This is a genomic window from Tannerella forsythia 92A2, assembly GCF_000238215.1.
GTDB lineage: Bacteria > Bacteroidota > Bacteroidia > Bacteroidales > Tannerellaceae > Tannerella > Tannerella forsythia.
The window spans coordinates 2,594,192-2,651,862 of sequence record NC_016610.1; the positions used below are offsets into that span (position 1 = coordinate 2,594,192).

53 protein-coding genes, 3 pseudogenes and 1 riboswitch (2 of these 57 running past the window's edge) are annotated in these 57,671 nt (G+C 47.4%); of the genes and pseudogenes, 41 read left to right on the forward strand and 15 right to left on the reverse strand.

Annotated features, from left to right (window positions below):
* Both BFO_RS10535 and BFO_RS10540 read left to right on the forward strand, forming a co-directional pair.
* Positions 1-964 carry the 3' portion of a SusC/RagA family TonB-linked outer membrane protein gene (locus BFO_RS10535; RefSeq protein WP_014225705.1) on the forward strand. 2,225 nt of this gene lie to the left of the window's left edge, so 964 of the gene's 3,189 nt are visible here — the last part of the coding sequence; the start codon falls outside the window, past its left edge; its stop codon occupies positions 962-964.
* A gap of 13 nt (positions 965-977) precedes the next feature.
* Positions 978-2,987 (forward strand): RagB/SusD family nutrient uptake outer membrane protein, encoded by a 2,010-nt coding sequence (locus tag BFO_RS10540; RefSeq protein WP_014225706.1) that lies wholly within the window; start codon positions 978-980, stop codon positions 2,985-2,987.
* Positions 2,988-2,997: 10 nt separating this feature from the next.
* Here the strand turns inward: BFO_RS10540 and BFO_RS10545 are convergent, their stop codons facing one another.
* The 8 genes from BFO_RS10545 to BFO_RS10580 all read right to left on the reverse strand — a co-directional run bounded on the left by BFO_RS10545 (position 2,998) and on the right by BFO_RS10580 (position 11,557).
* Positions 2,998-4,197 (reverse strand): mannosyltransferase, encoded by a 1,200-nt coding sequence (locus BFO_RS10545; RefSeq protein ID WP_014225707.1) that lies wholly within the window; start codon positions 4,195-4,197, stop codon positions 2,998-3,000.
* Complete coding sequence (locus tag BFO_RS10550; protein WP_014225708.1) at positions 4,190-5,428, reverse strand: glycosyltransferase; 1,239 nt, start codon at positions 5,426-5,428, stop codon at positions 4,190-4,192. Before BFO_RS10550 ends, BFO_RS10545 begins: the two co-directional genes overlap by 8 nt.
* A complete protein-coding gene (wecB, locus tag BFO_RS10555; protein ID WP_014225709.1) occupies positions 5,425-6,522 on the reverse strand; it encodes a non-hydrolyzing UDP-N-acetylglucosamine 2-epimerase in 1,098 nt (365 codons plus the stop codon). Before wecB ends, BFO_RS10550 begins: the two co-directional genes overlap by 4 nt.
* A gap of 20 nt (positions 6,523-6,542) precedes the next feature.
* On the reverse strand, positions 6,543-7,850 hold the full coding sequence (locus tag BFO_RS10560) for a polysaccharide deacetylase family protein (RefSeq protein ID WP_244262907.1): 1,308 nt from the start codon (positions 7,848-7,850) through the stop codon (positions 6,543-6,545).
* Positions 7,832-8,785, reverse strand: coding sequence for a GNAT family N-acetyltransferase (locus tag BFO_RS10565; RefSeq protein ID WP_014225711.1), 954 nt, complete (start codon positions 8,783-8,785; stop codon positions 7,832-7,834). The genes BFO_RS10560 and BFO_RS10565 overlap by 19 nt, the downstream gene beginning before the upstream one ends.
* 1 nt (position 8,786) lies before the next feature.
* Entirely contained in the window at positions 8,787-9,803 is a 1,017-nt protein-coding gene (recA, locus tag BFO_RS10570; protein ID WP_014225712.1) for a recombinase RecA, read from the reverse strand.
* 33 nt (positions 9,804-9,836) lie between these two features.
* Positions 9,837-10,292: a thioredoxin-dependent thiol peroxidase gene (gene bcp / locus BFO_RS10575; RefSeq protein WP_014225713.1), complete on the reverse strand. Its 456-nt coding sequence runs from the start codon at positions 10,290-10,292 to the stop codon at positions 9,837-9,839.
* A 71-nt stretch (positions 10,293-10,363) separates the two neighbouring features.
* On the reverse strand, positions 10,364-11,557 hold the full coding sequence (locus BFO_RS10580; protein ID WP_014225714.1) for a saccharopine dehydrogenase family protein: 1,194 nt from the start codon (positions 11,555-11,557) through the stop codon (positions 10,364-10,366).
* 173 nt (positions 11,558-11,730) lie between these two features.
* On the opposite strand from BFO_RS10580, the gene BFO_RS10585 reads away from it, so the two are divergent.
* The 5 genes from BFO_RS10585 to BFO_RS10605 are packed head-to-tail and all read left to right on the forward strand — an operon-like array spanning position 11,731 to position 17,559.
* Positions 11,731-12,378 (forward strand): LolA family protein, encoded by a 648-nt coding sequence (locus tag BFO_RS10585; RefSeq protein ID WP_014225715.1) that lies wholly within the window; start codon positions 11,731-11,733, stop codon positions 12,376-12,378.
* A complete protein-coding gene (locus tag BFO_RS14520; protein ID WP_014225716.1) occupies positions 12,356-12,925 on the forward strand; it encodes a hypothetical protein in 570 nt (189 codons plus the stop codon). Before BFO_RS10585 ends, BFO_RS14520 begins: the two co-directional genes overlap by 23 nt.
* Entirely contained in the window at positions 12,915-13,286 is a 372-nt protein-coding gene (locus tag BFO_RS10595) for a hotdog family protein (RefSeq protein WP_014225717.1), read from the forward strand. Before BFO_RS14520 ends, BFO_RS10595 begins: the two co-directional genes overlap by 11 nt.
* Entirely contained in the window at positions 13,283-14,065 is a 783-nt protein-coding gene (locus BFO_RS10600; protein WP_014225718.1) for a glycosyltransferase family 2 protein, read from the forward strand. The genes BFO_RS10595 and BFO_RS10600 overlap by 4 nt, the downstream gene beginning before the upstream one ends.
* On the forward strand, positions 14,062-17,559 hold the full coding sequence (locus BFO_RS10605) for a 1-acyl-sn-glycerol-3-phosphate acyltransferase (protein WP_014225719.1): 3,498 nt from the start codon (positions 14,062-14,064) through the stop codon (positions 17,557-17,559). Before BFO_RS10600 ends, BFO_RS10605 begins: the two co-directional genes overlap by 4 nt.
* A 74-nt stretch (positions 17,560-17,633) precedes the next feature.
* Here the strand turns inward: BFO_RS10605 and BFO_RS15665 are convergent, their stop codons facing one another.
* Entirely contained in the window at positions 17,634-17,987 is a 354-nt protein-coding gene (locus tag BFO_RS15665) for a hypothetical protein (RefSeq protein WP_014225720.1), read from the reverse strand.
* On the opposite strand from BFO_RS15665, the gene BFO_RS14525 reads away from it, so the two are divergent.
* From BFO_RS14525 to BFO_RS14160, 12 genes and pseudogenes are all read left to right on the forward strand, one after another.
* Complete coding sequence (locus BFO_RS14525; RefSeq protein WP_394330006.1) at positions 17,988-19,370, forward strand: TNT domain-containing protein; 1,383 nt, start codon at positions 17,988-17,990, stop codon at positions 19,368-19,370.
* The gene (locus tag BFO_RS10620) at positions 19,367-19,714 is read left to right on the forward strand and encodes a hypothetical protein (protein WP_014225722.1); all 348 of its coding nucleotides are present in this window, start codon (positions 19,367-19,369) and stop codon (positions 19,712-19,714) included. Before BFO_RS14525 ends, BFO_RS10620 begins: the two co-directional genes overlap by 4 nt.
* A 199-nt stretch (positions 19,715-19,913) precedes the next feature.
* On the forward strand, positions 19,914-21,149 hold the full coding sequence (locus BFO_RS15670; RefSeq protein WP_014225724.1) for a PAAR-like protein: 1,236 nt from the start codon (positions 19,914-19,916) through the stop codon (positions 21,147-21,149).
* A 1-nt stretch (position 21,150) separates the two neighbouring features.
* Entirely contained in the window at positions 21,151-21,618 is a 468-nt protein-coding gene (locus BFO_RS10630; RefSeq protein WP_014225725.1) for an Imm30 family immunity protein, read from the forward strand.
* Between the two features lie 140 nt (positions 21,619-21,758).
* A complete protein-coding gene (locus tag BFO_RS10635; RefSeq protein WP_157755315.1) occupies positions 21,759-22,655 on the forward strand; it encodes a hypothetical protein in 897 nt (298 codons plus the stop codon).
* Positions 22,656-22,667: 12 nt separating this feature from the next.
* A complete protein-coding gene (locus tag BFO_RS10640; RefSeq protein WP_014225727.1) occupies positions 22,668-23,564 on the forward strand; it encodes a hypothetical protein in 897 nt (298 codons plus the stop codon).
* A 292-nt stretch (positions 23,565-23,856) separates the two neighbouring features.
* Positions 23,857-25,011, forward strand: coding sequence for a PAAR-like protein (locus tag BFO_RS14535; RefSeq protein WP_394329990.1), 1,155 nt, complete (start codon positions 23,857-23,859; stop codon positions 25,009-25,011).
* Between the two features lie 52 nt (positions 25,012-25,063).
* Complete coding sequence (locus tag BFO_RS16670) at positions 25,064-25,162, forward strand: HNH endonuclease (protein ID WP_218106841.1); 99 nt, start codon at positions 25,064-25,066, stop codon at positions 25,160-25,162.
* Between the two features lie 5 nt (positions 25,163-25,167).
* Positions 25,168-25,359 (forward strand): SMI1/KNR4 family protein, encoded by a 192-nt coding sequence (locus tag BFO_RS16675; protein WP_014225728.1) that lies wholly within the window; start codon positions 25,168-25,170, stop codon positions 25,357-25,359.
* Positions 25,337-25,624 carry a hypothetical protein gene (locus tag BFO_RS14155; protein WP_074453432.1) on the forward strand — a complete coding sequence of 96 codons (288 nt, stop codon included), beginning with the start codon at positions 25,337-25,339 and terminating at the stop codon, positions 25,622-25,624. Before BFO_RS16675 ends, BFO_RS14155 begins: the two co-directional genes overlap by 23 nt.
* Before the next feature lie 266 nt (positions 25,625-25,890).
* Entirely contained in the window at positions 25,891-26,148 is a 258-nt protein-coding gene (locus BFO_RS15115; RefSeq protein WP_014225729.1) for a hypothetical protein, read from the forward strand.
* A gap of 137 nt (positions 26,149-26,285) precedes the next feature.
* Positions 26,286-27,189: pseudogene (locus BFO_RS14160) on the forward strand (IS982-like element IS195 family transposase).
* On the opposite strand, the gene BFO_RS16210 reads toward BFO_RS14160, so the two are convergent.
* Positions 27,176-27,436 (reverse strand): hypothetical protein, encoded by a 261-nt coding sequence (locus BFO_RS16210; RefSeq protein WP_244262910.1) that lies wholly within the window; start codon positions 27,434-27,436, stop codon positions 27,176-27,178. The pseudogene BFO_RS14160 and the gene BFO_RS16210 sit on opposite strands and share 14 nt — an antisense overlap.
* Here BFO_RS16210 and BFO_RS10665 point away from each other — a divergent pair.
* From BFO_RS10665 to BFO_RS10680, 5 genes and pseudogenes are all read left to right on the forward strand, one after another.
* Positions 27,404-29,200, forward strand: coding sequence for an AHH domain-containing protein (locus tag BFO_RS10665; RefSeq protein ID WP_244262911.1), 1,797 nt, complete (start codon positions 27,404-27,406; stop codon positions 29,198-29,200). The two genes, BFO_RS16210 and BFO_RS10665, sit on opposite strands and share 33 nt — an antisense overlap.
* 3 nt (positions 29,201-29,203) lie before the next feature.
* Entirely contained in the window at positions 29,204-29,764 is a 561-nt protein-coding gene (locus BFO_RS10670; protein WP_014225731.1) for an imm11 family protein, read from the forward strand.
* A 199-nt stretch (positions 29,765-29,963) separates the two neighbouring features.
* Positions 29,964-30,041: pseudogene (locus tag BFO_RS16215) on the forward strand (RHS repeat-associated core domain-containing protein); the annotation flags it as partial.
* Between the two features lie 90 nt (positions 30,042-30,131).
* Positions 30,132-30,503 (forward strand): AHH domain-containing protein, encoded by a 372-nt coding sequence (locus tag BFO_RS16220; protein ID WP_041591311.1) that lies wholly within the window; start codon positions 30,132-30,134, stop codon positions 30,501-30,503.
* Positions 30,504-30,507: 4 nt separating this feature from the next.
* Positions 30,508-31,062 carry an imm11 family protein gene (locus BFO_RS10680; protein WP_014225733.1) on the forward strand — a complete coding sequence of 185 codons (555 nt, stop codon included), beginning with the start codon at positions 30,508-30,510 and terminating at the stop codon, positions 31,060-31,062.
* Between the two features lie 101 nt (positions 31,063-31,163).
* On the opposite strand, the pseudogene BFO_RS14165 reads toward BFO_RS10680, so the two are convergent.
* A pseudogene (locus BFO_RS14165) lies at positions 31,164-32,101 on the reverse strand (IS1595 family transposase).
* Positions 32,102-32,368: 267 nt separating this feature from the next.
* On the opposite strand from BFO_RS14165, the gene BFO_RS14540 reads away from it, so the two are divergent.
* From BFO_RS14540 to pnuC, 9 genes are all read left to right on the forward strand, one after another.
* The gene (locus BFO_RS14540; RefSeq protein ID WP_074450120.1) at positions 32,369-32,560 is read left to right on the forward strand and encodes a Rossmann-fold NAD(P)-binding domain-containing protein; all 192 of its coding nucleotides are present in this window, start codon (positions 32,369-32,371) and stop codon (positions 32,558-32,560) included.
* Between the two features lie 93 nt (positions 32,561-32,653).
* Positions 32,654-33,757 carry an MBL fold metallo-hydrolase gene (locus tag BFO_RS10695; RefSeq protein WP_014225734.1) on the forward strand — a complete coding sequence of 368 codons (1,104 nt, stop codon included), beginning with the start codon at positions 32,654-32,656 and terminating at the stop codon, positions 33,755-33,757.
* Positions 33,758-33,875: 118 nt separating this feature from the next.
* Positions 33,876-34,367 carry a 3'-5' exonuclease gene (locus BFO_RS15125; protein WP_014225735.1) on the forward strand — a complete coding sequence of 164 codons (492 nt, stop codon included), beginning with the start codon at positions 33,876-33,878 and terminating at the stop codon, positions 34,365-34,367.
* Between the two features lie 623 nt (positions 34,368-34,990).
* Positions 34,991-38,020: a SusC/RagA family TonB-linked outer membrane protein gene (locus BFO_RS10710; RefSeq protein ID WP_014225738.1), complete on the forward strand. Its 3,030-nt coding sequence runs from the start codon at positions 34,991-34,993 to the stop codon at positions 38,018-38,020.
* Positions 38,021-38,042: 22 nt separating this feature from the next.
* Complete coding sequence (locus BFO_RS10715) at positions 38,043-39,677, forward strand: RagB/SusD family nutrient uptake outer membrane protein (RefSeq protein WP_014225739.1); 1,635 nt, start codon at positions 38,043-38,045, stop codon at positions 39,675-39,677.
* Positions 39,678-39,754: 77 nt separating this feature from the next.
* Positions 39,755-41,224 carry a DUF6057 family protein gene (locus BFO_RS10720; RefSeq protein WP_041591313.1) on the forward strand — a complete coding sequence of 490 codons (1,470 nt, stop codon included), beginning with the start codon at positions 39,755-39,757 and terminating at the stop codon, positions 41,222-41,224.
* 24 nt (positions 41,225-41,248) lie between these two features.
* Positions 41,249-42,709, forward strand: a complete 1,461-nt coding sequence (locus BFO_RS10725) for a TolB family protein (protein ID WP_014225741.1) — start codon at positions 41,249-41,251, stop codon at positions 42,707-42,709.
* A 348-nt stretch (positions 42,710-43,057) separates the two neighbouring features.
* Positions 43,058-43,153, forward strand: a riboswitch (TPP riboswitch).
* Between the two features lie 54 nt (positions 43,154-43,207).
* The gene (locus tag BFO_RS10730) at positions 43,208-45,406 is read left to right on the forward strand and encodes a TonB-dependent receptor (protein ID WP_014225742.1); all 2,199 of its coding nucleotides are present in this window, start codon (positions 43,208-43,210) and stop codon (positions 45,404-45,406) included.
* A gap of 71 nt (positions 45,407-45,477) precedes the next feature.
* Entirely contained in the window at positions 45,478-46,104 is a 627-nt protein-coding gene (gene pnuC, locus BFO_RS10735) for a nicotinamide riboside transporter PnuC (protein ID WP_014225743.1), read from the forward strand.
* Here pnuC and BFO_RS10740 read toward each other — a convergent pair.
* Together BFO_RS10740 and BFO_RS10745 are read right to left on the reverse strand one after the other, a co-directional pair.
* Positions 46,092-48,566 (reverse strand): bifunctional UDP-N-acetylmuramoyl-tripeptide:D-alanyl-D-alanine ligase/alanine racemase, encoded by a 2,475-nt coding sequence (locus BFO_RS10740; protein ID WP_014225744.1) that lies wholly within the window; start codon positions 48,564-48,566, stop codon positions 46,092-46,094. The genes pnuC and BFO_RS10740 overlap by 13 nt on opposite strands.
* Positions 48,567-48,568: 2 nt before the next feature.
* Positions 48,569-49,561, reverse strand: a complete 993-nt coding sequence (locus tag BFO_RS10745; protein ID WP_014225745.1) for a GSCFA domain-containing protein — start codon at positions 49,559-49,561, stop codon at positions 48,569-48,571.
* Positions 49,562-49,916: 355 nt separating this feature from the next.
* Between BFO_RS10745 and BFO_RS16680 the strand changes: the two genes are divergently transcribed.
* The 7 genes from BFO_RS16680 to BFO_RS10780 all read left to right on the forward strand — a co-directional run bounded on the left by BFO_RS16680 (position 49,917) and on the right by BFO_RS10780 (position 55,932).
* On the forward strand, positions 49,917-51,497 hold the full coding sequence (locus tag BFO_RS16680; protein ID WP_080561814.1) for a LysM peptidoglycan-binding domain-containing protein: 1,581 nt from the start codon (positions 49,917-49,919) through the stop codon (positions 51,495-51,497).
* Positions 51,498-51,580: 83 nt separating this feature from the next.
* The gene (locus BFO_RS10755) at positions 51,581-52,129 is read left to right on the forward strand and encodes a DUF1599 domain-containing protein (RefSeq protein WP_014225748.1); all 549 of its coding nucleotides are present in this window, start codon (positions 51,581-51,583) and stop codon (positions 52,127-52,129) included.
* Entirely contained in the window at positions 52,122-53,393 is a 1,272-nt protein-coding gene (locus tag BFO_RS10760) for a BT_3928 family protein (RefSeq protein ID WP_041590880.1), read from the forward strand. The genes BFO_RS10755 and BFO_RS10760 overlap by 8 nt, the downstream gene beginning before the upstream one ends.
* A gap of 12 nt (positions 53,394-53,405) precedes the next feature.
* Complete coding sequence (gene tpiA / locus BFO_RS10765; RefSeq protein WP_014225750.1) at positions 53,406-54,161, forward strand: triose-phosphate isomerase; 756 nt, start codon at positions 53,406-53,408, stop codon at positions 54,159-54,161.
* A 32-nt stretch (positions 54,162-54,193) separates the two neighbouring features.
* Entirely contained in the window at positions 54,194-54,670 is a 477-nt protein-coding gene (locus tag BFO_RS10770; protein ID WP_014225751.1) for an SPOR domain-containing protein, read from the forward strand.
* Positions 54,671-54,672: 2 nt separating this feature from the next.
* Positions 54,673-55,254, forward strand: coding sequence for a GTP cyclohydrolase I FolE (folE, locus tag BFO_RS10775; RefSeq protein WP_014225752.1), 582 nt, complete (start codon positions 54,673-54,675; stop codon positions 55,252-55,254).
* 63 nt (positions 55,255-55,317) lie between these two features.
* Positions 55,318-55,932, forward strand: a complete 615-nt coding sequence (locus BFO_RS10780) for an L-threonylcarbamoyladenylate synthase (protein ID WP_014225753.1) — start codon at positions 55,318-55,320, stop codon at positions 55,930-55,932.
* Between the two features lie 112 nt (positions 55,933-56,044).
* On the opposite strand, the gene BFO_RS10785 is transcribed toward BFO_RS10780, so the two are convergent.
* Together BFO_RS10785 and BFO_RS10790 are read right to left on the reverse strand one after the other, a co-directional pair.
* Positions 56,045-56,275 carry a hypothetical protein gene (locus tag BFO_RS10785; RefSeq protein WP_140230670.1) on the reverse strand — a complete coding sequence of 77 codons (231 nt, stop codon included), beginning with the start codon at positions 56,273-56,275 and terminating at the stop codon, positions 56,045-56,047.
* A 62-nt stretch (positions 56,276-56,337) separates the two neighbouring features.
* The gene (locus BFO_RS10790) at positions 56,338-56,943 is read right to left on the reverse strand and encodes an RNA polymerase sigma-70 factor (protein WP_014225755.1); all 606 of its coding nucleotides are present in this window, start codon (positions 56,941-56,943) and stop codon (positions 56,338-56,340) included.
* Positions 56,944-57,257: 314 nt separating this feature from the next.
* Here BFO_RS10790 and BFO_RS10795 point away from each other — a divergent pair, with 314 nt between their 5' ends.
* Positions 57,258-57,671: the 5' portion of a dipeptidase gene (locus tag BFO_RS10795; RefSeq protein ID WP_014225756.1), read on the forward strand. It continues 1,227 nt past the right edge of the window; 414 of the gene's 1,641 nt are visible here — the first part of the coding sequence; the start codon lies at positions 57,258-57,260; its stop codon lies beyond the right edge, outside the window.

The window sequence follows — 57,671 nt, forward strand, 5'->3', positions numbered from 1 at the left end:
CAAAGACATCTTGATACAGCGAAATACGGTAAGCGATGTATCGGGGCTTATAGAGAATCCTTTTCAAAACTATGGGAGAGTGGCTAATCACGGATTCGATGCAAGCCTTAATGTCTCTGAAAAAATTGGGAAATTTGAGATTGGCGCTATAGGAACATATACATTCGCCCGGAATAAAATCCTTGAAATGGACGAAGTGCCGAGAGCACACGAATATCAGCAGATGACCGGAGCGAGAATCGGTCAGGTAGATGCATGGATAGCTGAGAGGCTCTATACGGACAATGACTTTGATATCGTCACCGATCCGGCAACGGGGGTAAATACTTATACACTGAAAAAAGGAATTCCGGTATCCAAGTACGGTGCTGTTTATCCCGGTAATATCAAATATAAAGATATGAATGATGATGGTGTGATTGACGAATATGATTGGGTAAGAACTCCGGAAGGTACTTATCCGAGGCGCCCCGAAATTACCTACGGCTTCGGGCTTTCATTCGGATATGGGGGCCTCTATGTCAGCTCGTTTTTTCAGGGAGTGGCTAACGTAAGCGTATACTTAGCTCCTGGTGAAATGCTTCCTTTTCTTGGTTCTCAGCCTCTTACAACATCGGTAAAAGATTTTGCCCTTGACCGTTGGACCAGTGAGAACCCGAGGCAAGATGTGGTTCTACCTCGTCTGATGTTGGATAATGTCAATGCGAATGACAACCGTTGGAGTACATGGTGGTTGCGAGACGGAAGTTTTTTGCGCTTTAAAAACCTGGAAATCGGGTATCGTTTCTCACCGAAGGTCTTACAGGCACTTCGCATGAAAGCGCTTCGCGTATATTTTCTCGCTCAGAACCTTCACGTATGGGATAAGATCAAATATTGGGACCCGGAGATGGGCAATTCGTCGGATGGAATGGGTTATCCTTTGCAACGTTCGTTTAATTTCGGTATAGATGTCACATTTTAACAATTGAAAAAAAATGAAAAATAAAATATTATGCAGCCTCACGGCTCTCGTTATCTTCATTATCGTACTGTCGGTCGCTTCTTGCTCCGATTATTTAAATGTTCAGGATGATTTCTCCGCCTCTGATTCCAAAGCATTCGTATTGACACAGAATCCTGCACAGGTCAGGCGTTTTCAACGGTATATATACAAGGCAATGCCGAACTACAGTGTTTACAGCCGGAGCGCTCCCGGTGGATTAGATAATCCATGGGAGGCGCTTTCTGACAATATGACGACCAACCTCAACGGTCCACTGAAAGATATGCCCCTTACAGGATATACCTCTTCAAATGGAAATTTCCATCGTTGGAAGGAGCTATATAAAGTGATCAGGCAGGCAACCATCTTTATTGATTCCGTCCGCCCTATCGGTCGGTTGGGTGAAGCTGATTTTCTGAATGAGGATGAAATAGAATTACTTAAAGGGGAGGCCTATTTTTTCAGGGCTTATTCTCATTATCTCCTGTTCGAATTATACGGGCCTGTTCCAGTGGTACTCACCGAAGCGGATCCTGCAGATCCGGACGCTGATTACGAAAGGAATTCGGTGGATGAAGTGGTCGATGCCATAGAAAAGGACCTTGACCTTGCCTTGGAAAGGCTGGAGGAAAACAGGCAATCGACGAATTATCCCAGCGGTTTTCAGGAAGATCGTTTAGCTATTCCTTCCAAAGGCGTAGCACTGGCACTCAGAGCTAAGTTGCGTACACTTGTCGCATCTCCTCTTTATAACGGAGGTTATGAAGAAGCGTTGGGACTTGAAAATAAAGACGGAAAAAAACTTTTTCCTCTTTACGACCCGAAGAAATGGATAAAAGCTAGAGAATCTCTCGAAGCTTTATTCGAATATGCAGGTAAAGGGAATTACGAACTGTATAGAAGTACCTCCGATGATCCTCATTTGAATGTCTATGAACTTTTTCAACGTTACAATAAGGAAATAATTTGGGCCAGTCCGTATGAAGATTGGAACCATGTGGAATCGGCGCAAACTCCGAGGGATATCATGGTCACCGGTGGGAACAGCAATTGGGGATATATGGGCGTAACGCAGGAAATGATAGATGCTTTCTTTATGAGCAATGGGCTGAAAATAAATGATTCTGGGTCTGGTTATGTTGAAACGGGCATTTCGGATGTACTGAATCCGGCAACACGTTTTATAAAAGGAGGTAAAATAATTATGCTTACGGATAAAAATATCTCGAACATGTATGCAAACCGCGAACCACGATTTTACGCAGCCGTTACTTATCAGGGAAAAAGCTGGCATGATGTGGTTTCGAACAAAACGCTGCAAGGGAATGATGCCGCAACATCGAAAGCTACATTGGTATATTTTTCGAAAGATAAGAAATCTTCTACCAAGCCGTTACCTGGATACGGAGGCATTGCAAGCAGCAATGCGGAGACCGGGAACTATCCCAATACAGGGGCTTTGGTGTATAAATTCAATAACCGTACGGTACATCCTACACTGCCTGGAGCACTCCGTAAAGTATATCGCCCTTCGATTATTTTCAGATTGGGTGACTTCTATCTGCTTTATGCGGAGGTGCTTAACGAAATCGACCCGAACGATCCGAAAATTGTTGAATATTTGGATCAGATCAGAACGCGGGCCGGTATTCCGGGGTATGCAGAACTTCAGAAATCGGGAGCGAAAACTGGCGTTATCGGAAATCAGGAAATGATGCGTCAGGCTATCCGTGATGAGAGACGTGTCGAACTTTTCGGAGAAGGACAACGATATTTCGATGTCCGCAGATGGATGATTGCCGATAAACCTGAGGGGCGGCAAGGAGGTGCTTTTCATGGGATGAACATGGAAGGTTTCGAATCCGACGGATCATTTTATAAAAAAACGGAATATGTCAATCTTCCGCGTATTTTCGAAAGAAAGATGTATTTGTATCCGATACCGTACGGTCAAATACGGATTAGTAATAAGTTAGTTCAAAATCCGGGATGGGAGAAGTAATTGTAAAACCTTATCTTGACGAATCTTCGGGACGGGATTGCAGAAAAGTGTAAGTCGAAGGAGGGGGCGAAACGGTATCGCAATCTTCATAGATCATTCGGACGAGTTGTTCGGCTTGGTAACGGTTTGAATAGGTGGGGAACAACAATTGTTTGCGTCGTTCGATTTCGGAGGTGGTGAAAGGCTGCTTCATCAGTCGTCGGCAAGTGGCAATCATTTGCTCCGGTGTCTCGGCGATGTGACATAACTCATCCAACCCGCTGCCGGCGAGCATCGGCGGATTAACGACGACGTGGCGTCCGGCAAAGAGGCTGTTCAGCAGTTTCAGCTTCAGCCCGGTGTCCTGAAAAGTCACGAGCAGATGGATGTGTGCTTCGCCGATGAGCCGGTCGATCCGTTCTGCTGCGGGGTTGGCTTCGACGGAGATGTTCGGATAGCGTGCCGCTTCTTTCAGCAGCCTTTTCGAAGGATTCATTCCGGCAATGATGCAGCGGAACGGCGAGAGCTTGCCAAACACGTTACGGATCAGGTAGAGCGCTGCCGTTTCATTCTCCTTGACCGACAATTTCGCATGGTAGAGGAGTATGCCGGACTGTCCTTCTTTCGAGGTGATGGCGTTGTAGGCGTGGAAGCACGGCATAAATTCGACATGATTCTTCGGGAAGGTCTCCCGCAGATACGTACAGTCTTTCATCGATACGGCCAGCATGATTTGGGCGTCCTCGATCTTCTGCTCGAATCGCCGGAATCGCTCGGCTTCGACATGGTAAAACAATTTCTTCAACGGATGATGCTCGGCCTGCCCGATGGCATGGTAATAATCGTGCTCGATGTTGCATCCGCGAAAGATCTTGATACGGCCTGCCAGTTCGGGATCGGTCAGGTAGTAACAGGTGTGCAGTCCTTCGAACAGAATGGGGTAGTCGTCTTTCCGCAGATTCCGGAGCAAACGTTCATCTTTACGGCTGTACACGTTGTACGGCAGCAACGAGATATTCGTCTGCCATCCCGTCCGCCGACGGTAATAATGCACCTCCTTGCAGATTGCTTCCAACTCGGCTGCGTGCGGCCGCTCATATTCGAAGCAGTGCAGGATGATTTTGACTCCGCACTCGTGCAGGGCTTTGACCTTGTAATAAATATCGATGACTCCTCCATAGTTGGCCGGCCACGGAATATTGAGTGCGACGACATGTAACGTTTTATTCATGATGCGGTGCGATTTGTTCAAAAATACGGATGAATTGGAGTGCCTGCGTCTCGCGTGAGAACGATTGCACTTCTTTGCGGTCGACGTCGATCGACGTTGTTTTCTCCGCTTGCCATTGGAGGTAATACCGCCGGATAAACGCGTACACCTCATCTTCGTTATGTGCCGAAAGGCCGGCCCTCGTTCGTCTGATCACCTCTTCGAGGCATCCCTCGTCGCCCCGCACGCAAAGTATCGGTTTCTCGACGGCCAGCGCTTCGAAAAATTTCGTGGTCATGATGCCTTTCGGACCGTTTTCGTCCGCCTTGTTCGTCAGCAGCAGCAGCATCGAACTTTCGTTGAGGATGGCGGGGATACGTGCGGCCGGCACATAACCGGGATAATCCATATAGTCGGCGATTGGATATATTTTGACTTCTTGTTGAAGTTGTTGCTTCGACTGCGGATCGATGAACCAGCGGATACGGAACGTTTCAGGGGTGATGATTCCTTCGCGCGAAAGCCGTGCGATAGCCTTGAAAAGCAGTTCCGGATTACGCATGGAAGAACTGAGCAGGCGTCCGGTATAGGTGATGCGAAATTCCGGGGTGCGGATGGTGACAGGTGCAAACAACTCCGGATCGAATCCGTTACAGATAAGTTGCGTGTTCGGGTTCAGACGTTGCAGTACGGAGACGTGCCAAGGGGAGACGGTAGTGACACAGTCGGCCCGGCGCAGCACCTTATTTCGTTGCCGGAGGCTGTGGCTGCGGAACAGCCGGGCGATAAGCTTCTCTGCTCCGAACAGCTTGGGGAGCGGATGAGCGATATATTCGTAGTTGCTGTATTGCTCGATGATGTCGCGCAGATCGACGACGAACGGCAGGCGATACTTCCGGGCGATTTTTCGTGCGGCCGGCAGCGGGAAGCTCCGGTAGGTGCTGCAGAGTAACACATCGTAACGCCGTTGTTTCAGTTTTTTCTCCGCCTCCTGCACCATGCGCCGGTTCTTGTACCCGAAAAGCACTTCTAATAATGTGATTTTCATTCGTTCCCAATGGCTTTCTGAACGGTGGTAGCGAATGAAAGAGACGTCGGTATCGCCTTTCAGAAAAGCGAAGGTCTCGTCGGGAAGATGCTCCGATAGCACGGTTGGATGCCACCCGTTTTGTTTCAGATACTTGCACAGGTAGCCCATACGTGGCCCGAAGGCCGGCGGAAACAGATCGCAGAGTATCAGCACATGTTTCATGAACAAAGCGCCGTGATGATTTTTTCGGCAGCGTGCCCGTCGCCGTATTCTTCAATCTCCCTGTGTTCGGACTCGATATGCAAGCTTTGGATGATTTTTCCGGTTTTGTAACCGGCCAGCCGATTCCACCCTGCCTCGATCGTCTCCGTCCATTCCGTTTCTTCTCTCAGCGTGATGCACGGCGTGCGATGGAAGTAAGCCTCTTTCTGTACGCCGCCCGAATCGGTCAGAATCGTTGCCGCTTCTTTTTCGAGCATGACCATATCGATGTAATCGACCGGATCGATGATTCTTACCGCCGGGTGAGAAGCGAGCTTTTCGCGCAGACGATACGTGTCGAGATACAGTTCGGTTCGGGGATGCAACGGCCAGATAACAGGCTTGTCGGGCGTCGCTATTTCGGTCAGGGCATGAACGATCTGCGTTAGTCGATCCTTGTCGTCCGTATTCTCGGCGCGATGTACCGTGCAGAGGTAGAACGAACGACGGTTCAGTCGCAGTGTCGACATGATCGCAGACTGTTCTTCAGCTACCTTGCCGAAGGTCAGGGCGGCATCGTACATCACGTCGCCGGAATGAAAGACATTGCGCGTGATGCCTTCGTCGCGAAGGTTACGGATGGCGGCGTATGTCGGGCAGAACAAGTGATCGGCTATATGATCGGTCAGCACGCGGTTGATTTCTTCGGGCATTTTCCGGTTGAAGCTGCGCAGGCCAGCCTCCACATGTGCGACCGGGATATGCAGTTGTGTAGCTGCCAGCGCGCCGGAGAGGGTGGAGTTGGTATCGCCGTAGACAAGCACCCGGTCAGGCATGCTTTCAAGTAAGGCTTTTTCGATTTCAACAAGCATCTGCGCCGTCATCTTCGCATGACTGCCGATGCCTCCGCAGTGCAGTTTCCATGTGGGCTGCGGTATTCCCAGCCGGTTAAAGAAGATTTCGCTCATGTTCCGGTCATAGTGCTGCCCCGTATGCAGAATCTTCTCTTCGATACGTTCGCCTTCCGAATGGCGATTATGTTCGATAATCGCCCTGCTGATCATGGCCGCTTTGATAAATTGCGGACGTGCTCCGATAATGGTTACTATTTTCATATACGTTCGATATTACGTTGTTACATGGTGAGCCAATATAAGATTTTGCTGTATAGATTTTTCAAGTATCCGCAACGCAGCGTCGCGGAGGTATTGTGCCAGAGAAGCGTCAGTTCTCCGTTCATTTTCCGGGTTGTACCGGCCAGGTGCATGCAGTAGCGAAGCGCCTGTCCCTCGTCCAGATTCATATATTTCGGTTCGCTCAGCGTGCTGTCCATGACCGTAAGCGGATGGAGGGTGAGCGAGGGAGAGAGTCGTCGGGTGGCGGGGTTGATGTATCGCACGGCGCGACTTGTACCCAACCGGAAGCCGGCCATGTCGGCATATCCCATGGTATAATCGTCCGTCAGGCCGGACGCTTCGAGCGCTTCCATATCTTCCGGTTCGCGTGAGGTCAGGAAGTGATGACGGTTTTGTGTGATCGCGAAGCCGGATGCCTTCTCAAGGGTCTGCTTCTCCGAGAGAATAAAACCGGGCTGTCGGCCAGCCTCGTAGCTGGTGTGCAGGCCAATGATTGCTTCATATTCGCGGCATAGCTTGAGCAGCTGTTGCATGTCTTTGCTGTTAAGGTCGTAATGCGGCTTGTCTCTGGCATCGCTTCCTCCCGCCCGGAAAAACACGATGGATTGACAGTGCTCCTCGCCGAAGATTTTCCGCATGTTCTCTCCCTGTTTCAGCATCCACGGGAAGGTGTAAAGAGGATCGTCTTCGAGCTTGCCGTATTTCCATCGCAAAGCGTGGTATATGTTTCCTTTCAACGTTTCCCGTGCCACATGCTTCCACGTGCGACAGCGGAACGGAGCGTCCACGTCGTGCGTCAGATGGATCCGGCGGAACGCTTCGGGCGGTTCGGGTGCGTTGCATCCGGCTTGTCGCAGCCACTTCCGCAGCAGGCTACCGTACTCGTCGATCACGGCCCGGTCGATGAATCTGCCGCGGGCGGGCAAAGACTCTTTTCCGGGGAATCGTCCGTGCTTGTCACGGCAGTCTTTCCGCATCCATTCTTCGTAACGGCTTATCAGGAAGAAAGTGCTCGCGATGAAATCGGCACGGGTAACGAGGGTGTCTCCCACACGTGCGACGTCGGTCGATCCGAACAGCAGCGGGATGTTTTCGATGGTCGGCAGAGGCAGACGGGGCAGGGTAGAAGCCGTTCCGTAAACCTCTTCGTTGAAGAATCCCGACGGAACGATCACGAGCTTATAGTTTGCGTAGTCGCGAGGATCGGAGGTATAGCCGACAAGCCGGTATACGTCTTCCGTCAGGTGATCGCCTAACAGGAACCGGACGATGTATGCTTCGATATCCGTCATCTCGTTTGCGCCCATTTGATTTTGATCCTGTCTATCCAACTCCGTTTTCCCCGACATATTGTGAAGTAGGGTGTCTGGATGGCGCCAAATTCTCTGAAAAACCGTTCCACGCCCCGGAGCATAGACCCTTCGAAATCGAAAGTGTCCGTATATTGTGCGGTATGCCGAATGGCTTCCCAAAGCACCAAACCGTGTGCGCCCGAATGACGGAGCAGCGGGTCGCCTCCTCCCGCAATGTAGTATGCGGAGCTTTTCTGCCATACGATAAAGGCGGCGGCATGGAGCTGTCCGTCGTTGTCATATCCTCCGAAAATCTCGCCTTGCCCGCGTTGGCGACAGACTTCAATCAGTCTTTTCAGTACATTCGGGTCTTGCCGGTTCACCGTGCCTTGACGCTCGAATGTCTTTTGTTGAATCGTAAGGAAGGCTTCCGTCGGAATACCCGTCTTGACCGTGATGCCGTGATGCTCTTTCGCCTTGACGATGTTACGGCGGATATTCCGGCTCATCCGGCTCAGGAGTTGATCGGCCTCACCGATGTTTTTCAGGAGATAGGTGTAGCGTGTCGTTTGTGTGTAGCCCTCCCAATAGAACGGTAGCCAGTCCGTGATTTCATAACTGAAATTCTGGAGAAAGGAACGATAGGCTTTCAGTTGTTCCGTCAGTTGCGAAGCCAGTGCCTGACGGTATCCCAGTGCGGTGGTGTATTTGGTGTCGTGAGAGAGCGGGGCGAACCACGGCCCCAAGGCCTGCGTGTAGCAGGGCATCGAGACCACGCCGCCGGTTGGAATATATAGCGGCATGGTGGCGACGACGCGCCCTTTCTCTTCGATGACCAGAACGTCCCATTGCTTCTCGCCACATACCGCATCCAACCACCAGTCGCGCGAGAAAACCGGGAGGCTTTCTTCTGTCCGGCATAATGTACGATAAGTTTCTTTGCGGGACATCTTACCCTTTCAGCTTCTCAAATATCTGCTGTTCGAGTTCGTCTGCCAGTTCGGGATTGTCGATGATGCACTGCTTGGCGGCGTCGCGTCCCTGGGCCAGCTTCGTATCTCCGTAGCTGAACCATGAGCCGCTTTTCTTGATAATGTTCAGCGTGCTTCCCAAGTCGATGATCTCGCCGGCGCGCGAAATACCTTCGCCGAACATGATGTCGAACTCTGCTTTCCGGAATGGCGGCGCCACTTTGTTTTTCACCACCTTGACGCGTACCTGTGTACCTTTCACGTCATCTCCGTCCTTGAGCGTACTGATACGACGGATGTCGATACGTACCGAAGCATAGAACTTCAGGGCGTTACCTCCGGTTGTCGTTTCGGGGTTCCCGAACATCACGCCGATTTTTTCACGCAGCTGGTTGATGAAGATACATGACGTTTTTGTTTTGCTGATGGCAGCTGTCAGTTTACGCAGGGCTTGCGACATGAGCCGGGCTTGCAGCCCCATTTTGCTGTCGCCCATTTCGCCTTCGATTTCGGCTTTCGGCGTCAACGCGGCAACCGAGTCGATCACAATGATGTCGACAGCGGCCGAGCGGATCAGTTGTTCCGCGATTTCAAGCGCCTGCTCGCCGCTGTCGGGCTGCGAAACGAGCAGGTTGTCGATGTCGACACCGAGTTTTTGCGCGTAGAACCGGTCGAAGGCATGCTCCGCATCGATGAAAGCCGCAATGCCACCCATCTTCTGAGCCTCGGCAATCGCATGAATGGCCAGCGTCGTCTTACCCGACGACTCCGGTCCGTAAATCTCGACTATGCGTCCGCGCGGGTAACCTCCCACCCCAAGGGCGGCGTTCAGTCCGATCGAGCCGGTAGGAATGACTTCGATATTTTCGATGTGGTCGTTTCCCAGCGTCATGATCGCTCCTTTGCCATAGCTCTTCTCAATCTTCTCCATGGCCGCCTGCAAGGCTTTCAGTTTGTCTGTGTTGACGGCTGCCTCTTCTTTCTTTTCTTTTGCCATAACGATTTATTTCTTGCTGTTTTATAGAGTTGGTTACTTTTCGTTCAGGATTTGCTGCGCATGATTTTTCGTATCGACTTTTTCGATGACTTTTTCGATTACCCCGTTTTCATCGATCAGAAACGTATGGCGCAAGGTTCCCATATAGGTGCGTCCATACATCTTCTTTTCTGCCCAAACACCGAACTGCTGTTGCAGGGTCGTATCCGTATCGGCAATCAGCCGGAAGGGCAGGTTTTGCTTTTCGATGAATCCGCGATGTGATTTGGCACTGTCTTTGCTCACCCCAATGATTTCGTAGCCGGCTTTTTTCAGCTCGTCATATCCGTCGCGTAAGCTGCATGCCTCTGCCGTGCAGCCGCTCGTGTTGTCTTTGGGATAGAAATACAATGCGATTTTACGTCCTTTGTAATCGCTTACTTTCACTTCTTTTCCATCCTGATCCAATCCCAAAAGGTCAGGCACTTTATCTCCTGTTTGTATAGCCATATCTTACTTTTATGTGTTCATTTAACTTGTGCGATCAATTTGTTTTCACTTTTATCCCGTTATAGTACAGTTTACAGCTCCAGATCGCCATCGAAGATCTCATGCCACGGAAGTCCCTGCTCGTTCAGCTCTTTCATGAACGGATCGGGATCGAATTCCTCGACGTTCCACACCCCCGGTTTCTTCCACAGTCCTTTGAAGAACATCTTCGAGCCGATCATCGCCGGTACGCCCGTGGTGTAGCTTACGCCTTGCGCACCCGTTTCCTTGTATGCCTGCTCGTGGCTGCAATTATTATAAATGTAATAGGTGCGTTCTTTGCCGTCTTTGATTCCGCGGATACGGCAACCGATCGAGGTCTCACCCGTATAGTTCTCTCCCAGTTCGCCGGGATCGGGCAATACGGCTTTCAGGAACTGAATCGGTACGATCTCTACTCCGTTGTACAATACGGGCTTGATGCTCGTCATGCCGATATTTTGCATCACGCGCAGGTGGGTCAGGTATTCCTGTCCGAACGTCATCCAGAAACGGGCGCGTTGGAGTGTCGGAAAATTCTTCGTCAGGCTCTCCAACTCCTCGTGATACATCAGGTACGATTCGCGCGGACCGATATTCGGGTAGTGAATGGGCTGATGTACCGACAGCGGATCGGTTTCGTGCCATGCTCCGTTTTCGAAATATTTGCCTCTCTGGGTGATCTCGCGGATGTTGATTTCCGGATTGAAGTTGGTGGCGAAAGCCTTGTGATGATCGCCGGCATTGCAGTCTACGATGTCGAGGTAATGCAACTCATCGAAATGATGTTTGGCGGCATAGGCGGTAAATACTCCGGTTACGCCCGGATCGAACCCGCATCCGAGAATGGCCGTCAGACCGGCCTTTTCGAAGCGGTCTTTATATGCCCATTGCCAGCTGTATTCATACTTCGCCTCATCGAGCGGTTCATAGTTGGCCGTATCCAGATAGCTGACGCCGTATTTCAGGCAGGCATCCATGATGTGCAAATCCTGATACGGCAGAGCCAGATTAACGACTAATTCCGGTTTGAAGTCTTCGAACAGACGAACCAGCTCATCTACCTTATTGGCATCTACCTGTGCCGTAAGCACGTTCATGTTTTTAATGTCCGACGCGATCTTGTCGCACTTGCTTTTCGTGCGGCTCGCAAGCATAATATCCGTAAACACATCAGCGTTCATCGCCATTTTCTTTACTGCCACGGTACTTACCCCGCCGGCACCGATAACCAAAGTTCTGCCCATAGTTTATTTTGTATATGAAATAAAAGAATGTTGTCTCAACGACAAATATACGGCTTTTTTCGTTGATGAATATATTCCGTCATTTTTTTGTAGAAAAGTGAAAAATCCATTCCTGTTTTCTTCCTTTTATGCGATTTGTGGACTATCTTTGCCCTCAATTCATTAAGAGAAAAATGAAAACGACAAATAAACTATATCTATCGCTACTTCTGTTGCCGTGTATCGTAACCCTTTCAGCACAAAACAGCTACCAAAAGGCAACCGAGATGCAGAAAAAAGAGATTACGGACAACATCAGACGCGTCGCGCGTGAAATAAAGACGCTCAAAGCAGATTTTACGCAGGTCAAAGAGCTCTCTTTTATGAAAGATCAGGTCACATCGGAAGGTAAAATGCTTTATAAGCCTGACGATAAGATCCGTTGGGAATATACGCGGCCTTATGCTTACGTCTTTGCCATGGATGGGGATAATGTGCGTATGACATCGGGCGGAAAAACGAACAAAATCCCGGTGAAAGGGAGTAAACTCTTTACCGAAATCAGCCGGGTGATGATAGGAGGTGTCAGCGGCGCCGGGCTGATCGATTCGCCGGATTTTACGACACAGTTTATGGTCGGTAAAAGCGACTGTAAAATTATGCTGACGCCACGAAAGAAAGAAGTGAAAGACTTATTCTCGTCGATACAGCTCTACGTAGACCGTTCGGACAGCCGTATCCGTCGTGTGGAACTGATCGAGAAAAGCGGCGACAAGACAATCATCACGCTAAAGAACATACAACTCAACACGCCTGTCGATGATTCGGTATTTGCTCATTAGTCTGTCGCTTCTGCTGGCCGGATGCGCTACCGTGCCGGCGCTACGATGTCCGGCCGATGCCCAACCTTCCGACGCTCCCGTCTGGACGCCCGCGCGACGTTCGGAAACGGAACGAAACACGTACCGGGTCGTGCTGCGGACACGGAAAAACGAACTGTCGGGCCTTTGTATCCTTCGGAAGAACGGCGATACATGGCGTGGCACGCTGATGAACGAATTCGGCTTTAAAGCATTCGATTTTCAGACAACAAACAGCCGGTGCGAATTGCAGGATGTGCAGTCGATGCTCGATAAATGGTATATCCGTCGCACCATCGCGTCGGATCTGCATTTCCTGATCGAGTGCGATCATCCGCAAGCGCCCTTTGCCGGCAAAATCGTACGATACGAACAAAATAACATGCTTGTGGTGAGCCATGGGAAAAAAGAATTGACCGTTTTACCGGACGGCACGCTGCGGCTCGTCAACCGACGGCATCATCTGACGTATGAACTGCGGAAATTAACGGAAACGAAGACGGATAATACGATACAATATGCTGAATAATACATTTTACACCATCCGTAAGCGTACCGATACGGAAGGAGGCGTCGACTACCGTGTGTCGCTCAACGCCTCGCACGTCATTTACGAAGCTCACTTCCCCGGCAATCCCGTTACGCCCGGCGTATGCATCATCCAGATGGTCAAAGAACTCGTCGAAGCATACCGCGACACGACGTTTCTTCTCCGAACGATAAAGAATGTCAAATTCATGAAAGTCATCGACCCGCGAATCGTCGGCGAGCTCACCTTCGCGCTCAACGTAACGACGCAGGACGACGGGATGACCATCGTTTCGGGCATCGTCGGCGAAGGCGACACCATTTTTTCAAAAATAAACCTGATATTCGAAGAGGTAAAATGATGCCAGACTGCGATACGGACATACGACCGGGAACGGAAGCATTATCCGTCTGCATAATCATCCCGACATACAACAACGCCAAGACGTTGTGCGAAGTATTGGAGGAGGTGTTGCAACAAATCCTTCCGGTGATTGTCGTAAACGACGGTTCGACCGACGAAACGGCCGCTGTTCTGAAAGATTTCGCCGATCGCGTCGAAATAATTTCGTATCAACCGAACAGAGGCAAGGGGCACGCGCTCAAAAACGGATTCGACCGCGCCGAAAAACTCGGCTATTCCTGTGCCATCACGATGGACTCGGACGGACAGCATGCCGCGACCGACATCGCGCGTTTTACGGATACCCTGAACCGCTATCCCGACGCGCTGATCATCGGCCAACGCATCGTCGAGGGAAATATGCCTCCCAAAAACTCATTCGCCAACAAGTTCTCGAACTTCTGGTTCGCCGTACAGACCGCCCGACGCCTGCGCGATACGCAAAACGGCTTCCGTCTTTATCCGCTGCGTGCCATGAAGGGGATGCGACCCTTCTCGTCGCGCTACGAGGCCGAGCTGGAACTGCTTGTACGCTGCCGATGGAAAGGCATACGCATCGTTTCCGTGCCCACACGCGTCTATTACGCGCCCGAAGAGGAGCGGGTGACGCATTTCCGGCCGGGAAGGGATTTTCTGCGCATCAGCATCCTTAATACCCTCCTCGTGATCGCCGCGATTGTCTACGGATACCCTTCCATGCTCTATCATTACCTCTTTAAACGCAGTCCGAAACCATGACAAGGTTCTTTCTTTCCGTCTACGATTATTTTTCATCGCGCAAAAGTTTGCTTTTTACTCTTCTGCTCGTGCTGATCGCGGTCTTTCTGGGATTGGCTTCGCAGGTGCGTTTTACGGAAGATATCTCGCGGTTTCTGCCCGCGGATAAAACGAACGAACGTATCAACCGAGCCTACCGTTACGTCACCTCTTCAAACAAAATCACGATTTACTGCGCCGCGACGGATTCGACCGACCGCGAACAGCAGATGCGAGCCGTCGATGCGTTCGTCGAACGGCTGCAAACAGCCACCGACACCACCCAAGTGAAGCATATCCTCTACAAAATAGACCCGGCTGAGATGATGTCCGTCGCCCTGTTCATCGTAGAGAACATGCCTTATTACCTTGACGACGATGATTATCGCCGGATGGATACGCTCGTAACACGCGAGGCATTAGCACGGCAATTAGAGATTGATCGAAACATCCTGACCTCGTCGGCCGGCATGATGGTGCGTCAGCATCTCCTCGCAGACCCTCTCCAACTGACCGCGAACCTCATGAGTAAGCTCCGTGACTTTCAGGCCGGCGGACGATTCGATCTGTATCAGGATTATATCTTCTCGGACGATGGCCAAGCTTTGATCGTCTTAGACTGCGCGATCCCCGCCAGTGAAACATCGGCCAACAAGTATTTCCTCAAAACGCTGAATGCTTGCATGATGGAAACGGAGAAAGCCTTCGACGGAATCTCGTTCCACAGTTTCGGCGCCGCAGAGATCGCCTTGACCAATGCCGGACAAATTCAGCGCGATACGCTCCTCTCAAGCCTCTTCGCCGTAGTAATCGTGCTCGCGCTCCTGATCTTTACTTTTCGCGACGGGCTGAAAATCGGGCTGATCTTCGCTTCCGTCACCTTCGGCGGGCTGTTTGCACTCGGACTGATGCACCTTATCCGGGGCGAAGTTTCCATTATCGCCATCGGCATCAGCTCCATCATGTTCGGTATAGCCATCAATTATCCGCTGCATTTCATCGGTCATCACGGAAGTGTGCCCAACTCGCGGTTCGTGATCAAAGACATTATCCAACCACTCACGATCGGTAACATCACGACCGTAGGCGCTTTCATGAGCCTTATATTCATCGGCTCGGATGCCATGTGCGATCTTGGCTGGTTCGCGTCCCTGCTGCTTGTCGGTACAATTCTGTTTGTGTTGCTGTTTTTGCCTCATCTGTTATCTTATCGCGGTCGGAAGCCGGCATCTTCGCATGCGCCTTTCGGACAATTCGTTGACCGCCCCTTTGAAAAGAATCGCTGGCTTGTCGCGACTATTATCGTCGTTACTGTTTTGCTTGCCTTTTCGGGCGATGAATCGCACTTCGAAGCCGATATGCGAAAAATCAACTACATGACCGATACGCAGCAGCAGGAATACGAGCGGATGAGAGGTTTACTCAACGACCATCATCATGTGCTTTATTACGTGACCGAAGGAGATACTCCCGAGGCTGCACTGACGGCAAACGAAGAGAGCTTGGCAGGATTACAGGAGCTGCTGACCGCAGGAGAGATATCGAAAATCGGTGGCATCGGCCATTTTTTACCTTCGCCCGTGCGACAAACCGCACAGGTGAAGCGTTGGAACGATTTTTGGGAGCGACATCGCGACAGCGTCCGGACCTGTCTCGCCGAAGAGGGAGAAAAACTCGGTTTTCGTGCCGACGCATTCCATCTCTTCGAGGAAATAATCGGTCGCACGTGGGAAAAAACGGCATTGTTGCACTTCGATCCGATCAAAGAAACGTTGGCGCGAAACTACGTTCTCGAAAATGACGGTAAAACAATGATCGTAAACCTACTTTACCTCGATGCGGACAAAGCGCGGTCGGTCGAAGAAAAACTGAACGGACAGAAAAACGCGTCGTTGTCCATCGCTTTCGATGCCGGCTCGATCACTCGTCGTATGATCGCCTCGCTTTCCGATAATTTTAACTATGTTCTCTATGTCTGCGGACTGATTGTCTTCGTCTTTCTCCTCTTTTCGCTGGGACGCCTCGAACTGACGCTTATCGCCTTCACGCCATTGGCGCTGAGCTGGGTGTGGATTCTCGGACTGATGGGTTTATTCGATATCAAATTTAATATTGTCAATATCATTCTGGCTACATTCATTTTCGGGCAAGGAGATGACTATACGATTTTTATGACGGAAGGACTGATGTATGAATATACGTACCGGCGCAAAACGTTATCGTCGTACAAGAACAGTATTGCCCTTTCGGCTGCGATTATGTTCGTCGGGATGGGGATGCTGATCTTTGCCAAACACCCGGCATTGCGTTCGCTGGGCGAAGTAACCGTAGTCGGGATGCTCTCGGTCGTAGTGATGGCATACGTTTTTCCGCCGTTCCTGTTCGGGCTCCTGACGATGCGAAAAGGACGCAAGCGTCTGATGCCCGTAACGCTGAAGAACCTGCTCAGTACGGCATACGCCTTCCTCGTTTTCCTTGTCGCCAGTCCTTTTATCACGCTGGCGGGGTGGGGAATGGCAACCTTCGGACGCACGACGGAAAAGAAGAAGATGGCGTACCATCGGTTGCTGCATCGCATCGCCCGTTTTGTGATTTATCGCATTCCGCAAGTGAAAACAACGTTTAGCAACTTGTCCGACGAAACGTTCGAGCGCCCGGGAGTGATTATCTGTAACCACCAATCACACCTTGATCTGATGTGTATCATGATGCTCACGCCCAAACTCATTATTCTGACGAACGATTGGGTGTGGAATTCGCCGTTTTACGGACGATTGATCCGATATGCCGACTTTTATCCTGTCTCGAACGGTATCGAACAGATGATCGACCGTTTGCGCGACGCCGTCGACCGCGGTTATTCCATCGTGATCTTCCCCGAAGGCACACGATCGGCCGATTGCTCCATCCTCCGCTTTCATCGCGGAGCATTCTACCTCGCCGAGCAGTTGCAAATAGATATCATTCCGGTGATGATTCACGGCGTGGGGCATGTATTGCCCAAGCAGGAGTTTATGCTTCGCAAAGGAGAGATACGGATTCAGGTCATGCCCCGCATAACCCCCGACGATGCCCGGTTCAGCCCTAACTACTCCCAGCGAGCGAAAGAAGTACGCCAATTTTACCGACGCGAATATGAGGCAGTCTGCCGTAAATACGAAACATCGGATTATTACGCCGATCTGGTGAAGCATAACTATATCTATAAAGGCCCCGCGGTAGAGCGTGAGGTGCGTGCCAACCTGCGAAAACACCATAATTACGTCGCAGAGATCGCCGCCCTGCCCGACGAAGGTGAAGTGACGATCGAAAATACGGGCTACGGAGAATTTGCTCTCTTACTGGCTTTAGTAAAAAAGAAACTTCAAATCATTGCCGTAGAACCTGATGACGATAAACGCGAACTGGCTGAAAATTGCGCTTCCGTGCCTCCGAATTTGCGGTATGTGGCTCCGACTCATGAGCATTGCAGATAAACCGGCAAAAGATTCCTTCACCCGTAACCCATCGAGAATATGGTGTGATTATCTGTTCAGAAGTGGATTGTTTCTCAAAAATATCCTTTGTCATATCTACTGCCTTTTCTTCCGCTTCCGGCGTGAGCGGCGCCAATCTCGTCTTCTTCCTGTTCCGGCAAAAGAGAGGCCATATAGGCGAGACGGACTTCTCCGTATTTGTTCAACGAAGCGGATAACGCTTCCAACGGAGTCTCTGCCGTCCGGAGCGCCGTTTGGCTGAAAGCCGTCGGATGGTCGAAGATGTCGGCTTTGATATACTGCCTATCCCAGCTTCGCTCCAAGAAGAAAATGTCGGAGCTTCCGGTATCCATACGCAGGAGTTCGGCATTTTCACAGGCATTGAGATGTCCGTAAGCACCGACGAAACGGTCATCATGGGCGAACACATGTGTACTCGTATGGACAAGGTATTGGCAGTCAATTTCGATCCATTCGGTGCCTGTGCCTGTTGCAATGGGTCGCCTTGTACAGCTCCCGTTATAGACTGGACCCATGTAACGGATAAGATTCGTCTGGGAGGAAATCTGCTTCTGCTCGAAAATAGTGAGTTACTCTGTTCGCTGGGTGGTCGGATCAGGATTTTCTACACATTGGCGGCCGCCTCGGCTGCCTGCGGTGCCTCACGCGAAGAAGAACGCAGCTTCTGGAGTAAGGCTATCGATTTCGGTAAAGGCTTGGGCAAAGGCCTTTGGAAAGGGCTCAAAGGTACAGTTACAGGCGTTATTGATCTGGGAATTTGGGCAGGCAAGCACTCGCTCCCGTACATGTTACTCGACCCGGCCGGCTTTGCTGACCAGCTGAAGCAAGACGGCGAGACATTGAAATCTCTTGGCAATCTGGCCGGTAAGGCGGGAACTTGGATGTATCGTAATTCTGCCGTAAATTTGCTGGCCAACCCTCAGGATTTTCTGGCAGCACAACAGGAGAACAGGGCCATGTTGGAAACCCTTGCCGACAAGGCCGCCAATATGAGTGCGGAGGAATGGGGTGATTTTGCCGGGCAGGTGCTATTCGAGGTGGGCACAGAGGTTGCCACCGCAGGAGGAGCCGCAGCTCTTACAGCCGTAAAAGTTGCCGACAAGGTGGTAGATGTGGCAAAGGTTGCCAATCGGGTCGATGATGCATTGGATGCAGCCAAAGCTTTGGATAAGCTGGATGATGCAGCTGATATAGCTAAGGCCGCCGACAAATTGGATGATGCAGCAGATGCTGCTAAAGCTTTGGACAAAGCAAAGGTGCCGAAATTGGAGATGCCCGTGAAAAGCAAAAATCTATTTCGGAAACCAAATTTTGACGATTTTGTCAGAAGTATTGATGATAGCTTCCCTTCTGATGAAATTGCCCGAAAAGCCTTTAATTTATTCGAAAACGATGAATGGGGAAAATTAGAGGAATTATTTAAGCAATATAACATAAATGGAGGGTGGCCTCCTAATAGAGGGTTCGCTTCTAGTAGGACAATAACATTATCTCCTGGATTTGAATTTGACAGATATGGTGGTCGCATAAATAGAAAAACAGGAAAGTTTGAGGATGCTGGCAGTTTCATTGCAGATAAAGAGACGCCTTATGGCTATAGATCATTACCTTCCGGCTATGAAGAAAAACCATTAAATTCATATAGAGTAAAAGAACCTATACAAGGTGTTCAACAAGGTGAAGCTATACCTTGGTTTGGACAAGAGGGCGGAGGTATACAATATGAGATTCCTGCTTCTGAGGGTGGAATCGACGGATTATTAAATAGTGGAAAAATTGAGCGAAGATGAGACTTTTAGAATTCAAAAGAACAAAATTGTTCGATGGCATTGAGGATGGACTATTCGATAAAGATTTTCAATTAAATATAAAGGGGAAATCTGTGTTATTTATTGTGGATGACATTACTCCACATAAATTAATAGACTGTCCGGTCAAACAAGATGTAATAAATAAATTGCATCTGGAATCAGATGGCATATCCAATATTGTGACAAAAGAGCAGCGATTACAGGTTTATTACTTAAATGAAGATGATTTGTTGATTATCTTTTCAATGGGTGAATATCAACCAGGAAGATACATGCTTTTCCTGGAAGGAGTCTTTCTTAAACTGAACTTATTTCCAACTTAAATAACTCCTCTGGATTACCTTGTAGAACTCTTGGAATTCTCTGGGCAAAGTATTTCTATTTTCCAAGGGGCTTTAACTAATTCAGAATTGAAATATAAATAGCTAAGGAGTATTTTATTATGTTACATACTCCAACTGTTTTATACTCCAACTGTTTTTGTAAAGAAATTTCTCCGTTTCACTCATTTGCCCAAAGGGGATGGCCAATTTCGATCCATTCGGTGCTTGTGCTTGCTGCAATGGGTCGCCTTGTACAGCTCCCGTTATAGACTGGACCCATGTAACGGATAAGATTCGTCTGGGAGGAAATCTGCTTCTGCTCGAAAATAGTGAGTTACTCTGTTCGCTGGGTGGTCGGATCAGGATTTTCTACACATTGGCGGCCGCCTCGGCTGCCTGTGGTGCCTCACGCGAAGAAGAACGCAGTTTCTGGAGTAAGGCTATCGATTTCGGTAAAGGCTTGGGCAAAGGCCTTTGGAAAGGGCTCAAAGGTACAGTTACAGGCGTCATTGATCTGGGAATTTGGGCAGGCAAGCACTCGCTCCCATACATGTTACTCGATCCGGCCGGCTTCGCCGACCAGCTGAAGCAAGACGGCGAGATATTGAAGTCTCTTGGTAATCTGGCCGGTAAGGCGGGGACTTGGATATATCGTAATTCTGCCGTAAATTTGCTGGCCAACCCTCAGGACTTTCTGGCAGCACAACAGGAGAACAGGGCCATGTTGGAAACCCTTGCCGACAAGGCCGCCAATATGAGTGCGGAGGAATGGGGTGATTTTGCCGGGCAGGTGCTATTCGAGGTGGGCACAGAGGTTGCCACCGCAGGAGGAGCCGCAGCTCTTACAGCCGTAAAAGCTGCCGACAAGGTGGTAGATGTGGCAAAGGTTGCCAATCGGGTCGATGATGTATTGGATACTGTCAAGGCATTGGATAAGATTGATGATGCAGCAGATGCTGCTAAAGCATTGGATAAAGCAAAGGTGCCCAAACTGACCAATCCAGTGATGAGACAGGCAGACGATATAGATTCCTTTAAATTGTTAGATACAGAAGGAAATGTTGGTAGCTTTGATGAACTTGTAAAAGCAGGGACTATGGGAGATAATATTACTCCTCATCATATGCCATCTGCAAAATACCTAGAGATTAATACGGATATCAAATATAAAGATGGTGTGGCGATGAATATGGAGCAGCCCTCCCCGGGAAAAGGAGGACGACATAGAAAGACGTCTACATACAACAATAATATGACAAAAGCTGAACAGCAATCATATTGGAATTTGTCTCCGAGAGAAGCATTAGCTCATGATATTAATGATGCAATAAAGATTTATAAAGAACAAGGTTTATACAATGATAAGATTAGAGAAGGATTGCTTGAAGTGATTATAAGAAATAAAGAAAAATATCCTGATTTATTCAAAAAATAGCATGAAATCGATAGAAGATTTAAGACTCCAATTGGTGAAAAATAAATTGATGAGAACTCAAGAAGAGGTAGAGTTGTTTGAGTCAGCCATGAATGAGTTATATAAAGAACCCAATCTGAATAATATTGATTATTTCTGTGAGGCATTTAATGATGCCACAGAGCACCATGAGGTGATGTTTGGGCTGGTACATGGAATAGAAAATTATTGCAAGTTATTCGGTGTGGATAACTATTTTGATAAGCTAGTAGATGCTTTGGCTAAAATGGATAACAATTCAATTGGATGGCAAAATATAATATTCTATAGGATATTAAATACTGATTGGGGGAGAAAAGCTTTAGCCGATAAATTAAAACAAAAGAATGATGATATAAGAAATTTCATCCTATGTGCTATTAATCGAATCAAGCAGGAAGACAATGAGAGATTTGGTTATAAAGCAGATGAAATACTTAATACATTTTAGATTACACCCTCCGTCCCTTATTGTTAATATTCAAAATTTAAACAACACTAAAAATATCGGCCGGCTTCGCCGACCAGCTGAAGCAAGACGGCGAGATATTGAAGTCTCTTGGTAATCTGGCCGGTAAGGCGGGGACTTGGATGTATCGTAATTCTGCCGTAAATTTGCTGGCCAACCCTCAGGACTTTCTGGCAGCACAACAGGAGAACAGGGCCATGTTGGAAACCCTTGCCGACAAGGCCGCCAATATGAGTGCGGAGGAATGGGGTGATTTTGCCGGGCAGGTGCTATTCGAGGTGGGCACAGAGGTTGCCACCGCAGGAGGAGCCGCAGCTCTTACAGCCGTAAAAGTTGCCGATAAGGTTGTGGATGTAGCCAAGGCTGCCAATCGGGTCGATGATGTATTGGATACTGTCAAGGCTTTGGATAAGCTGGATGATGCTGCTGATATAGCCAAGGCTGCCGACAAATTGGATGATGCAGCAGATGCTGCTAAAGCTTTGGATAAAGCAAAGGTGCCGAAATTGGAACCTCCAGTGAAAAATATAGACGAATTTCTTTTCGACTATAAAAAATATCGCTTACGTGAGGGTGAAAAATTAGGGGACTTTGGCGAAACTATTGCAAAGGATTATTATCGTTCTTTAGGGTATGATGAGTTTTATGCGGTGCAAAATAAATCTGGCAATGGTGTAGATATTGTAGCCAGAAACTCCCAAACGGGAGATATGGTAAAGGCAGAAGTCAAAACGACCCAACAAGATAAGCTCTGGAATGGTGGTAAAACAAAGGAAATACCGCTAAGCAAGGATCAGAGACAGATGGGAGGTGAGCATTATACCAATGACAGATTAAACAGGGCTGCAAAAAGAGATGATGGTTACACTGATGGAAGAAGTTCTGAGCAAGCAAAAGAGACCATAAGAATGCAAGAAGAAGCAGAACTTAAAGGTGCAGAAGTAAAGACGGAAAAAATAGACATATATGTGAATAAAGAGGGAACATTACGTGGCAATCCAAAAGTCAGAAAATGGTAAAAATGTCAAAAAATGAAGACTATTAAATCATTAGCAGAGTATACACACTCAAAAAAAGAGCATCAGATAAGCAAGGAAAATTATTTTTACACAGAGCCAATGTGTGATATTAACAAATTTATTAATGGAGAAAATTCTATAGCTGGGATTGGATTGGCTCTCGATTTTCTTTCTTCTTGGTACCACTATAATTATATCTATTCATTCGCATTTAAACAAAATGAATATCTAATAGTTGAGGAAAACAGCTTCTCTATATCCACATATATAGCTATTGAGGCCAATAATTGGTACTTTTCTCTGGGGAAGAATTTCGAAAGGTACAAACGCTCCATCGAATTCCATAAAGCCATTAAACACATGGCTCAAGCTTTGTTGTTAGGGTGGGATGAATTGGCCGTAAAATATGGACATCTGTTAATCAAGATGCTTTATGGCAAGCAGTACGAAGGCTGGCATCCAGCGTACAAGCATCCATGGTTTATGTTGGAAATCTTCTGTAAATGGCAAAAAATAGAGCTTGACTACAGCAAGCTCAATTACCCTAAGGATATGGGCGTTTATATTGAAGCATTAAAGTGCTGGGATACAACAGATACTACATTGCTGGCAAAGATAATAAATGACCTTACGGACTTCCATATCGCAGAATCAGACGAGAATGAATATGAAGACCGTACTCCGGATTTTCCGTCATCGGATTACTTCATTTTTCCGATAGAAATGCTCTTATGGCTAAACATTCGCCAGAGGATCGGATTGCCAGACTATACACCGGACAACGAGTTGATGAATATGCCTATCAACAACTGGCATACCCAACAAACGGAGATTCCCCGAATAGAAATCATTGAGCGAGCAAAACAAAAATTACTGCAAGATTGTCCGGAAATTAGTTTTGAGCTGTAGTGTGACTTAGGGAGACGGATGACTACAGGCTATTCGTATTCCATTTCCTCGAAGGGATTGATGTATGAGTGCCGAGAAGTATGTTCCCGAGAGAGTTTAGCTGTATTTTTATTTCAACGAGGAATTGCCCTGTAGAAGTCTTGAAATTTTGTTGGCGAAGAAAATAAAATTTACTTCGCCAACAAAATATTTTTTCTTCGCGAAGAAAATTTCGGTCATTCAGCATCGGAGATAAAAGATTGTCCCTGAAGGTATCTGGCCGGTTTGTGACAAAGGAGTAAAGCCTTCGCAGTTGCGAAGCCTCTCTTACAGCGAAACGGTCATCATGGGCGAACACATGTGTACTCGTATGGACAAGGTATTGGCAGTCAATTTCGATCCATTCGGTGCTTGTGCTTGCTGCAATGGGTCGCCTTGTACAGCTCCCGTTATAGACTGGACCCATGTAACGGATAAGATTCGTCTGGGGGGAAATCTGCTTCTGCTCGAAAATAGTGAGTTACTCTGTTCGCTGGGTGGTCGGATCAGGATTTTCTACACATTGGCGGCCGCCTCGGCTGCCTGTGGTGCCTCACGCGAAGAAGAACGCAGTTTCTGGAGTAAGGCTATCGATTTTGGTAAAGGCTTGGGCAAAGGCCTTTGGAAAGGGCTCAAAGGTACAGTTACAGGCGTCATTGATCTGGGAATTTGGGCAGGCAAGCACTCGCTCCCATACATGTTACTCGATCCGGCCGGCTTTGCTGACCAGCTGAAGCAAGACGGCGAGACATTGAAATCTCTTGGAAATCTGGCCGGTAAGGCGGGGACTTGGATGTATCGTAATTCTGCCGTAAATTTACTGGCCAACCCTCAGGACTTTCTGGCAGCACAACAGGAGAACAGGGCCATGTTGGAAACCCTTGCCGACAAGGCCGCCAATATGAGTGCGGAGGAATGGGGTGATTTTGCCGGGCAGGTGCTATTCGAGGTGGGAACGGAGGTTGCCACCGCAGGAGGAGCCGCAGCTCTTACAGCCGTAAAAGTTGCCGACAAGGTGGTAGATGTAGCCAAAGTTGCCAATCGGGTCGATGATGTATTGGATACTGTCAAGGCTTTGGATAAGCTGGATGATGCAGCTGATATAGCTAAGGCCACCGACAAATTGGATGATGCAGCTGATGCAGCCAAAGCTTTGGATAAAGCAAAGGTGCCCAAGCTGAAAATGCCCGTGACAAATGCCCGCAAAAAAGGTAAGCCATTAAATTCTCCAGATATTGATAAATGGAAGAAGAAGGGTGGAAGAGTCGATGTATTAGATAACGGGACATGGCGTTATACAGATTGGGAAGGAAACGTTGTTGACTATGTGAATGGATATCCTGTCTTCAAACCTAAGGCAGAGTGTGAATATTGGAAAGCAAAAAGGGAATCATACAACGGATTATACAAATGCTATAGGAGGGTCTAAATTGGATCCTCCAAAAATTGATGGAACAACGTGGCATCATCACGAAGATGGTATGACAATGCAAGAAGTTAATTCTGACATACACGATAGATTTACTCACCGCGGTGGGGTTCCCAAAGCAAAGAAAGTCGCATTAGGCAGAAAAAAATGACATTTATGAAATTACAATTAATTGAAAAAGGAGCAATCGATAGTTACAAGATTATAGAGAATGAATTTAACATCTCACTACCGAAAGACTACAAAGAATTTCTGGCAAAAAATAATGGTGCAATTGTGCATGATGGTTATTTTTTTTGTGGAAGATTTGGGCGAATTTATCCTAATGGATACTCTTTATGGAGTTAAGACAAAAAGTAGATCACAGGATATTATTTTTAAAAATCGGGAATACATTGATGATATTCCTAGTGAATCTATTCTCATTGGAAGAGACCTAGGAGGAGGGTGGTTGCTATTGATACATGACAAAGAAAATGACGGTATTTGGTATTATGATCATAGCTATTTTTTCAAACAATCCTCAGACGAACTTAACACATACTTTATCTGCGAAACTTTTGCTGAGTTTATGCAAATGCTTGAGAATACAGTACTGCCCGAGGATGAATGAATTTTTTGAATATCGACTTTTGAATAGGGATTTATGGCATAGAATTTGGTAATGTTAATGACCCTGGAGAGCAAATAAGCTGTGTTCCTCAAAAAGCTCATTAAATACTCCTAAATCTTCGTGTTTTTGAAGAAATTTATTGGTAACCCGCTTTTTTGCCGTCAATCCCTTTATTTATCGGGGTCTCCGCCCTGTCTCTTCCGCCCCTTTACTCAAGGCTTTTTAGTGATTAGAGAGGGCTTTCTTACGAATACGAAGGCCGGAATTTGAGTCAGGTAACCGACGAGCGAGGCAATGTCTTCCGCTTTCTGTTCGATGGGGAATATCGCCCCGTACAGCTTACCTATCCGAACGGGACCTACCGCCAATGGATGTACGATGCCCGGGGGTATTTGTCCGAGGAGCGCGACCCACGTGGCAATCACACCTTCTATCGTTCCGACGAAGCCGGCAACCTCCTCTGGATGCAGGAGGCCGACGGCAACGAACACCATTTCTCTTACGATAACGTCAGTTCGACGTAAGAAAAAGCCAATGGATTTGTTTTCTGATTAGTGGTAAACGCCCAAAGAACGTGGGCATTATGCTTGAAAAAGTAGCGAATTATTTGTATCTTAGCAGTTGATAATCAATAAGATACGAACAAACAAAACGCTACTTTATGAAGACAAATATAGTTGATGTTTTTTGCATCATAGATGATTTCTCCAAGCTTTTTGATGAAACAATCAAGAAAAAGACCCTCGAAGAGGCAGACAAAAAACGCAGGAATAGAAAGTTTAAGATGTCGGACAGTGAGGTCATGACCATCCTGATCCTGTTTCATCTGTCAAGATACCGAGATTTGAAAGCTTTTTATCTTCAATACATCACCCATTCTTGTCGATCCGAGTTCCCACATCTTGTCTCTTATAAATCGCTTTGTGGAGCTGCAAAGCAGGGTAGGTTTCAAGCTGATAGCATTTCTCAATATGTGTTGTTTGGGTCAATGTACAGGCATCTCTTTCATCGATTCCACCCCATTGAAGGCTTGTCATATCAAACGAGCTCATGGGCATAGGACAATGAGGGGATGGGCTCAAAAAGGCAAAAGCACCATGGGTTGGTTTTATGGATTCAAGCTACATATTGTTATCAACGACAGGGGTGAAATCATCAACTATCAAATCACACCGGGCAATTGTGATGACAGAGAACCTCTGAAAGACGGAACATTCACCAAGAATCTTTTTGGCAAACTCATTGCCGATAGAGGCTACATTTCCCAAAACCTTTTTGACCGGCTCTTTGTCGATGACATCCACATGATAACCAAAATCAAAAAGAACATGAAGAACTCCCTGATGCATCTATATGACAAAGTTTTATTGAGAAAGAGAGCCTTGATCGAAACGGTCAATGATATGCTCAAAAATGTCTGTCAGATAGAGCACACGAGACATCGCAGTGTCAACAATTTTGTCACCAACCTGATCTCCGGTATCATCGCTTACAACATCCTGCCTAAAAAGCCTGAACTCAATATTGAAATCATCAGAAACCCTAACTTTCCTATTTCCGCTTAGATCGAACTGACGTTACGATACTTCGGGCAACCTCGTCCATGCCAAAGACCGGATTCGCGAGGTAAGCTTCCGCTACGGCAGTCTCGGCACCCTGCTGAGCCGGACGCAGAACGGGCGGACGGTTTGCTTCGAGTACGATACCGAACTGCAGCTCACCGGCATTGCAAACGAAGGCGGAGAACTCTACCGTTTCGCTTTGGATGGCCGCGGCGATGTGGTGGACGAATGGGGATTCGACGGTCTTCACCGCCATTACGAGCGCGACGGTGCCGGACGGGTCTCCAGAGTGTTGCGTCCGGATGAACGGTGGAGCACTTATGAATACGATGGTGTGGGGCGTATCGTCGGGGAACGCCACAGCGACGGTACCGGCACGGCTTACAAGTATAACAAGGACGGTCTGCTTACGGCGGCCTTCAACGATTCGATCAAGATCGGGTTCGAGCGTGGTCGGGACGGGCGTGTGCTGAAGGAAACGCAGGGCGAACATATGGTCGAGAGCGTTTACGATGCCTTCGGCAGCCGTATTCGTCTCTGTAGCGACTTGGGAGCCGATGTAGCTTTGCAGTACGACACGGAGGGCCTACCGGCCGGAATGCAGTCCAAAGATTGGGGCATGTCCATCGGTCGCGATAAGAGCGGTTTAGAGATTCAGCGAGAGTTGAGCGGAGGAGTGAGCGTCACGACGGGCCGTGATATGCTCGGACGTGTGGTTTGCAGGGATATTCTCTCAGGCGGCATGGAGCAGAGTCGCATGCGTTATCATTGGGGCATGGGCAACCGCCTGCATCGCAAGGTGAACGAACGCACGGGCGAAACCGTCCTTTTCGACTACGATTCGTGGGACAATCTCTTCCGGGCCGATTACAAGGGTGGCTTCGAGGTGGAGAGCATTTACAAGGCTCCTGACGCCATCGGTAACCTCTTTCGCACGGAAGAAAGAAAAGACCGCAAATACGGCAAAGGTGGAAGGTTGTTGGAGGACAAGAAGTTCTCCTATCATTACGATGGGGAGGGCAACCTTGTTCTGAAACAACGATTGAGACCCGACGAGACATTAGCTCCGCTTTGGCAGGAGGGTGATTGGGCCTATGAATGGCAGGGCAACGGCATGCTCCGAAGTGTGAAGCGTCCCGACGGTGAAACAGTTAGTTTCGAGTATGACCCTTTGGGGCGACGTATCTCGAAGACATATAAAGAGAAGACTACCCGTTGGGTTTGGGATGGCAATGTTCCGTTGCACGAGTGGACGGAGGAAGAGAATGTAACGACATGGCTGTTTGAGGAGGGTACATTCATACCTGCGGCAAAGATAGTTGGCGATAAGTCCTACAGCATCATAACGGACTACTTGGGTACGCCAACTGAAATGTATAACTCTGATGGAGAAAAAACATGGTCGGTAGAATTGGATATTTATGGTTCTGTTCGTAACTTTGCCGGGCGTTCTTTGAGTGATTGTCCGTTCAGATATCAGGGACAGTATGAGGATGAGGAGACAGGGCTGTATTACAATCGGTTTAGGTATTATTCGCCTGATAGCGGAATCTATATCAGTCAAGACCCGATAAGATTAAGTGGAGGAATACAGCTGTATGGGTATATAAAAGATTCTAACTATTTTATTGATCTATTAGGTCTTAGAGGAATGCCAAAAGGCGGATGGAATTACGGAAATATGCCCAAAATAGATGGATACCAACTACATCATGTTATACCTAAATCAATGGCTGATCACCCTGCAATAAAAGCAGCAGGTTTTGATGTTAACAAACCAAGTAATTTAATTTACTTACCTAAAGAAACGGGTATACATCCAACAAGAAGCGTTCACGATGGATGGAATAAAGGACATGCTGATTATAATGTTGATATCAAGCAAAAGCTAAATGAAATTCATCAAATTGGAGACATTGAAGGCTGGAGTAAGCAACAATATTCCGATGCAATAGAAGATTTAAGAGGAGATACAAGAAAAGGTTTGCGAGAGGGTAAAATTAAATGTCATTAAAATATGTATTATCAACTAAGTACGTTTTATAAAAGGGATATCTATTTTCAATATGCAGAAGAAAATAGTATTCTGTATGATGCTTTTGAAAAAGGCGAAAGTGTGGATTTTAAGAAAGAAATCATCTATCTAATAGACAAGATAGATGATTACTTAAATGATTATGATATACTTCCAACTTACAATACTCCCTTAGTAAGTTCAAAATTTATGAACCTTTTTAAAAATCACGAAAAAGAGGTTCAATTTTTAAAGGCTACGATCATTGATAAGAAAGGAAATAGAAACAACACTTATTATGTCCCTAACATTCTAAATATTGTTCCTTGTTTAGATAAAGAAAGGTCAATAATTGAAGAAAAAAAATATGGATCAGCGAGCATTATGACAATTAAAAAACTCTACATAACGCCTAATTCCATTCAAGATTTTTCGATAATAAGAATGAAAGAAAAAAAATCGTACATAATTGTTACAGAGGAATTTAAAAGACGCTGTGAAGATGCGAAATTGAAGGGATTTAATTTTATAGAGGAAGGTCATTCTATTTACAAGGATATTTAGAATATTGTAAGACTCCAGAAAGGGAGCTATCGAAATAATTGTCTGATTATCAATAATAATTTTAAAGTAAAAACACAAAGGCAGGGATATTTCCCTTGCCTTTCTTTTTATTTCAAAAATAAAATGCAACTTTGCCGGGCGTTCTTTGAGCGATTGTCCGTTCAGATATCAGGGACAGTATGAGGATGAGGAGACAGAGTTGTATTACAATCGGTTTAGGTATTATTCTCCTGATGAGGGGAGGTATATTTCGCAAGACCCGATAAGATTGGATGGTGTAAACCCTACTTTGTATGGTTTTGTATGGGATATCAATTTCGAGATCGACCCATTTGGACTTTCTTGTACTAAACGTCTCAGAAAAAATATGAATAAAGCCAATCGACAGATGGCTAAACAAAATGGTGCGATGGCAAGAAGATGGAAAAAATTCAAAGGTTCAGCAGCACACCATATTGTTGCGGGAGACCACATGGATCCAAATGCAATAAAGGCAAGAAGTATCCTATCCAAGCATGGAATTGATATAGATGATGCAGCCAATGGTATTTATTTAAAACATATGGATCCTAATAGTATTCAACCTGGAGCCTATCATCGAGTAATTCACACGAAAATATATTTTGAAAATGTCGCCAATAGGTTAGAAATTGCAGATCTAATTGGAGGAAAGAATGGAGTTCTGGATGAATTAGACAATATTGCAGGAGATTTGCTTTTTAATAAGAAAATTTGGTAACGATATGGATATATATAGAATTAAAAACGACTATCTATTTAAAGGAATATCAAGTAGAAATGAATTGATTATAAATCAATTCGATTCCTTTAGGGGACAAAGTCTTGTCTCAAGCTGGGAAGCTCCTATATTTGAATTGCTTGAAAATGTTACAAAGGTTAATTCAGAAAAAAAAGAAGAAGAGAGAAAATGTATTTCTTTCGATTCGAGGTGTTATGGCAATATCTTTATAATAAATTCTATCTTTTCAGACCTGTTCAAAGGATTGAATGTTGAGTTATTGCCTATAAATATAGTTGGAATAATTCCTTCTTATTTATTTGTAAATGTGTTAAATGTAGTTGGTGCGATTGATTTCTCAGGCTTAGATTATAAACAATCGATGGATATGATGAAAAGCAACGACATTCGTTTTGTAAAAGAAGAAATCAATGAAGTTAAGATATTCAGAGATCAAAAAATCATCAACTTCTACTATTGCACAGAAGAATTTAAGGAGATGTTCGAATCTAAAATGATTTCTGGGATTCTTTTTGAAAAGGTTGGGATAGCTCGATGAGACTTGGGATAATACTATGTACCACCTTCTCTTCTTAGAAGCACTGAAATTTTGTTGGCGAAGAAAATAAAATTACTTCGCCAACAAAATATTTTTTATGATTATCCGCACTTATACCTAAACTCATTTCTATAGCTTACACAAGCTACGAGCAATCTTCCAAAGAGAGCTTCTCCCAAATATCGGCGATTAAATTTGTAACAGAACTCATCTAAGTAATTTTGTAAGAATTCGGGTTTGATGTCATGGAACGTATTTATCAACTGTCTCTTGGCATTGCTGATGGCGATATGAACCCAGGGTAAGACCTCGCCCACTTTCTCTTTGGGGATAACCTGAGAGCGGTGTCTTTAGGTACAAAATCTTTCAATTCCACATAAGAGGTAGAATGATCCGTGTCGATTTGATTAGCTCCGGAAGCTAACTGCTGAACCGCTGCATTAATGGTCTCTTTTTTCAAGTCATCGATTACTTTCATTTTCAAATAGCCGACTCTTCGTGGTTTTTGACCGGTTTTCGGAAATTCAACCATTTCACTTTCTGCCATTACTAAAACTTTGCTTTTCTTTTGACTGCCACGTCCACGCTTCAAGGGTTTATCTTTTTCCTCTTGACTCATCTCTGTGGAAAAATAACCCTCATCCAACTCTATACAACCTGCAAGGACATATTCATCATCTCTTTTACCCATGGCCTCGCGAAGTTTGTGAACCATATGCCAAATAGGATGATAACGATTATGACCCAATTGACGCTGGATTTCTTTGGCCGAAAATGTCTTTTTCGTTGACGTGAGCAGATGCATGGCTATAAACCAATAACGAAAAGGAAGTTTCGATTTGTGCATTACCGTTCCACTTTTTAGCGTGGTGCGCGTTTTGCAGTGTTTGCATTCATATTGCTCCTTGTCTTTTTTCCAATAATGATCCGTGCCTCCGCATTTGGAACAAACAACTCCTACTTGGTCGCGATATGCCTTAAACTTTTGCTTGCAGCTTTCTTCGTCTGGAAAGTGAGATAGAAAATCGATCAGTGTCATTGTCTTATTTTTTTTGCAAAGATAATCATTTTAGGTAAATATGCGGAGATTCATTAAAGACATTATCGTAGTCATAGGAGCAGGGGCAATAGGGATTGCTATTGCTCGCAGGCAGAAGATTTATTGAATCTGCCTATCACCCAAAACATCGCCGATTCGCTTCGTGCTTATCAGGTGTCCAAGCGTGCAAACAGCTTACGCATAATGGCTTAGGCTATCCGTTGGGGTGAGAAGAAAGCCCGTATCAACACCATCAGTCCGGGTATTGTGATCACGCCTTTGGCAAACAACGAACTCAACGGTCCAAGGGGTGAAGGCTACCGCCGTATGTTGGCACAGTTACCTATGGGGCGTGCCGCTACTCCCGATGAAGTAGGCGAATTGTTGCTCACCCATCGCGGAGCTTTTATCACCGGTTCCGACTTCCTGATGGACGGCGGTGTAACGGCTGCCTACTAGTTTGGCAATATTCAGAATCCGACAGAAAATAAGGTATAGTCTATACCGAACATTTTACTTACCTTTGTCGGCTATACAATATTAAGAAAAGGAATGTTAAGAAAAATCCTCAAAAGAATGTTATATACTATTCTAATCCTCGTTGCCGTCATTGGCATCGGGGCTGCTATTGTACTGAACTTGCCGAGCTTTGGAAAAGTACCGTCAGGCAAACGCTTGGCACGTATCGAGCAGTCACCTAACTATCGGAATGGAGAGTTTCGTAACTTGGAAGAAACCCCACAAATGACTTCACGCAAGTCTACTTGGCGAACTATGTACGATTTCTTCTTCCCCGATGTGAAAGACCTATCTCCTAAGAAAGCACTCCCCGCTGTGCAAACTGACCTGCATAGCCTGCCCGACAATACGATGGTGTGGTTTGGGCATTCGTCGTACTTGCTCAATGTAAACAATACCAAATTGCTTGTAGACCCTGTGTTTCATTCGGCGTCACCTTTTCCGTTTATGGTAAAACCTTTTGAGGCGACTTACAACTATTCATCGGCTGATATGCCCGATACTATCGAGGTGCTTATCATTACTCACGACCATTGGGATCATCTCGATTATAAAGTAATGAAAGAGCTCAAAGACCGCATTGGGCACGTGGTTTGTCCGCTGGGAGTAGGGGCTCATTTCGAATATTGGGGCTTCGATACAGCCAAAATTACGGAGTTGGACTGGAACGACGAAATCCACATTGCCGACCTCAAATTGACCTGTCTGCCTACTCGCCACTTCTCGGGACGCGGGCTCAAGCAGAGGCAATCGCTCTGGGGGTCATTTACGCTCGAGACGGGCACTTATACTATTTATATCGGCGGCGATAGCGGTTACGGCAAACATATCGCCGAGATAGGCAAACGCTTCCCCAATATCGACCTTGCTCTAATGGAAAACGGTCAATACAACGAGAATTGGAAGCATATCCACTTCCTCCCTGCCGACCTCCGCAAAGCCCTCAACGATATAGGTGCTAAGCGTTATTTCACAGGGCATAATTCCAAATTTGTGTTGGCACAACACCCTTGGTACGAACCGCTAAACAACGTACAGGCATACGCCAAAGAGGACAGTCTGAATGTGATTACCCCCAAGATAGGCGAAGTCGTCTTCCTCGACCGCAACCAGACCTTCGACCTCTGGTTCAGGTAACAGTCGATATATTCCCGATTATCAATATTGCACAACCCGAAACTTATTCCTAATTTTGCCCCAAAATATTACTACTAACTAACCCAATGCCTGTGTACTATACACACCGATTTAGATAATGAACACTTTCGTTGCATTAGATTTCGAAACCGCCAACCGAAACCCCAGCAGTGTGTGCAGCATAGGACTCGTCTTTGTCGATAATGCTGAGATTACGCGTACCTATTACCGACTGATAAAACCCTACCCGAATTTTTACAACTATTTCAACACGAAGATACACGGTATCACTCGGCACGATACCGACACCGAGAGCCTCTTCCCCGAAATATGGGACGAGGTCAAGCCCCAAATAGGCGATTTGCCTATTGTAGCCCACAATAGTCCATTCGACGAAGGCTGTCTGCATGCCGTGCTTGCCGCTTATAAACTCCCGTTGCATACCAATAAGTTCTTCTGTACCTGCCGACGTGCACGCAAAGTATTCCCCAATCTGCCCAACCACAGATTAGAAACCGTCGCTCAACATATAGGCTTCGACCTGGAGAATCATCATAATGCACTCGCCGACGCTGAAGCTTGTGCCCATATTGCTTTGCAACTCTTTTAAAGGAGAAAATCAAAACTCATTACGATTGCATCTTGTCATGCGCATGACGTTGTCTGTGAGAGAACAATGTGTTTTGAAAATTATTTTATCAATAAATGATAAAATTATACGTCGTTATGCAGGGGATAGCGTGAATTTTCTTTGCGAATGACTCAATTGAATTGAAAACATGTTATATAACATATATGGTTGTTATTTTATTCTAAAAAAAACGGATACTTTTGCGGATTCTAAAAAAAACAGCTTGAAGATAAAAAAGTGAGCCATACAAAGTCAGATAATAAGATGTCGATAAGTAGGAATAAGAACACTTTTCGAGGCTTTTGCACTCTATACGAGAGTATGGCAAAGATATTTTTGTTAATATTTGCAAATATTAACATGGGGGGGGTACTTTTATTTAATTATTCTGCCGAGTTTTTAACCGGCTTTTCTCCCGTTTTTTCCGAAACCAAATTTATTCTTTCCCGATATCGCAGGCGGTATTTCTTTGTACGGCCCGATACCGGTATGCTTCCTTTCGGACACGAAAGGAGATGATACTTCTATGCCCGGAACGCAAAGACTGTAGATGAGATGAACGAATGGAACAATAAACATAGTATTATTAAAAACAATTAAGAATGAAACGTAAACATTCAATCTGTAAATGGAAAGGAATACTGTTTGCCCTGCTGTGGACAGTATCGTTGGGAACGTTTGCTCAGACCGTTACTGTACGCGGTACGGTCGTGGACGATACGGGCTTGACCGTTATCGGAGCATCCGTTGTGGTAGAGAGTAACCGCACGATCGGTACGATTACCGATATCGACGGGAAGTATGTATTGGAGAATGTGCCATCCGGAGGCAAACTTACCTTCAGCTATATGGGGATGCAAACCCAAACGGTAGCGGTGGCCGGACGAACAACGATCGACGTGACGATGAGGTCTGACGATAAGGTGCTGGACGAAGTCGTAGTCGTAGGTTACGGTGTACAAAAGAAGGCGAACTTAACGGGGTCCGTTGCTTCGCTTCAGGCCGAGGCGCTTGAAGCGCGTCCGGTGGCGAGCGTTTCCGCCGCACTGGCCGGAACGATGCCGGGAGTAACGACGATCCAGAACTCCGGTGCGCCGGGCGCCCAGACGGGAACGATCACCATCCGCGGTAAGAACTCGATCAATGCTGCCAGTCCGTTGGTAATTGTCGACGGAGTACCGGGAAGCATGAACTCGATTGATCCGCAAGATATCGAGTCGATTTCTGTTTTGAAGGATGCCGCTTCGTCGGCTATTTACGGTGTGCAGGCTGCCAATGGGGTCATCTTGATCACCACCAAGAAAGGAAAAGCAGGACAGAGCGCCCGTGTCAATTATTCCGGATTAGTGTCGTGGGCAAGCCCTACCGCCCGACTCAATTTCCTCGGAGCAGCCGATTTTGCCATGTTGTATAACGAAGCTACACGTAACGAAAATCCGAATGCTCCGCTGCCGTTCTCAGACAAAGATATCCAGAAATTCCGCGATGGCTCCGACCCGATCGGACATCCCGACACGGACTGGTATAATGCGGTAATGAAAAAGAGAGCGCTCGAAACGCAACACAATGTATCGATCAGCGGTGGATCGGAAAGTACGACGTATATGGCTTCACTGGCTTACCTTTTTCAGGACGGATTGTCGCAGGAAAAAAGCTATGACCGGTATAATGGTCGTATCAATCTCGACTCGAAAATCAACAAGTGGGTAAGTGTCGGATTGAATGCTTCGGCTTATCGCGGAACGGATCGGGACGAGTTTGAAGGATTTGCGGAATTGCTGCAATACGTGAACCGTATTCCCCCTACGTTAGGGATTTATGACAAAGACGGGAATTTCAGTTACAACAACCTGAAGAACCCTGTTGCCCATCAGGGACGCACGGGACTTTACCGCAGGATCGATCAGCAACTCAATGCAACAGCTTACCTTACCTTGACTCCGATTGAAGGATTGAGCATCAAAGGGGTTTACTCGCTACGCCACGATGCCCGTGATCTGCGTAAGTTCAAAAGACATTGGGAATATAGTAAGTTTGACTCCGGTAAGCGCGAAGGATATCATAATTATTATAACTGGAACTGGTACACATCGCAGTTACTGGCTAATTACAATAAAACATTCGACAAACATACGATCGGTCTTTTGGCAGGTGCCGAACAGGTGGAATATACGTATCGATACACCGAAACGAGTCGTACCGGCGGTGGAAGCGATGATCTTCCCGAATCGCTCAATACGCTCGATGCCTCGTCGCAAAAAAACCTTGACGGCGGACATGAAACGGCGCGTCTTTCATACTTCGGACGTATTCAGTATGACTATGAGAACAAATACCTGTTCGAGGCCAACATGCGCGCCGATGCCTCGTCGCGTTTCCCGAAAGATAATCGCTGGGGATTCTTCCCGGCTTTCTCGGCCGGATGGAGACTCTCGGAAGAAGCATTTATCAAAGATCGCTTCGACTGGCTCAGCAATCTTAAGTTGCGTCTGGGGTGGGGGAGAACCGGTAATGAAGAGTTGAAAAGCGATGATATTTATCCGGCCGTTTCGACGTATGCTTATAATGCTAAAAATCGCTTGACCATGTTCGGCAATACGCTTTACTCGACGGTGCATGAATCACGCTATGTGAATTCAAACTTGAAATGGGCGACCGTGACCAACTATGAATTGGGTCTTGAAGCTGCATTCCTGAACAACATGGTCGGCTTTGAACTGTCTCTTTACAAAAAACGTACAAACGATATGTTGCTTTACCTCCCTGTTCAGGGCGTGATCGGGATGAATCCTCCGGCGCAGAATGCCGGAAATGTGGAGAATACCGGATTTGACTTGAATGTCTTCTACAACAACCGTATCAATAAAGATTTCAGATATAGCGTCAACTTCAATGTAGCATACGTAAAGAACGAAATCACGAATATGTTCGGTACCGAGGGGAAAGATCCGGATAACGAAAATATCTGGCGTTTGGAAGGGCATCCCATCGGTTCGTTCTACGGATTCGTGGCCGACGGCTATTTCAATACCGAAGAAGAGCTGAAGAACCATCCCAAGCGTTTGGGACGTGAAAAGCTGGGCGATATTAAATACAAAGACCTGAATGAAGACGGAAAAATCACTGCCGGTGACGACCGTAGGGTAATCGGTAAAAACTTTCCGAGCTGGACCGGCGGATTAAACGTGGGTCTCTATTATAAAGATTTTGACTTCTCGATGCTTTGGCAAGGCGCTTTCGACGTCGATGCCTATTACACGGGAGAGGCTTCATATTCTTTTTTCAACAGTGGAAAAGTACTCAAAAGACACCTCGACCGCTGGACGCCGGAGAATCATAACGCTTCGTATCCGCGTATCACCAAAGACTCACAGACGAACTATGCCGTTTCGTCGTTCTGGCTTCAAGATGCTTCGTATGTCCGTCTGAAAAATATTTCGTTTGGTTATACCCTTCCAAAGCAATTGCTTGGCAAAGCAGGTATCGACCGGTTGAAGGTCTTTGTCTCGGGTGAGAATTTATTGACTTTCTCCGGACTTGACGGATTAGATCCCGAATCGCCTTCGGATACGCGAGGAGCTTTTTATTCGAACGTGAAGAAAGTTTCACTGGGACTGAAAATGACATTCTAAATTATTTAAAATAAAAAGAACAATGAAAATAACACATCTATATATTGCTGCTGCGATAGCCGTGCTGGGAACGACTTCCTGTGTCGATCTGGATCGTTATCCCCTTGAAGAGCTATCGGATAAAAGCTTTTGGAGATCGCCCGACGATGCGGAAAAAGCGGTCTCAAACCTGTATACTTCACTCCCTTACTGGGACGTGGACGATGCGATTAATTCGGACGATGCGGTGCACGGTATCAAATGGGCGGCCGGAAATATTTCGAAAGGAGTGTACGACCCACAGGATTTCGGATGGAAAGAGAACTACGCAGCGATCCGTAAAGCGAATATCGTGCTCAGTAAGGTCAATCTTATTCCCAACTATGACGGCGAAAAGAAGAATCGCGTGCTTGGTCAGGCTTATTTCTTCCGCGCACTCCAGTATTTCAATCTGATACGCAGCTACGGCGATGTTCCTTATATCGACAAGCCGTTATCGTTAAGTGATCAGGAAGGCATCGTGCGTACTCCCCGTGAGGAGGTATACGGAAAGGTGATGCAAGATTTCGATAAAGCCATCGAATATTTGCCTAAATCTTGGAGCGCCTCGGAATATGGTCGCGTAACCAAAGGTGCTGCGTTGGCCATGAAGGCACGTGCAGCCTTATACTATGGAAAATGGGATGTGGCTGCCGAGAGCGCGAAGAAAGTGATGGACTTGAACGAATATAATTTATATGATGAGCAGAATACCGGCAAGTATCAGGAACTCTTCTGGGAGAAAGCCGACGGATGCAAGGAATTTATTCTGGTTAAGCAATTCAAGGAAGCCGAAAACTCGTGGTTTCTGATCGGTTGGGAAGCATTCCCGACGAAAGGATGGGGTGGTATTAACCCTACACAGAGCTTAGTCGATGCTTTTGAAGATATCGAGGGGGCTCCGATTGCCAAGTCGACGCTTTACGATCCGAAAAAGCCTTTTGAGAAGCGCGACCCGCGTCTGGAAGTGAATGTGCTGCACCACGGAGAGACCCTGTACGGGGTAACCATCAACGTGGCTCCGTTGAAATCGGCTGCTCCGACCGGAATCGGTCAGCATGGCGATGCCACGGCTACCGGTTACTATCAGCAGAAATGGCTCGATCCGTCCATCGATCCTTCGTCAAAAGGCTGGGATATGGGTAAAGATGCCGTATTGATACGTTATGCCGAGGTGTTGCTCACGTATGCCGAGGCTAAGAATGAGTTGTCACCGCTCGATGATGAGGCGTTCAAGGCTGTGAATGCCGTGCGCAAACGTGTCGGTATGCCCGAACTGCAAAAGACGGATGCAAGCAAACCGACGTATTGCGGGACACAGGACGATCTGCGTCAGCGTATCCGTAACGAGTGGCGCGTGGAGTTTGCACTCGAAGGGGGCAAACGTCAGTGGGATATTCGTCGCTGGGGTATTGCCAAAAAAGTGCTCAATGAACCGTTCCTCGGGCTGAAATACAAGCTGGTCGATTCGTCCGATGCGAAAGAAGGAGACGGAGGAAAGATTTGCATTCTCTACGAAGGAGAGAATGTGAAGTTGACCGGTAGTAAGTACGAAGATCATAATTACGTCTATCCCATTCCGCAGGAGGAGCGTGATTTGAATCCGGCTCTGACACAGAATCCGGGTTATCCGAATTAATGCCGTCCGATCGGTATAAAAAGGCTGTCCTGCAATTCTTTTTGCAGGGCAGCCTTATTCACTTTTTTTACCATACAATGAAATATTTGAAATACGTTCTGTTCGGCTTGCTTTTCCTCGTTTATTTTACGGTTTATCGGGGAGCCTTGTCGCACGTGATTACATATCATGAGCAGCATCATCTGTTTCTTTACTCTACTTCGTACCGGCGACAGATCTTCGCCTCCGAAGGCTGGCTGGAATACGTCACGAATTTTGTGATTCAATTCTTTTACAATCCTACGGCAGGAAGCGCTCTATTGGCTTTAATACTTGCTTCCGTTTATTTATTAACAGACCGTATCATCCGAATATTCATCGAAGGGGAAGATTTGTTGCAACCGGCCGTTGTCTCTTCGCTTTGCTTTTTCTTTTATACCATGTCTGTCGATCATTCCCTCAAAACGGTCGTGGGGGTGTTCCTGCTTTTGTTACTGATCAATCTGTTGCTGCTTTTTGTAAGACCGCAACGAAAAATCATCCGTTGGCCGCAGCCGGTCGGCCGTTATGGCCGCATTTGGCTGACCGTAATTTTCCTAACCGTATACTCGGCAGGTGGCTATGTGTTCTTTTTGAAATCGTATTCCGTAGGCGAGCGTATCATGCTTAAGGCCGAGCAGGCCGCCAAGGCCGGAGATTGGAACAAAGTATTGGAATATACCGAAAATTACCTTGATCGCGGGAGAAGCAATCAGCTGATCGCTTATTTTCACAATCTGGCATTGTATCATACCGGTTCATTGCCTTATCGCTTGTTTGACTATCCGCAGGCATTGGGGGTGAAGAGCCTGTATTTTCCGTGGGACGGAAACAGTCGTGAGAGCGAATACGGATACTTGCTTTATGAAAAATTGGGTTACCTTAACGAGGCGCATCGCTGGGAGTTCGAGGCGATGGTCGTGTGGGGAGAGACGGCGCCGCACCTGCTAAATCTGGCTCGTTATAATCTCTCGAACGGTCGTCCGCGCGTTGCGCAGCGTTTTATCAATCTGCTGAAGCAATCGCTCTTCTATCGTGACGAAGCGCTCCGGCTCGAACAGCTTGCCGGTACGTCCGATACGTCGTTGCCTCGAAATGCGCTGCAAAACGTCGACGATATTCCTGCACGTTTTTCCAATGTGTTGAATCTCGGTCCCGAACTCCAGTATTTGTGCGAAAAAGATACGACCAATCGTATGGCTTTTGAATACCTGATGAGCCATTTGCTGCTGAGTAATCACGTGGAGCGGTTTGCTCAAAATCTCCCGCTTATGCGTCGTTTTGCTTATCCTCGTTTACCGCAGACTTATGAGGAAGCTCTTTATATTTACGAACTTGGCGTAGGCCGGGAGAAGGTGTTTGAGATGACCGGCCTTACCGTCGGTGAAGATACTAAGCGCCGTTTCGATCGTTACTATCGACTGGCACAAGCCGAACAGATGGAGGCCTTACAGGCCGAGTTTGGGAATACGTACTGGTTTTACCTCAATTACATCAGCCCTTACGGATCGAAAGTGATCCGTGATTAAACGACAAATTTAGAAACAATCGATATGAATACTCGATCCATTGCATACTTTCTGTTGCTGATTGTTTGCGTGCTTGCCGGATGCGTTTCCTATCATGCTCCCGAAGCACATCGTGAAGCACAGCCGAAGATATATCCCGATTATGCCGGCGTTACCTTTCCCATCAATATAGCTCCGCCCAATTTCGTCATCCGTGATACGGCGGAGGCTTATCAGACGGAGATCGGTTATGCGGAAAACGTGACGATCCTCATTCGCAGCAAAGATCCGACGGTGCATATCCCGGAAAAAAAATGGAAAAGTCTGCTGAAAGAGGCACAGGGCAAGGAGATTTTCTTTCGTATCAGTTTGCTGAAAGAAGAAAAGTGGATACGCTATGCGGATATTATCAACACGGTATCCGAGCATCCGATAGACCCTTTTCTCGTTTATCGTCTCCTGTATCCCGGATATGAATTGTGGAACGAAATGGGAATCTATCAGCGCGATTTGACTTCGTATAAGGAGACTCCGCTGCTGGAAAACCGCGACTTCGGCAAACAATGTGTGAACTGCCATTCGTTCACTCTCAACTCACCTGCGACGATGATGCTGCATATCCGCGGAAAGCAAGGAGGGACGCTGATTCGCCGTAACGGACAGACCGAGAAGGTGAACCTCAAACCGGAAGGGTATAAAAACGGGGCGACGTATCCGGTCTGGCATCCGCAAGGACGTTACATCGCTTTTTCGATGAATGAGATACAGCAGTTCTTTCACGCTTCGGGCAAGAAACCGATTGAAGTGTCCGACCTCGATGCCGATTTGGTGCTTTACGATACGCAGACCCGAAGGATGTTCACCGACTCGCTCGTTTATACGCGGGACTATATGGAGACTTTTCCTGCTTGGTCGCCCGACGGAACGACGCTTTATTTTTGTCGTGCGGCAGCGTATGCTCAGGGAATGCCGCTCGACAGTATCCGGTACGACTTGTATCGCATTCGTTTCGACGAAAAAGAGGAACGCCTGTACGATCTTGAATGCGTCTATCAGGCGTCTGCTTTCGGTCGTTCCGTTTCTTTTCCGCGTGTTTCGCCCGACGGACGATATTTGATGTTTACGCAGTTCGATTACGGGAACTTCTCGATCTGGCATCCTGAAAGCGACTTGTATCTGATGGATTTGCAAAGCGGAGCGATACGTGTGCTTGACGAAGTGAACAGCAACGATGTGGACAGTTATCATACGTGGGCCTCGTCGGGCGATTGGTTTGTTTTTAGCAGTAAACGTATGGACGGACTTTGGGCGCGTCCTTATCTGGCCGCATTCGACCGTCGTACCGGACGTGCCGGAAAACCTTTTCTGCTTCCGCAGAAAGATCCGGAGTTTTACGACACGTTTACGTACACATATAATGTTCCGGAACTGATTAAAGCGCCGGTAGAAAAGAATAAAGACTTTCTGGAGGCGATCGGTCGGGCAGCGCTCCGAACGACTCGTTGAGATGGCTGAAAATAGCGAGAAATAGCGCCTTTGTAAGGATGCCTCCGGAAGTCTCCGCGAAGCTCGCTAAGCCTTCCGTCGATGCACGGAAGTCTCCGCGCGGTTCATTAAGATTTCCGACAACGGACGGAAGTCTCCGCAAAACTCGCTAAGCCTTTCGTCGATGCACGGAAGTCTCCGCGCAACTCGCTAAGCCTTCCGTCGATGCACGGAAGTTTCCGCGCATATTTCTCATTATCTTCGTCTCGTACCGCATTTCGTCCTCAATCGGGTTTTGATGCGTCAGCTCCCGAAAAATCCGGGTTAGATGAACGTCTGATGATAAAAATGATTACCTTTGCCCCCGAATTTATATAACAGGGGTGCCTTACTTTTACAGGCTGAGATCATACCCTTACACCTGATCCGGGTAATGCCGGCGTAGGAAGATGTAGGTTTTTTTGTCTCTTTTTTTCTGTATATTTCGTAGCTCCCCATTTTATTTAAAACGAAAAGAAAATGAGGAAGATTTGTTATGGAGTAGCCGGCTTATTGTTGTCCGGCGTATCGGTGATGGCCCAGGAAAGGGTCGATTCGACAAGTGTGTATGAGCTGAACGAGGTGGTTGTCTCGGCCGTGCAGGCGCGGAAAGAGACGCCCGTGGCGTTTCGCAATGTGTCGGCGGCGGAACTGAGGGCCAACAATACCGGGCAGTCGTTGCCCTATTTATTTATGCAGACACCTTCGGTCGTTGTTACTTCCGACGGTGGGAATGGCATAGGCTACGCATCCATGCGGGTGCGCGGTACGGATGCTAACCGGATCAATTTTACGGTCGATGGTGTACCTGTCAACGATTCGGAGAGTCACGGGGTTTTTTGGGTGAACATGCCCGATTTCGCTTCGTCGGTCGAAAATATTCAGATTCAACGCGGAGCAGGTACCTCGACCAATGGTGCGGCCGCTTTCGGCGCGACTGTCTCGATGCAGACTCAACGTCCATCGCTCAAACCGTACCTCGAAGTCGTTTCGTCGGCCGGCAGTTTCGGGACATTTACGAATACTTTCTGCGGCGGGACGGGACTGCTTTGGGAGCATTTCGTGTTTGATGCACGATATTCGAATGTGCAGACCGACGGGTATATCGAACGCGCCCGGGCGGATATGAATTCGTATTACGGCTCGGCCGCTTATTACAACGGCGGAACAATGATCAAATTCCAGACTTTCGGCAGCAGCGAAGTGACTTATCAGGCATGGTATGGGGTTGATTCGGCCAAACTTAAAACAAACCGTCGATACAACAGTTGCGGAGCCTATAAGGAGAACGGCGAAACGAAATTCTACGATAACCAGACGGACAACTATTGGCAGCATCATTATCACTTGCTCGCTACGCAACGTTTCAGTGACCGACTGAACCTGAACGTAACGCTGCACTATACCGACGGGAAAGGATATTACGAAGACTACAAGGCCGGTGCGAAGTATGCATCGTACAAGCTCGACAATTATGTAGATGCCAAGGGTAAGATTCACAAGAAGACCGATCTTGTTCGTCGTAAATGGTTGAGAAACGATTTTTACGGGGCATTATTCCGCATGAATTATACGCACGACCGGTTGCAGGCTTCTTTCGGTGCATCGGCCAACAATTACATCGGCGATCACTTCGGACGTGTCATCTGGGTTAAGACCTCAGCCGCGCTGCCCAAACCCAACCACGAATATTACCGTAACCGTGGCGAGAAACTCGACTATAACGCTTATGTGAAAGCGACCTGTCGCTTCCTGCCTTCGCTAAGTGCCTATGCCGACCTGCAATATCGCGGCATTGATTACCAAATCAACGGAAGCGATGATAAAGCCGGTGATAAGGTACGTGTAAAGAAGACCTTCTCATTCTTCAATCCGAAAGCCGGGCTTTCGTTCGAGCGAAACGGTCATCATGCTTATGCTTCGTTCGCCGTGGCACATCGCGAGCCGAACCGCGATAACTTCACCGAGAACGGTCCTTCGGCACAGCCTGCCTACGAGACGCTTTACGACTACGAAGCCGGCTATCAGTACACGGGAAGCATCTTCCGTGCCGGTCTGAACCTGTACTATATGGATTACGACAATCAGTTAATCCTTACCGGTAAAATCAGTGAAATCGGAGAGCAGCTGACCTCGAACATCAAAGACAGCTACCGGATGGGAGCTGAGTTGAGCGGAGGGGTAAAAGTGGCGTCGTGGCTCGACTGGAACGGACACTTGACGTTGAGCAGCAACAAAATCCGCAACTTTACGGAATATGTCGATACGTATGATGCAAACTGGAACGACTTGCCTCAAACCTCCAAAAATCTCGGTACGACCGATATCGCTTTTTCTCCGAACCTGACGTTTGGAAGCACCTTCGCCTTCCATTGGAGGGGCTTCTCGGCAGCTTTCATGTCGTCGTATGTCGGTCGGCAGTATCTTGACAATACCTCATCGCGCCAACGCAGTTTGGATCCGTATTTTGTGAACAACCTGCGCATCGGATACACGTTCCGTCCCCGTTTTATGAAAGAGATCGGACTCGACTTGAATATCCGCAACCTCTTTAACGAAATGTACGAAACGAACGGCTGGACATACAGCTATATCCTCGATGGTAAACGTATGACCGATTCCGGGTACTTCGCACAGGCCGGAACGAATATGATGGCACGTGTAACGCTGAAATTTTAAGCGAAGAATATGCTGTTCCGCCGTCCGGACTCCGTATGACTAAGAACATAGAAACTTTTTTACGTAACAACATGGGATATGAATTGATTGAAATCGTTGCAGCCGCGATCATGCTGATCTATCTGTGGCTGGAATATAAAGCCAGCATCTGGCTGTGGCCGGTAGGGGTCGTAATCCCTCTTTTCTATATCTATATCTATTTTGTTAATAAGTTCTATGCCGACATGGGGATCAACATCTACTACCTCGTGGCAAGCGCTTACGGCTGGTTCCGGTGGTGGAAAAGCGAGTCTGCCCTCAAACGGAAAAGCCTTCGATCCGGTGAAACGGCAGTCTTGGGAGCGGCCATACGGTATACTCCCAAGACTTACTGGCCGAAACTGTTGGCTGTTTTTTGTGTGTTATTCGCCCTGATCGCATGGGTGCTGATCCGGTTTACCGACAGCCCTGTGCCTCTCGGCGATGCGTTTACGACGGCGCTCAGCATCGTGGCCATGTGGATGCTCGCGCAGAAATATATTGAACAATGGTGGTTTTGGCTCGTCGTGAGTGCCGTCTCCGCCACCCTTTATTTCTGGAAAGGAATGACCCCGACAGCCGTCACCTACGTTGTTTATTCTATTGTGCCTGTCTTCGGCTACCGCCAATGGCGGAAGATGATGACTTCCGCTATGACGGCGAATCGTTATTCGCGATAGTAAATCCTCTTGACACGCGGCGAGATGGATGTCAGAATCTCGTAAGGAATCGTGTCCAGCTTGTCGGCAATTTCGGTCACCGGAAGTTGGGAGCCGAAGATAATCGCCGTGTCGCCTTCCTGCGCATCGGCATCCGTAACGTCGACCATGCAAATATCCATGCAGATATTTCCGACAATCGGGCAGCGCGTCCCGTTGATAACGACTTCGCCCACCCCGTTGCTCAGATGACGGTCAAGACCGTCGGCATAGCCGATAGGAAGAATAGCCACCCGTAAATCGCGTTGGGCGTATGTCTTGCGGCTGTAACCGATCGAATCGCCTGCCGGTACATCGCGGATTTGCAGAATCGTTGTTTTGAGTGAACTGACCGGCTGTAACTTCTTCGCTTCGCTGACCGAGGCGCTGATGCCGTAAAGCGAGATGCCGAGGCGAACCATATCCATCTGATGTCCGGTGAAACGTTCGATACCGGCCGAATTGAGAATATGTTTGAGTACCGGATAACCTAATCCTGCTTCCAAGGCTTCGGCCGATTGTGTGAAGAGGCGTATCTGTCCCCGTGTAAATTCGTCGTGTTCGGGCGAGTCGCTCCCGACCAGATGCGAAAAAACGGAGCGCACGACGAGTGAACTTTGTTGTTCCAGCCGTTGGCAAATCTCCCGCACATCCGACGGACGAAAGCCCAGCCGGTGCATGCCCGTGTCGATTTTGATATGAATAGGGTAGGAGGTGATTCCGCGTCGTCCGGCTTCTTTCATCAGGGCATCCAGCAGGCGGAAGCTGTACACCTCCGGCTCCAGTTGACGCTCGAACAAGACATTGAAACTGCTAAATTCCGGATCCATCACGATGATCGGAATGGAGATTCCTTCTTTGCGCAGCGCCTCGCCCTCGTCGGCCACCGCCACGGCCAGATAATCGCAACGATGTTCCTGCAATGTCTTCGCCACCTCATACGAACCGGCGCCATACCCGAAGGCTTTGACCATACAAACCATCTTCGTGTCGCGGTGCAGTTTTGAACGGAAATGGTTGAAGTTGTGCACTACCGCATCCAAGTTTACCTCAAGCACCGTTTCATGCACCTTTTTTTCTAACAGCTCCGTGATGCGCTCGAAATGGAAGGCACGTGAACCTTTCAGCAGAATCAACTCGTCGCGGAAGGTTTTCATCGAAGGAGAATGAATAAATTCGTCGGTTGTCAGGTAGAACTCGCTTTCGCGCATCTCGAATGCAGAGCCGTATTCCTTCATGTCACGGCCGATCCCGATGATACGGTCTACTTTCTTACGGCGGAACAGCTCTGCGACTTTCCTGTATAATGATTTGGGCAGCATGCCCGATTGCAGAATGTCCGAAAGAATCACGGTCGTTTTCAGGTCTTTTTCCGCACGGCGGCTCTGCTGAAAATCGAGCGCGATATCCAACGAATTAATATCGGAATTGTACGTGTCGTTAATCAGCTGACATCCGTTGATGCCTTCTTTCACTTCCAACCGCATGGCCACCGGCTCCAGTCCCGCAAAAACCTTTCTGTTTCTGAGTGACGTCGGTTTCAGATACAGCATCAGGGCGATGCAGTGAATCACATCTTCGATCGAAGCGTCGTCGGTAAACGGAATTTCATACGTTTGTTCCAGATTCAGCATCACACAGTGGATTTCGGTCGAAGACTGTTTTTTGTGTATTCTCTCAATGTATAACGGCGCATCCGAATCTTTGCGGCTCCAGCCTACAGCCTTATGCGAGAGGCACGCCTTGTCGAGCGTGTGCGCGATAAACTCATCGTCGGCATTGTAGATTACGATATCGCAATCGCTGAACAGCGACAATTTCTCCATACATTTTTGAGTCGATGAAGCGAAATTCTCCTGATGCGCCTCTCCGATATTCGTGATCATGCCGATCGTCGGACGAATGATGCGTTGCAGCTTCTCCATCTCGTCCGGCTGTGAGATACCCGCTTCGAAGATGCCCAACGTATGCTTGTCGTCCATCTGCCATACGGAGAGCGGCACGCCGATCTGCGAGTTATAACTGCGAGGTGAACGGACAATGTTGAAATCCGTATGAAGCAATTGGTAAAGCAACTCCTTGACGATGGTCTTACCGTTACTCCCTGTAACACCGATGACCGGTATCTCGAATTGCTTGCGGTGGTGTGCCGCCAGCATTTGCATTGCTGTGAGCACGTTCGGGACGATCAAGAAATTGGCATCGGGCATCATCCGTGTTTCCGGCGGCTCATGATGGACGACAAAGCTACGCACGCCCAGCCGGTATAATTCGGGGATATATCGGTGTCCGTCGTTGGTCTGAGTTTTCAACGCAAAAAACAGGGTCGATTCCGGGAACGACAACATACGGCTGTCGATCAGCAGTCGATCGATCATACTGTCGTTCAGGGTGCGGTTTGTTGCGCCAATTATTTTGGCAATCTCTTGGATCTTATACTTCATCATTATTGTTCGGTTTGTAGTCGTTCTATATCTTTTCGTTCTTGCTTGAAACAAAGGTAGGGCATTTTCTCATTGAAACGGTCTATTTTTAACAAAGTTTGTGTCAGGAATCGCCGGTATGCCTCGCTCTGCGGATTAAACGGCCGATGATCGAGTGCTTTGCGAATCTCCTCTGCTTCCTTTAGCAGACAACGTGCAGGCTCATCCATGCATACTTCGACAAAACGCTCCCAAATGTATTGAATAGCTGTTAGTGACGGATGACACATATCGTCGGCATAAAAACGATAGTCCCGCAACTCATCCATCATCAGTTCGTAGGCGGGGAAATAAGCGGTCTGTACCGGAAAACGTTCTTGCAATGCCTCGACAGCAAGGTGTAAGGTCGCTTTACTTAACTGGTTCTCGTGTGCTCCGTCTCGCCAGTGCCGAATCGGACTGACCGTAAACAACCATTGCAGGGACGGATGTTTTTTCTGTAACTTCGCTATCAGTGGTTCCCACAGTGAAACGATTTCCTCGACCGAAAGGCGTGCCCGCTCGAAATATTTTTCCGGAAGCTTATGACAGTTGGCTACCGTTTGTCCTGTCCCTTTTAACCGATAGACATATGCCGTCCCCCAAGTTATGATGATACGGTCGGCCGACGATAACATAACCGCAGCCTGTTGCAGTCGTTCGTTTATCTGTTGCAGGCACTCATCGGCCGATACGGACGAAAAAGAGCTGTGATGAAAGAGACTATGGTATAATCCTTCATACTGAAACAGATCGTCGGACGTGAATGTCATTCCCTCTATCAGTCGTTCAATAGCCATGGCTACCGAAGCAGGGTTATAAAGTGTACCGAAAGGATTGATCTCCGCACGAAACAGACTGCCGGATAAACGCTTCCCGATGGATTCGGCAAAGCAGGAGCCGAAGAGCATCGTCCGGTGTTCGTATGCAAAACGGACAGGGGATCGGGGAATATCGATTTTCGTATAAAGCATCATAGCACTTATGAATAGTCATGCGTTAAAAGTAATGTAGCAAAGTAGCATAAGTGCCGTATTTTGTGTTCTTTTTTATACTTTAACTGCTTTGCTGCTTTGCTATATTTTATGCAATATGACAGGCAAAGAAAAAAAATCTTCAGGGAAATACGAAACATTGAACTTAATTCATGCAAGTTTTGAGATATGTTGTAAAACATATAAATATCATATGGTGCTAAATATAAACAATTTAAGCTATTGTAAGGACGTATTTTTATCTGTTTATCATGGTTTTGGGATAATTTTTTTTGGCTGGTAGGCTGGAAATACAGAACTTTGGACACTTTTTGTTGAAAAACGAAGTGGATAAACTATGACTATACTACGACATGTAAGCATTTTATGTGGCTTTGCCCTTTTTTCGGTTGGAGCGTACGGACAGCCGGTAGGAAGGAAGAAACAGCAGGAACGAGAATTCCCTGCGGCACTAAAAACTCCTGCGATAGAGCGGAAAGTCTCAAAACTTATTGCGGATCGGGTGGATGTAACGAAGAAAAAGATTGTAACGGGAGAATTGGAGTCGGTTACATTTGCGACGCAGGAGGAATTGATTGAAGCAGAAAACCTTCTTTTTCCAGCCGATGAATTATATCAGTCCAATTGGGATACGTGCTGGGTAAATCCCTTTCGCACCAGAGACAGAGATATTGTCATGCCGGATTCGTTCAGGATTGATTGTTCTACCTTTGTAATTCCTATTGACAATGAGTTGAAGATTACTTCCAAGTACGGTCCACGCCGTCGCCGGATGCACCGTGGAATTGACTTGAAAGTCCATGTCGGCGATACGATTCGCAGTGCATTCAGTGGGAAAGTACGAATCAAGAGTTTTGAACGTCGCGGTTACGGAAATTATTTAGTGATTCGTCATCCCAACGGCCTCGAAACGATCTACGGTCATCTGTCGAGGCCCTTGGTTTCCGAAAATGAGATCGTCAAAGCAGGGCAGCCCATTGCTCTCGGTGGAAATACAGGGCGTTCTACAGGTCCTCATCTTCACTTTGAAACACGCTTTCTCGGCGAAGCCATTGATCCAAGCCACATCATCGATTTCGAAAACGGTGTTCCTCATCAGGACTTTTACGTTTTTCATAAAGACTCTTATCGTAACCGGCACAATCTCTATACTTCAACATCCGAACATATCGTTTATCATCGTGTGAAGAAAGGTGAGTCTTTAGGAGTCATTGCACGGAAGCATGGTCTTTCCGTTACGGAGCTGTGCCGTCTGAACGGATTGAAAAAAACATCTGTGCTGCGTGTCGGACAAACGCTCCGTTGCGGGAAAACATCGGCAAGGGTTTCGAAAAAAGCCACACGGCTGAAACCAGCACAACAAACGGTAGCGGATGAAACAGCCGTTGCAAAAGAAGAAAAGCCTGTTTATCATCGTGTACGGCAGGGAGAGACCCTCTATTCGATTGCGCGTCAACATAGCATGACGGTCGATGCGCTTTGCAAGTTGAACCGTATCCGCCCGACGGACCCTTTGCATGAAGGGCAGGAGATTTGCTACCGTGCGGTAAAGCATAGTACAAAGCATGTCGTGAAAGAAGAAACAGAAGAAATGGTTATAGCAGAACATACTGCAAGCGATCAGTTGCCGGAAGAAGATGATAAACGGGGATCGGAGAACGGGATACAGGAGGATAATTCTGTTACGGTTACGGAAAGCAGGCAAACGGTTGCGCCTGCTCAGTCGAAGGTGACTGCCGCAAAGAAGACGAAAACCGCCGCACGTCTGAAAGCGCCCGTTTATCATCGAGTGAAGAAAGGGGACACCTTGAGTGCGATCGCCCGGCGTCACGGGGTGAGCGTGGAGCAATTGTGCACATTGAACAAGATACAGAAGACGACGACCTTGAAAGTTGGACGTTCGCTGCGTTGTTCATGAAGAGGAAAAGAGCGTTTTGTGCCAATTACGGAAGATGTCGCATCTTCCGTAATTGGCACGTTGATGTTATATAAAGTAGAGTTATGGCAGATACCAAACAACAATTTGAGGCGGTGATCAGAGAATGCCGGGAGGTCTTTCAGGCCAAGCTGTCGGACTACAGTCCCTCGTGGCGTATCATGCGTCCCGAGTCGATTACCGATCAGCTTTTCATCAAGGCCAAGCGTATCCGGAGCCTTGAGATGAAGAAAGTGAGTAAAGTCGGCGAAGGCATCCGACCCGAATTTATCGCTATTGTGAATTACGGTGTGATCGGGTTGATACAGCTTGAATTGGGGGCTGTCGATACGTGCGATATCGATGTGCATCGGGCTTTGGAACTTTATGATGCGCATATGAAAGAAATTCAAACACTGATGTATGCCAAAAACCACGATTATGACGAGGCATGGCGGGGGATGCGCATCAGTTCGTACACCGACTTTATTCTGACGAAACTGAACCGTGTGAAGGAGATCGAAGACCACGACGGGAAGGTGATCGCTTCGGAAGGAATCGCTTCCAATTATAGGGATATGGTGAATTATGCCCTGTTCGGATTGATCAAACTGACTTTCGGGGAAGATGCCTAAGCGAATTCTCATAAAAACGATCGCGGAGTGTTGTCGCGTTTTATTGGGGGGGACATTGATCTTTTCCGGTACGGTCAAAGCGATAGACCCGATGGGTACCGCCATTAAGACCGGGGAATATCTCGCCTCATTTGGCATGGAATACGGCAAGTGGTTCGAGTTGCTCTTGTCGTTCAACATCATTGCCGTTGAGTTTATGCTCGGTGTGTGTATGTTGACGGCTGTCTACCGTAAGCTGACGACACTCGGCGTGTTGATCTTCATGAGTTTCATGACGCCGCTCACGCTTTATCTGGCGGTTTTTAATCCCGTGCCCGATTGCGGATGTTTCGGCGACGCATGGATCATTACGAACTGGCAGACATTCTATAAGAACCTCGTTCTACTTGCTGCAGCCGTTTTTGCATGGATGTATTACAAGCAACTGACATCGTTCTATACGTATCGGTCGTATTGGTTTGTCGGGCTTTTTTCGTACCTCTTCTGTCTCGGTTTCTGCTATTGGAATTACAATCATTTGCCGATTACCGATTTTCGTCCGTATAAAGTGGGAGCGAATATCCCGAAGCTGATGGAGGTTCCACCCGATGCACCGCAAGATGAATATGTATTTATTTATCAGAAGAACGGCGAAACGAAAGAATTTAAATTAGAGGACGTTCCGGCCGATGATTCTACATGGACGTACGTTGATGCGCGACTCGTTAAACAGGGATTCGTACCGAAGGTCAGTTCCTTCGGGCTGTTTAACGAGCAGGGAGAGAATGTAGCCGATGAGCTTTTTACCCGGCCGGGTATTGTCATGCTGCTTGTGGCTTACCGGCTGGAAGAGGCAAGCGACAAACATATCGACGAGATCAACCATGCGTATGATTATGCCATGGAGCATAAGCTGACTTTCTATGGCGTCACAGGCTCGTCCGACGGACATATTGCCGAGTGGGTGAAGCATACGGGCGCCGATTATCCTTTTCTGACGGCCGACGAGGTGCTGCTCAAGACTATCATCCGCTCGAATCCGGGGATGGTATTGCTTCGCGAAGGTACGATTCTGGCCAAATGGCATCATAACGACATCCCCGGCGAGGATGAATTAGACACCGTGATAAACGGATACTTGAACGATAACCGTATGGAAAACCGGACAGATCATAACCCTTGGTTATCCGTAATTGCAGCTTTTGTATTACCTTTGCTGCTGGTTTGGATCTACGATTATCTTCGAAACCGTAGATATCGAGGAATAAAGAATACATATAATTAACAGACTGAACAAATGAGGAAGAATATTGTTGCGGGGAACTGGAAGATGAACACCACCCTGCCCGAAGGATTGGCGCTGGCCAAAGGTTTGAATGCAGCCTTGAAAGGAAAGGCCGTACATTGCGACGTGATTGTAGGTGTACCGTTCACGCATCTGGCAAGTATCGTTTCGGCCGTCGACACGATGAAGATTGGGGTGGCAGCGGAGAACTGTGCCGACAAGGAAAAGGGAGCTTTTACGGGCGAGGTGTCGGCTGCGATGGTCGCTTCGACGGGCGCTAAGTACGTGATTCTCGGACATTCGGAGCGTCGTGCATATTACCACGAGACTCCCGGGATTTTGAAGGAAAAAGTGAAGCTGGCGTTGGCACATAATCTGATACCGATTTTCTGCATCGGCGAAGTGCTGGAAGAGCGCGAGGCCGGCAAGCATTTCGAAGTCGTAGATGCACAAGTACGTGAATCGCTGTTCGAGCTATCGGCCGAAGAATTCGGCAAGTTGGTGCTCGCTTACGAACCGGTGTGGGCTATCGGAACGGGCAAAACGGCTACGGCGGAACAGGCACAGGAGATTCATGCACACATTCGCCATACCATTGCGCAGCAATATGGTCCGGAGGTCGCCGACAGCACATCCATTCTGTATGGCGGAAGTTGCAATGCGGGCAATGCGAAAGAATTGTTTGCCAACCCCGATGTAGATGGCGGGCTGATTGGCGGAGCATCGCTCGAGGTAGAGAAATTTATGCCCGTCATTGAGGCATTTTAAAGAAGGCGACAGAGCCGGGAAGACGTTTAATTATGAAACGATATGCGTTTATACTGGGGCTCTTGTGGTGCGGCAACTGTGTGCTGATGGCACAAGATTCCATCGTTGAGGCCCTGACACGAGATGTCCCGGGTCGGGGTACGGTGACGATTCACCAGTCTTCGGCCATCCGTCAGATGATTGGCCGGCCGGTGGCTTCGGAGCATACTGAAGAAGTGAACGGTCGGGTGTATCTCTTATCGGCCGGCTACCGTATTCAGATCTTTTCCGGAAACAATCAGCGCAATTCGAAAGATGAAGCGTTCGGCAAGGAGCAGCAGATCAAGAACCGGTTCTCAGGCTTGTCGACGTATGTGTCGTACACCGCTCCTTTCTGGCGACTTCGTGTAGGGGACTATCTTTCGTACGAAGAAGCGTACGGCATGATGCAAAAGTTGATTGCCGCCTTTCCTTCGTTCCGGAAAGAGATGTTTATTACGAAAGAAGAAATTCGTACCTTCGTTCGGTAAGCATGAAAGAGACCGAAGCATTACTCGAAGTACGCCGGCAAGTGAGCGAGCATTATCGTCAAATCATTGAACTGTTGGGTGAAGATACGGATCGTGAGGGATTGAAGAAAACCCCCATGCGGGTGGCTAAGGCCATGCAGTTTCTGCTCAAGGGATACGATGAAGACCCGGAGGCCGTGTTGGCCTCAGCCATGTTTAAGGAAGAGGACTATAAGCAGATGGTTATCGTTAAGGACATCGATTTTTTTTCTCTCTGCGAGCATCACATGTTACCTTTCTTCGGTAAGGTGCATGTGGCTTATATTCCGAATCATTACATTACGGGACTGAGTAAAATTCCGCGCATAGTCGATATTTTTGCTCATCGTTTGCAGATACAGGAGCGTATGACACTTCAGATTAAGGAATGTCTTCAGAAAACGTTAAACCCGCTGGGCGTGATGGTCGTCATTGAGGCGCAACACATGTGCATGCAGATGCGCGGCGTGGAAAAACAGAACTCACTGACAACGACATCCGACTTTACCGGCTCGTTTCAACAAGCCCGAACGCGTGAAGAGTTTATGAACCTGATTAAAAAATAGTGCTTTTTTGTCTGCCTTTTCGGAGACTTGTATCTTCTCTCTATTAGGAAATAACTTGTTTTTATGCTGCTGAAAATTTATCCCGATCATCCGAACCGGAAAGACATTGATAAAGTGGTGAATGTGTTGCGTGACGGCGGATTGGTGATCTATCCCACCGATACGCTGTACGCCATGGGCTGTGATGCGCTTGATGTGCGTGCGGTAGAAAAGATTTGCCGTATCAAAGGCGTCAATCCGCAGAAGAGCAATCTCTCGATTATTTGCCCGGATTTGTCGTCCGTCAGCGAATATGCACGTATCAACAACCATGTTTTCAAATTGATGAAACGTTGTTTGCCGGGTCCTTTCACCTTCATCTTACCCACAAGCGGCGAGCTGCCGAAGATCTACAAAAGCCGTAAGGAGGTCGGTATCCGTGTACCCGACAATCCGATTGTACGTGAACTGGCCGATGCGCTGGGCAATCCGTTGCTTTCGATGTCAGTCTATGACCGGGAGAGCAACGATGAACCGGAATACTTTACCGATCCGGAGCTGATAGAAGAGAAATATGCCGGACAAGTAGACCTAGTGATTGACGGTGGCTATGGCTGCACGGAAGGATCGACGGTGGTGGACTGTACGCAGGAGCCGTTTTCCATCGTCCGTCAGGGCAGAGGAATCATTGAACTTTGAGTGATCCAAGACGGGAAACAGGCTTCTGAAAAATCACTTTTTCTCTTGCTCTTTTTTACAAGTTCACGCGCTGCTATGACTATGTCGTGACCGAAATGGTCGGAAACGAGGGTCAAGATTGGAGAGGTCCTTCTTTTTTCATGCTCCGGATGAGTTGTGAATATTTTCGTTTTGCCACCCATTCGTCTTCTTCCTGTTCCGAAAGCAGCGATAATGCTTCGATGTTCTGCTGCCCGATAAATTCGGATTTTAACTGAGGATCGGTATCCACCTTTCTCAATAAATCTAATCGTTCAGAGTCATCAAGCATGCCTTGAAAATATCTCCGTACTTGTTCGTCCATCTTTTCCATTTTTTGATAATAGAACGTATAAGAATAAAAAATCCGCTAAGAAGCAACTCGTTTCATGCGAATAGAAAGAGGAGAACGGGGAGTAATTTTTCGAGGGCGATCTTCAGTTTTTTATAGGCAATCCCCATCTGGGTCTCGACGGTATTAAGTGATAATCCGAGTTCTTCGGCAATGTCTTTTTGTTTTTTCCCTTCGATTTTACTTTTGATAAAAATCAGTCGGCATTTTTCCGGCAAGGTCTGAATGGCTTTTGATACGACCGACTCAATGTCGCGTTCTGCAACATATTCTTCGTCGAATGCTTTCAGCGACTCAAATTTCATCTGCAGGGTACGTGTGTATTCCTCTTGGAGCTGCTCGGCCGAGCGTTGTTCGACCATCTTGTGCCGGAGGAAGTCCACGCATCTGTTTTTTACGGAAGTCAACAGCCATCCCGTTTTATTGATATGCCCTTCAAGCACGTCTTGCCGCTCCCACAAATCGAGAAATACATCCTGTACAATGTTCTCCGCATCAGCTCCCGACATGATGTAGGCTTCGGCAAAGCGTTTCATCCGTGCGTAATACGATACGTACATGGCTTTGAAACTTACGGTCAATTGATGATTCCTGTCCAATTCGTTCCTTCTTTTTCCTGCAAACTTACATAAAAAAGCCATTTTTTTGTCATTGCTGCCCGATAAAAGTATTTGATTAGGATAAAAAACAGAACGTCTCGTTAAAATACTTTATGGTGAAAGTGCCCATACCATCTTGATATTATTCAGTTTTATCGGGAAATAAATTCTAATAAAGATTCTCCCGAATTTATATGATTGGGCGGAGGCTTATCCATCGTTTTTAACGGACAACAATGAATAAATAAGAAGGGGCAGGCTTTTGAAGGCTTGGTTAAATAAGTTTGGCTTTTCGTTGTACATCTTTTATCTTTGTCGCCCATAGATGTAAAATGAGAAACATAAAATCAAAACGTATGAAGAAAAAATGTATCGCATGGGCCGCTTGTCTGTTTTTGGCGGCAGGTTCTGAAGTATTAGCATGTACCGGCTTGCTGGTAGGAAAAAAAGCGTCGACAGACGGTTCGGTTATGATTAGTTATTCGGCAGATTCCCATACGCTTTACGGCGAAATGTATCGTTGGCCGGCTGCAACGTATCCGCAAGGCACGATGCTTGAGGTATCGGAGTGGGATACCGGCAAGCCGCTGGGTAAGATTGCGCAAGTGACACAGACATATTCCGTGATCGGAAACATGAATGAATATCAAGTGGCCATTACGGAGAGCACATTTGGCGGACGTCCGGAGTTGGTTGATACAACCGGAATTATGGATTACGGCAGTTTGATTTATATTGCCTTGCAACGTTCTAAGTCGGCTCGTGAAGCG

Bases quoted from the DNA above. Each gene is read 5' to 3' on its own strand.
- BFO_RS15125 (WP_014225735.1), top strand. From the start codon at position 33,876: ATGAACACTTTCGTTGCATTAGATTTCGAAACCGCCAACCGAAACCCC.
- BFO_RS10710 (WP_014225738.1), top strand. From the start codon at position 34,991: ATGAAACGTAAACATTCAATCTGTAAATGGAAAGGAATACTGTTTGCC.
- BFO_RS10760 (WP_041590880.1), top strand. From the start codon at position 52,122: ATGCCTAAGCGAATTCTCATAAAAACGATCGCGGAGTGTTGTCGCGTT.
- BFO_RS10785 (WP_140230670.1), bottom strand. From the start codon at position 56,275: ATGGACGAACAAGTACGGAGATATTTTCAAGGCATGCTTGATGACTCT.
- BFO_RS10595 (WP_014225717.1), top strand. From the start codon at position 12,915: ATGCTGAATAATACATTTTACACCATCCGTAAGCGTACCGATACGGAA.
- pnuC (WP_014225743.1), top strand. From the start codon at position 45,478: ATGGGATATGAATTGATTGAAATCGTTGCAGCCGCGATCATGCTGATC.
- BFO_RS10550 (WP_014225708.1), bottom strand. From the start codon at position 5,428: ATGAAACATGTGCTGATACTCTGCGATCTGTTTCCGCCGGCCTTCGGG.
- folE (WP_014225752.1), top strand. From the start codon at position 54,673: ATGAAAGAGACCGAAGCATTACTCGAAGTACGCCGGCAAGTGAGCGAG.
- BFO_RS10790 (WP_014225755.1), bottom strand. From the start codon at position 56,943: ATGGCTTTTTTATGTAAGTTTGCAGGAAAAAGAAGGAACGAATTGGAC.
- BFO_RS10640 (WP_014225727.1), top strand. From the start codon at position 22,668: ATGAAGACTATTAAATCATTAGCAGAGTATACACACTCAAAAAAAGAG.
- BFO_RS10715 (WP_014225739.1), top strand. From the start codon at position 38,043: ATGAAAATAACACATCTATATATTGCTGCTGCGATAGCCGTGCTGGGA.
- BFO_RS10725 (WP_014225741.1), top strand. From the start codon at position 41,249: ATGAATACTCGATCCATTGCATACTTTCTGTTGCTGATTGTTTGCGTG.
- BFO_RS10605 (WP_014225719.1), top strand. From the start codon at position 14,062: ATGACAAGGTTCTTTCTTTCCGTCTACGATTATTTTTCATCGCGCAAA.
- tpiA (WP_014225750.1), top strand. From the start codon at position 53,406: ATGAGGAAGAATATTGTTGCGGGGAACTGGAAGATGAACACCACCCTG.
- BFO_RS10740 (WP_014225744.1), bottom strand. From the start codon at position 48,566: ATGAAGTATAAGATCCAAGAGATTGCCAAAATAATTGGCGCAACAAAC.
- BFO_RS10580 (WP_014225714.1), bottom strand. From the start codon at position 11,557: ATGGGCAGAACTTTGGTTATCGGTGCCGGCGGGGTAAGTACCGTGGCA.
- BFO_RS16680 (WP_080561814.1), top strand. From the start codon at position 49,917: ATGACTATACTACGACATGTAAGCATTTTATGTGGCTTTGCCCTTTTT.
- recA (WP_014225712.1), bottom strand. From the start codon at position 9,803: ATGGCAAAAGAAAAGAAAGAAGAGGCAGCCGTCAACACAGACAAACTG.
- BFO_RS10770 (WP_014225751.1), top strand. From the start codon at position 54,194: ATGAAACGATATGCGTTTATACTGGGGCTCTTGTGGTGCGGCAACTGT.
- BFO_RS10565 (WP_014225711.1), bottom strand. From the start codon at position 8,785: ATGTCCCGCAAAGAAACTTATCGTACATTATGCCGGACAGAAGAAAGC.
- BFO_RS10585 (WP_014225715.1), top strand. From the start codon at position 11,731: ATGAAAACGACAAATAAACTATATCTATCGCTACTTCTGTTGCCGTGT.
- BFO_RS10600 (WP_014225718.1), top strand. From the start codon at position 13,283: ATGATGCCAGACTGCGATACGGACATACGACCGGGAACGGAAGCATTA.
- BFO_RS10635 (WP_157755315.1), top strand. From the start codon at position 21,759: ATGTATCGTAATTCTGCCGTAAATTTGCTGGCCAACCCTCAGGACTTT.
- BFO_RS10545 (WP_014225707.1), bottom strand. From the start codon at position 4,197: ATGAATAAAACGTTACATGTCGTCGCACTCAATATTCCGTGGCCGGCC.
- BFO_RS16675 (WP_014225728.1), top strand. From the start codon at position 25,168: ATGAAATTACAATTAATTGAAAAAGGAGCAATCGATAGTTACAAGATT.
- BFO_RS10560 (WP_244262907.1), bottom strand. From the start codon at position 7,850: ATGGGCGCAAACGAGATGACGGATATCGAAGCATACATCGTCCGGTTC.
- BFO_RS10670 (WP_014225731.1), top strand. From the start codon at position 29,204: ATGTATTATCAACTAAGTACGTTTTATAAAAGGGATATCTATTTTCAA.
- wecB (WP_014225709.1), bottom strand. From the start codon at position 6,522: ATGAAAATAGTAACCATTATCGGAGCACGTCCGCAATTTATCAAAGCG.
- BFO_RS10630 (WP_014225725.1), top strand. From the start codon at position 21,151: ATGAAATCGATAGAAGATTTAAGACTCCAATTGGTGAAAAATAAATTG.
- BFO_RS14520 (WP_014225716.1), top strand. From the start codon at position 12,356: ATGATTCGGTATTTGCTCATTAGTCTGTCGCTTCTGCTGGCCGGATGC.
- BFO_RS16670 (WP_218106841.1), top strand. From the start codon at position 25,064: ATGACAATGCAAGAAGTTAATTCTGACATACACGATAGATTTACTCAC.
- bcp (WP_014225713.1), bottom strand. From the start codon at position 10,292: ATGGCTATACAAACAGGAGATAAAGTGCCTGACCTTTTGGGATTGGAT.
- BFO_RS15670 (WP_014225724.1), top strand. From the start codon at position 19,914: ATGGCCAATTTCGATCCATTCGGTGCTTGTGCTTGCTGCAATGGGTCG.
- BFO_RS14155 (WP_074453432.1), top strand. From the start codon at position 25,337: ATGGATACTCTTTATGGAGTTAAGACAAAAAGTAGATCACAGGATATT.
- BFO_RS10745 (WP_014225745.1), bottom strand. From the start codon at position 49,561: ATGATGCTTTATACGAAAATCGATATTCCCCGATCCCCTGTCCGTTTT.
- BFO_RS16220 (WP_041591311.1), top strand. From the start codon at position 30,132: ATGAATAAAGCCAATCGACAGATGGCTAAACAAAATGGTGCGATGGCA.
- BFO_RS10695 (WP_014225734.1), top strand. From the start codon at position 32,654: ATGTTAAGAAAAATCCTCAAAAGAATGTTATATACTATTCTAATCCTC.
- BFO_RS10680 (WP_014225733.1), top strand. From the start codon at position 30,508: ATGGATATATATAGAATTAAAAACGACTATCTATTTAAAGGAATATCA.
- BFO_RS10540 (WP_014225706.1), top strand. From the start codon at position 978: ATGAAAAATAAAATATTATGCAGCCTCACGGCTCTCGTTATCTTCATT.
- BFO_RS10730 (WP_014225742.1), top strand. From the start codon at position 43,208: ATGAGGAAGATTTGTTATGGAGTAGCCGGCTTATTGTTGTCCGGCGTA.
- BFO_RS10620 (WP_014225722.1), top strand. From the start codon at position 19,367: ATGAGACTTTTAGAATTCAAAAGAACAAAATTGTTCGATGGCATTGAG.
- BFO_RS10755 (WP_014225748.1), top strand. From the start codon at position 51,581: ATGGCAGATACCAAACAACAATTTGAGGCGGTGATCAGAGAATGCCGG.
- BFO_RS10720 (WP_041591313.1), top strand. From the start codon at position 39,755: ATGAAATATTTGAAATACGTTCTGTTCGGCTTGCTTTTCCTCGTTTAT.
- BFO_RS14525 (WP_394330006.1), top strand. From the start codon at position 17,988: ATGTGTACTCGTATGGACAAGGTATTGGCAGTCAATTTCGATCCATTC.
- BFO_RS10780 (WP_014225753.1), top strand. From the start codon at position 55,318: ATGCTGCTGAAAATTTATCCCGATCATCCGAACCGGAAAGACATTGAT.